We start from the raw sequence: 57,671 nt of genomic DNA, 5'->3' as shown, positions 1-57,671 counted from the left end.
GCAGGAACAGCTCGGGCAGCACCACGACCCGGGCGCCCTCGGCCCGGGCGACGAGGCGGGCGGCGGCGCGGGCGTTGCCGGCGACGTCACCGGGGACGGGCTGGGCCTGGACGGCGGCGACGGTGAGCGGGCGCGCGGGAAGGGCGGTCACACGCCGATCCTAACCATCGGACGCGGCCGGATGATCTTCCGAATCCGCATCTCAAGCCGTACGTACGGTTTGCATCACGCGGTTCCACCTGCGACGATCCGTTCGTGCCCAGAGTAAGTCAGGACCAGCTCGACGCGCGCCGGCAGGAGATCCTCGCGGCGGCGCGGGCGTGTTTCGCCCGGCACGGCTACGAGGGCGCCACAGTGCGGCGGCTGGAGGAGGCCACCGGCCTGTCCCGGGGCGCGATCTTCCACCACTTCCGGGACAAGGACTCCCTGTTCCTCGCCGTCGCCGAGGACGACGCCGCCGCCATGGTGGAGACGGTCGCCCGCAACGGCCTGGTGCAGGTCATGCGCGACCTGCTGGCCCGGGCGGTCTCGCCCGACACGACCGGCTGGCTCGGCAGCCAGCTGGAGGTCTCGCGCCGGCTGCGTACCGACCCGGCCTTCGCCAAGCGCTGGGCGGAGCGTTCCGAAGCCATCGCCGCGGCGACCCGGGAGCGCCTGGTACGCCAGCGCGAGGCCGGCGTGCTGCGCGACGACGTCCCGATCGACGTGCTGGCCCAGTTCCTGGAGCTGGCCTACGACGGCTTGGTGCTGCACCTGGCGATGGGCCGCCCGGCCGGCGACCTGGCCCGGGTGCTCGACCTGGTCGAGGAGGCGGTGCGCCGGCACTGAGCCCGCCGGTCTCGGTCCGGTAACTGCGCCGCTCCAGGAGATCGACTCTGGCGCGCCTGCTCCACAATGAGCCGCGACCCCTCCTCGCGACAGGAGCAGACGATGACCCCCTCCGACACCTGGGGCATCCCCGGCCCCGTATTCCTGCGCTGGTACCTCCTGCTCGCCGTCGTCCTGGTCATCGGCGCGATCGTGTACCGGCGTCGGATGCTGGCCGGCACGCCGGTGACCGATCACGGCGCGCTGGGTCCGCAGCAGGTCGCCTACCTCAACGGCGGCGACCAGCTCGCCGTCTGGGCCACGCTCGGCGCGCTGCGCCACGCGGGCGCGGTCGGCGTACGACCCGACCGGCGGCTCACCACCGGCGGTCCGCTGCCGGCCGGGGCCACCCCGCTGGACCAGGCGGTCCACCACGCGGCGAGCCGCGGCCTGCGGACCCGGGACCTGGCCGCCGACGAGTGGGTGCGGCGCGCGCTCGACGAGCTGCGCGACGGCCTGGTACGCCGGGGCCTGGCCCTGGACCAGGAGCGGCGCCGGACGCTGCGGCGCGGCGCGCTGCTGATCGGCTTCCTGCTGGCAATTGGCGTCGTGCGTGCGATCTCCGGCCTGCTCAACGACCGGCCCACCGGCTGGCTGCTGCTCAGCCTGTTCCCGCTCGGCCTCGCGTTCCTGCTGCTCAACCGCGTGCCCTGGCGTACCCGGGCGGCCACCGCCGCGCTGAACGACATGCGCCGCCGGCACGCCTGGCTGCGACCGGCCGCCTCCCCCGCGTACGCCACGTACGGCGCGACGGACGTGGCGCTGGGCGTGGCGCTGTTCGGCACCGCCACGCTCTGGACCATGGATCCGGGCTTCGCCGAGCAGGCCGAGATCCAGCGGCAGGCGATGGGCAACGTCGGCGGCGCGAGCTCCGGCACCTCCTGTGGAGGCGGCGCCTCCACGTGCGGCGGTGGCAGCTCCTGCGGCGGAGGCGGTGGCTGCGGCGGAGGCGGGTGCGGCGGATGAGCGGCCCGTCCGGCGTCGGCATCGGCTGGCGTCCCGAGATCGCCGGTTTCGTGGCCGGGCTGCCGGGCCTGCGTTTCGTCGAGGTGGTCGCGGAGGCGGTCGCGCCGGCCGGGCCGCTCCCGGACGGGCTCGCCGAGCTGCGCGGACGCGGCGTCGATGTCGTACCCCACGGGGTGCGGCTGTCCCTCGGCGGCGCGGAACCGGTCGATCCGGCCCGGGTGGCGCACCTGGCCGCGGTGGCCGCGGCCCTGGACGCGCCGCTGGTGAGTGAGCACATCGCGTTCGTGCGGGCCGGCGGTCTGGAGGCCGGTCACCTGCTGCCGCTGCCGCGCAGCCGCGAGGCGGTCGCCGCGGTGGTGGCGAACGTGCGGCGGACGCAGGCGGAGCTGCCGGTGCCGCTGGCCCTGGAGCCGATCGCCGCGCTCTTCGACTGGCCCGACGACGAGCTGGACGAGGCGGACTTCCTCACCGAGATCCTCGACGCCACCGGCGCGCTGCTGCTGCTCGACGTCGCGAACGTGCACGCCAACGCCCGCAACCGGGGCGGCGAGCCGACCGCGCTGCTGGACCGGCTGCCGCTGGAACGCATCGCCTACGCGCACGTCGCGGGCGGCGCCGAACACGGCGGCTTCTACCACGACACGCACACCGACCCGGTGCCCGCCGCCGTGCTGGACCTGGTCCGCGAGCTGTGCCGGCGGCACCGGCCGCCCGCGTTGCTGCTGGAACGCGACGGGCACTACCCGCCCGCCGCCGAGCTGCGCGCGGAGCTGGACGCGCTCGCCGCCGCCTCCGGCCACCCGGCGGTCACGTGAGCGGCGACCTGGCGGCCCGGCAGGCCGAGCTGGTCGCCGCGCTCGTCGCCGGTGGACCGCTGCCGCCCGGCTTCGCACCGGCCCCGGTCGAGGCGGCCCGCCGGGCGCTGCTGCGCAAGCGGGCCGCGGACGTGGCCCGGCACTGGCCGCTGCTCGCCGCCGGCCTCGGCGCGCACTGGCCGGCGACGTTCACCACGTGGGCGGGCGGACGCCCCTCGAACGGCTCCCTGCGCGACGGCTGGGACCTGGCCCGCGAGCTGCGCGACCGGGGCACGCTGCCGCCGCTGGGCGCGGAGGAGCTGGCCGCGCGCGAGGCCGCGAGCCGCTACGACGGCCACCGCCCGCCCCGGCCCCGCCGGATGCCGGCCGTCGCCCGGGCCGGCGGCGCCGTCGCGGCCCAGTTCGCCGGCCGGGTACGCCTGCTGCGGCCCGCCCCGCGCTGACACGCGCCCCCGGGTACGGCAGGATCGGGCGTATGGATCTCGGACTCGCCGACCGGGTGTACGTGCTGACCGGCGCCTCCGGCGGCCTCGGCTTCGCCACCGCCGAACAACTCGTCGCCGACGGCGCCCGGGTGGTCATCTCCGCGCGTACCCCGGAACGGGTGGCCGCCGCGATCGAGGCGCTCGGCGACCCGCAGCGGGCGATCGGGCTGACCGCCGACCTCGCCGACCCCGCCACCCCGGAGCGGCTCGTCGCCGCCGCCCGCGAACACTTCGGCCGCCTCGACGGCGCGCTGATCTCGGTCGGCGGCCCGCCGCCCGGCACCGCCGCCACCGTCACCGACGAGCAGTGGCGCGAGTCGTTCGAGACGGTCTTCCTGGGCAGCGTCCGGCTCGCCCGCACGGTGGCCGGCGCGCTCACCGACGGCGGCGCGATCGGGCTGGTGCTGTCCACCTCGGTACGCGGACCGCTGGCCGGCCTCGGCATCTCCAACGGGCTGCGACCGGGCCTGGCCGGCGTGGCCAAGGACATGGCCGACGAGTTCGGCCCGCGCGGCGTCCGCGTGGTCAGCCTGCTACCCGGGCGGATCATGACCGACCGCAACCGGGAGCTGCTGGCCGGTTCCGGCGATCCCGAGCGCGCCCGCGCCCAAGCGGAGGCGGCGATCCCGCTCGGGCGAATCGGCGACCCGGCGGAGTTCGGCCGGGTGGCGGCGTTCCTGCTCTCCCCCGCCGCCGGGTACGTCACCGGGGTGACCGTCCCGGTCGACGGCGGCGCGCTGCGCGGGCTGTGACAGTGGCCGCTGTGGTGGGCCGGGCGCCCGGGGCGGTGGGCCGGTGAGCGACCGACGGCGCCCGGGCGGTGGGCGGCCCGAGGCGGCCCCGGGGCCGGGCACGCCCGCCCGGCGGCACCCACGCCCCAGCCGCGAGCAGCTCGCGGCGGCGGCCGACCGGCTGCTGCCGGACGTCATCGCGCCCGGCCTGGACGTGCTCTTCGTCGGCATCAACCCCGGTCTGTGGTCGGCGGCGACCGGCTGGCACTTCGCCCGTCCGGGCAACCGGTTCTGGCCCGCCCTGCACCGGGGCGGGTTCACCCCGCGTCTGCTGCACCCCAGCGAGCAGGACCTGCTGCCCGCACTCGGCCTCGGGATCACCAACATGGTGGCCCGCGCCAGTGCCCGCGCCGACGAGCTGACCGCCGCCGAACTGGTCGACGGCGCGGCGACGCTCACCGCGAAGGTCGAGCGGTACCGGCCGCGCTGGGTGGCGGTGGTCGGCGTGACCGCGTACCGGATCGGGTTCACCCGGCCGAAGGCCGGCTTCGGGCCGCAGCCCGAGACGCTCGGGCCGGCCCGGCTGTGGGTGCTGCCCAACCCGAGCGGCCTGAACGCCCACTTCACCCCGGAGACGCTCGGCGCCGCGTTCGCCGAGCTGCGTGCCGCGGTCGCCGCGGGTTAGAGCCCCGGTCGCCGCGAGCTAGGGCTGCGGCCGTCCGGGTCGCCACGGCCCGGCCGCTGGGTGCCCGTCCACCCGGTCGGTGCCGATCCACGCCCGCCGGCGCCGGGATTGAGGCCTCGCGCGCCGCTAGTTGGCTGCCGCCGGGGGCATGGCCTCGTGGGCGACGTAGGTGCCCATCGGCACAGTGGTCACCACCGGCTCCGGCTGCTCCGCCTCGGCGTGCGGCGCGGGCGAGTCGGTGACCGCGAACTGGGTGCGGTACAGCTCGGCGTACAGGCCGCCGACGGCCACCAGTTCGTCGTGCCGGCCGCGCTCCACGATCCGCCCCTCGTCGAGCACGAGGATCTGGTCCGCGTCGCGCACCGTCGAGAGCCGGTGCGCGATCACCAGCGCGGTACGGCCGGTCAGCGCCACCGACAGCGCCCGCTGCACCGCTGCCTCGCTCTCCGAGTCCAGGTGGGCGGTGGCCTCGTCCAGGATCACTATCGACGGGGCCTTGAGCAGCAACCGGGCGATGGCGATGCGCTGCTTCTCGCCGCCGGAGAAGCGGTAGCCGCGCTCGCCGACCGTCGTGTCGAGCCCGTCCGGCAGCGCCCGGACCAGGTCGGCCACCTGCGCGCCGGCCAGGGCGGCCCAGATCTCGTCGTCGGTGGCGTCGGGCTTGGCGTACCGCAGGTTCTCGCGGATGGTCTCGTGGAACAGGTGCGAGTCCTGGGTGACCACGCCGATCTCGTCGCGCAGCGAGGCGAGCGTCGCGTCCCGCACGTCGACGCCGCCGACCAGCACCTGGCCCTCGCTGACGTCGTAGATCCGGGAGATCAGCATGGACAGCGTCGACTTGCCGGCGCCGGAGGGGCCGACCAGGGCCACCATCTGCCCGGGCTCGACGGCGAACGAGACGCCCTTGAGCACCGGCTCGTTCACCGTACGGTCGAGGGCCGAGACCTCTTCCAGCGACGCGAGCGACACCTCGGCGGCGCTCGGGTAGCGGAAGCGCACGTCGCGGAACTCGACCCGGCCGCTGCCGCGCGGCACCGGCACCGCGTCGGGCTTCTCCGCGATGCCCGGACGCAGGTCGAGCACCTCGAAGACGCGGTCGAACGAGACGAGCGCGCTCATCACGTCGACCCGGACGTTGGAGAGCGCGGTGAGCGGGCCGTAGAGGCGGGTCAGCAGCAGCGCCAGCTTGACGACGGTGCCGGCGCTGACCGCACCGGTGACCGCCAGCCAGCCGCCCACCCCGTAGGTGAGCGCCTGGGCCAGCGACGCGACGAGCAGCATCGCCACGAAGAACGTCCGCGAGTACATCGCGGACTGGATGCCGATGTCGCGCACCCGCTCGGCCCGGCGGGCGAACCGGTCGGCCTCGACCTCCGGCGCGCCGAACAGCTTGACCAGCAGCGCTCCGGCCACGCCGAACCGCTCGGTCATGGTCGCGTTCATCTTCGCGTCGAGGTTGTACGACTCGCGGGTGATCTCGGCCAGGCGCCGGCCCACCCGGCGGGCCGGGATGATGAAGATCGGCAGCAGCACCAGCGCCAGCACGGTGATCTGCCAGGACAGCACGAGCATCGCGCCGGCGGTGAGCACGAGCTGGATGACGTTGCTGACCACCCCGGACAGCGTCGAGGTGAACGCCCGCTGCGCGCCGAGCACGTCGTTGTTGAGCCGGCTCACCAGCGCGCCGGTCTGCGTGCGGGTGAAGAACTGCAGCGGCATCCGCTGGACGTGGTCGTAGACCCGGGTGCGCAGGTCGAGGATGATGCCCTCGCCGATGCGGGCCGAATACCACCGCTGGACCAGGGAGAACAGGGCATCGGCCACGGCGAGCGCGGCGATGATCAGGGCGAGCCGGACCACAGTCGTGCGGGCGTCCGGACCGCCGCCGGCGATCGCGTCGATGACGTCGCCGGCGAGCAGCGGCGTGGCCACGCCGATCACCGCGGCGATGATCACGGTGATCAGGAAGACGACGATGTCACGCCGGTAGGGCCGGGCGAACGCGACGATCCGCCGGGCCGTGCCGCGCTTGAGCTCGTGGGCGGTGACCTCGTCCCGGTTGCGCAGCGACCGGAGCATGCTCCAGCCGCCCATGCCGCCGCCGGCCATCGGGTGGGACACTCGTCACCTCCAGGTCGTCAGGCAGCATGAATCGTCGGAGTCCATTCTCCAGACGCCTGTGACAACCTCGCGAGTAACCCAGATCTTCCCGAACGGTCCTTACGAAATCGCGCTCCGGGCCGGTTACTCGCCCCGGCCGGCCAGATCCCGGATACGCCGGGTCTGCGCCTCCCGCTCGGCGCGCTGCTGCTCGGCGTGCGTACGGTCGGCCGCGCCCGCCAGGAGCGCCTTGATCTCGACGATCGCGTCCCGGTTGTTGGCGAGGAGCCCGGCCGACAGGTCACGCACCGCGGCGTCCAGCTCGTCGTTCGGCACCACGAGCGTGGCCAGGCCGATCCGGTCCGCCTCGGTGGCGTCCATCCGGCGGCCGGTGGCGCAGATCTCCAGGGCGCGCGAATAGCCGACCAGCTCGACCAGGCGGCGCGTGCCGGCCAGATCGGGCACCAGGCCGAGTGTCACCTCGGCCATCGAGAGCCTGGCGTCGGCGGCGAGCACACGCATGTCGCAGGCGAGCGCGAGCTGGAAGCCGGCGCCGATGGCGTGGCCCTGCACCGCGGCGATCGACACCACGTCCGGCCGGTGCAGCCAGGTGAAGCCGCCCTGGTACTCGGCGATCCGGTCGGCGCACTCCGCCTCCGGGAGCGCGGCCAGCTCGGCGAAGGAGCCCGGCCCGGTGGCACCGGCGACCGCCAGGTCCAGGCCCGCGGAGAAGGCGCGCCCCTCGCCGCGTACGACGACGACGCGGACGTCGCCGGGCAGGTCGCGGGAGAAGTCGCTCATCGCCCGCCACATCGCCGGGGTCTGGGCGTTGAGCACGTCGGGCCGGCACAACGTCACCGTCGCAACCGGCCCGTCGCAGTCGAAGCGCACTCCGGTCGTCTCGGCGGTCACCGGACGCCCCGGAACACTGCGCTGATGGACGACGCTGGGCGGCGGGTCACGCCTTCTTCCGGCGCCGGGCGCCGCCGCGCTGCCGCAGCTGCACGCCGGATTCGGTGAGCACACGGTGGATGAACCCGTAGGAACGGCCGGTAGAGGCCGCCAGAGCACGGATGCTCTCACCCCCGGTGTACCGCTTTACCAGGTCTTTGGCGAGCGTCTGACGCTCGGCCCCGACGATCCGGCGACCCTTCTCAGTGCTGGTGGCTGTGCCGGTGGCTGCCATGCTGATCCCTCACGTCCCAGACTGTGCGGTTCGGATACGGTCCCACCTATTAGACCGCCTCGGACGATCATGCGCCAGATATCAACTATTCGCCAACCGACACGCTACGCAATGTCAGCTTCCCGATAGAGTGATCCTTCCGACCGGCTGATCCGTACCGCCCCGCCGGACGAGCGCATCCTCCCCCATGATCGACACCACCTCCCCGAAGTGGCTGCGTCACCGTGCTCCGGACACCTCCACTTCGGCGAACTGGTGTGGATCATGCGACGGCCGGTGCGGCGGGCCGTATCGTGCCCGGGGTGATTGACGTGATCACGGCCGCGGCGGGTGCCGCCGGTGTCTTCGCCGCCACCAATCTCGACGACATCGTCGTGCTCACGGTGCTGTTCGTGGCCCTCCGGCACACCGGACGCCCCCGGCCCTGGCAGATCGTCGCCGGGCAGTACGCGGGCATCGGCGCGCTCGTCGCGGTCGCGGTGGTGGCCGCCGCCGGGCTGCTCGTGGTGCCGGACCCGTGGCCCGGCCTGCTCGGCCTGCTGCCGATCGCGCTCGGCGTACGCGCGCTGATGTCCCGTGGCGACGACGACGAGCCGCCGGCGGTGGTCGGCAGCCTGCTCGGCGTCGCCGGGGTGACCGTGGCGAACGGAGCCGACAACATCGCCGTCTACGTGCCGGTGTTCCGCTCCCTCGACCCGGCCACCGGCCTGGTCTGGCTGCTGGTGTTCGCGCTACTGGTGGCCGTGTGGTGCGCGGTCGCCGCCGCGCTCGGCGGGCACCCCCGGGTGGTGGCCCTGGTCGGCCGCGCCGGCCACTGGCTGGTGCCGGTGATCTTCATAGTCATCGGCGCGACCATCCTGCTCACCTCCGGCGTCCTCCCCCACCTGGCCGATCTCCTGACCTGACCGACCCGACCCGCCCCGACCCGGCCCACCGGGAAAAGAGGGCGGGTCAGGCCAGCTCGACCAGCTCCAGCAGGTCGTCGGACCAGGCGTCCTCGTCGCCGTCGGGCAGCAGGATCGCGCGGTCCGGCTTGAGCGCGGTCACCGCACCCGGGTCGTGCGTGACCAGCACGATCGCGCCCGGGTAGCGGGCGATCGCGTCGAGCACCTGCTCACGGCTGACCGGGTCGAGGTTGTTCGTCGGCTCGTCCAGCAGCAGCACGTTGGCGCCGGAGCAGACCAGCGTGGCCAGCGCCAGCCGGGTCTTCTCGCCGCCGGAGAGCACGCCGGCCGGCTTGTCCACGTCCTCGCCGGAGAAGAGGAACGCGCCGAGGATCTTGCGCAGGTCGGTGTCGGTCTGGTCGGACGCGGCGCTGCGCATGTGCTCCAGGATCGTCCGGTCCACGTCGAGCGTCTCGTGCTCCTGGGCGTAGTAGCCCAGCCGCAGCCCGTGCCCGGGGCGTACCTCGCCGGTGTCCGGCTCCAGCAGCCCGCCGAGCATCCGCAGCAGCGTGGTCTTGCCGGCGCCGTTGAGGCCGAGGATGGCCACCCGGGAACCCCGGTCCACCGCCACGTTGACGTCGGTGAAGATCTCCAGCGACCCGTACGACTTGGACAGGCCGGTGGCGGTCAGCGGCGTCTTGCCGCACGGGGCGGGGCTCGGGAACCGTACCTTGGCGACCTTGTCCGCGACGCGGACCTCGTCCAGGCCGGAGAGCAGGCGCTCGGCGCGCCGGGCCATGTTCTGGGCGGCGACGGTCTTGGTGGCCTTGGCCCGCATCTTGTCCGCCTGCGCCATCAGCGCGCCGGCCTTCTTCTCGGCGTTTGCGCGCTCCCGGCGGCGGCGCCGCTCGTCGGTCTCCCGCGCCTCCAGGTACGCCTTCCAGCCCAGGTTGTACGTGTCGACCACGGACCGGGTGGCGTCCAGGAACCAGACCTTGTTGACCACCGCCTCCAGCAGCGAGGCGTCGTGGGAGATCACGATCAGGCCGCCCTTGTGGTTGGCGAGGAAGCCGCGCAGCCAGGTGATCGAGTCGGCGTCGAGGTGGTTCGTGGGCTCGTCGAGCAGCAGGATGCCGCCGCCGTTCTCGCCGGCGTCGCGGAACAGGATCCGGGCCAGCTCGATGCGGCGGCGCTGACCGCCGGAGAGCGTGCCGATGGTCTGCGCCAGGGCGCGGTCGGGCAGGCCGAGGTTGGCGCAGATGCGGGCGGCCTCGGCTTCGGCCGCGTAGCCGCCGAGCGAGGCGAACTGGTCCTCCAGCGCGCCGTAGCGGCGGACCAGCCGCTCGTCGTCGGCGCCTTCGGCGAGCTTGTTCTCCAGCTCCTTCATCTGCGCCATGAGCACGTCCAGACCGCGGGCGGAGAGCACCCGGTCCCGTCCGGTGACGTCCAGGTCGCCGGTGCGCGGGTCCTGCGGCAGGTAGCCGATGGCGCTGCGCCGGTCGATCTGGCCGCCGTACGGCTGTCCCTCGCCGGCGAGCACCTTGAGCGTGGTGGTCTTGCCGGCGCCGTTGCGCCCGACCAGGCCGATCCGGTCCCCCGGCTGCACCCGCAGGGTGGTGTCGGACAGCAGGATCCGGGAACCGGCGCGCAGTTCCAGGCCGGTGGCAGTGATCATCTCGGAGTACTCGCTCTCGGGTCCGGAAGGGCTGACTCAGGGCACGCGAAAGCGCCGGCGGGTGGTGTTTTCCCGTCGGCGCGGGGCGGTTCAGCCTTCGCAGCGCAGCACGGGGGCAAGTGTACCGGTCCCCGCGGGCCCCCTCCGCCGGATTACCGTGCAAGATCATCGGGTACGAAATCCGCCGTCCGGACCCGGTCCGGTACCGCAACCATCACAAACGGACACATCGGTGATCGGGGTCAACATGGAGCTGAACGAGAACGCGCGGGTCGACACCAGCCAGGTGGACGACCGGCGAGGGTCCGGCGGAGGCGGCGGGATGGGCATTCCGATCCCGATCGGCGGCGGCCGGGGCGGGATCGTGGGCATCATCATCGCCGTGCTCGTCGCCCTGGTGGGCGGCGGCTTCGGCCTCAACGCCGCCACCAACGGCGGCGGCTCCGAGCAGGGCGACAACACCTCGCTGGAGCAGAAGTGCTCGGCGCAGGACGCGCTGGAGCAGCTCGACTGCCGCAACACCCTCTACGTCAACTCGATCCAGGCGTACTGGCGTACCGCGATGCCGGAGGCGTTCGGCGAGCAGTACAAGCCGTCGAAGACGGTGTTCTTCAGCCAGAACGTCAGCACCGCCTGCGGCGCCGCCGACTCCGGCGTGGGCCCGTTCTACTGCCCGGCCGACGACCAGGTCTACATCGACCTCACGTTCTACCGGCTGCTGGCCGACCAGCTCGGCGCCAAGGGCGAGTTCGCCCAGCCGTACGTGCTGGCCCACGAGTACGGCCACCACGTGCAGGACCTGCTCGGCACCGAGGCGCAGATGCGCCGCCAGCAGGAGCGTGACCCGCAGAGCGCGAACGCGCTGTCGGTGAAGCTGGAGCTGCAGGCCGACTGCTACGCCGGCGCGTGGGCGAAGAACGCCACCGGCACCGCCGACGACCGCGGGCAGAAGATCTTCAAGAGCATCACCGAGGAGGACATCTCCCAGGCCATCGACGCCGCCGAGAAGATCGGCGACGACGCGATCCAGGAGCGTTCCGGCCGCCCGGTGAACCCGGACGAGTTCACCCACGGCAGCTCGGAGCAGCGCAAGCAGTGGTTCACCAAGGGCTTCACCACCGGTGACCCGAAGTCCTGCGACACCTTCGGCGCCGGGACCTGATCCCCGCTCGGCGCATCGGCCCGCACCGCCACGGACGGCGGTGCGGGCCGATGTCGTTTCCGGGGCCGGTCAGGCCGGCAGTGTCACCTGAGCCGGAGTGGACCGGTTGACGGTCGTCCCGTCACCGAGCTGGCCCCCGCTGTTGTCGCCCCAGCACCACAGGCCGGCGTCGGTACGGATCGCGCAGCCGTGGTCGGTGACCGCGAGCCCGCCGGTCCAGCTGGTGGCGGTGCCGACCTGCGCGGGCGCGGACCGGTGGGTGGTGCTGCCGTCGCCCACCTGGCCGGCGGAGTTCTTGCCCCAGCACCAGAGGGTCCCGTCGGTACGCGACGCGCAGGACGTGTCGCTGCTCGCGGCGATCCGGTTCCACGTGGTGGCGGTGCCGATCTGCACCGGCGCGGTCCGGTACGAGCCGCTCACGCCGAGCTGACCGTATCCGTTCTCACCCCAGCACCACAGCCCGCCGGCGCGGACCCCGCAGGTGTGCGCGTACCCGGCCGCGACGCCGGTCCACCCGGTCGCGGTGCCGACCTGCGCGGGCGCGGTCTGCGGCGTCAGGTTGCCGAGCCCGAGCTGGCCGTCCGAGCTGGCCCCCCAGCACCAGAGCGTGCCGCCGGTCCGGATACCGCAGGTGTGCCCGTAGCCGGTCGAGACGCTCACCCAGTCGGTGGCCGTGCCGACCTGCAGCGGGGTGTTCGCGACGTACGGCGAGGCGCCGACGCCCAGCTGGGTGGTCCGGTTGAAGCCCCAGCACCAGAGCGTGCCGTCGGTGCGTATCGCGCAGGTGTGCTGGGGGCCGGCGTCGACCCGGGCCCAGGTGGTCGCGGTGCCGACCTGCACCGGGGCGCTGCGGCTGGTGGTGCTCCCGTCGCCGAGCTGGCCCCGGAAGTTCGAGCCCCAGCACCACAGCGTCCCGTCCGTGCGGACCGCGCAGGTGTGCCCGGTGCCGGCGTCGACGTTCGTCCAGGTGGCGGTGCCGACCCGCGTCGGGGCGCTGCGGTTCGTGGTGGTCCCGTCGCCGAGCTGACCGCCGTAGTTCGAGCCCCAGCACCACAGTCCCCCGTCGGTGCTGATCGCGCACGTGTGCGCGCCGCCCGCGGTGACGCTGCTGACGGTGGGCGCGGCGAGCGCGGCGCGCTGCGCCGGGCCCGCGTTCGCCGTACCGGCGGTGAGTGTGGCGGTGAGCACGAGGCTTCCGGCGCTCATTGCCGCCGCCGCGACGAGGAGTCTCGTCGCACGGCGCCACCGGGCTCGCAGCCGGCCGTCCTGATATCCGCTCATGAAGTTGTTGTCTCCCAACGATGTCGGCGCGTGATGGCGGAGGCGAAGCTGCCCCTGCGGGTCGCCCGGAGACCCGCCGCTTCGTGACACCGACGATAGGCATCGAGTCGATTCGATGCATCATCGAGGAGCGGGATTGCGCCGTCTTGAGGTGATCTTTCCTGTTCAGCGGACCAGGATGTGGACCGCCCGGGCGGCCGCGACGGCGGCCACCAGCACCGCGTGCCGGGGCTCCGGCACGTCGAGCAGGCGCGGCGCGCGCAGCGCCGCGAGCGGGGCCAGCCGCCGGTCGGCCAGCACCGTGTCCACCGCGCGCCGGTCGCCGCCGCACACCAGCGTCGACAGCGTTCCGGCCTCCGGCAACAGCAGGCGTACGGCCAGCTCGGCCGCGTCGCCCAGGGCCGCCTTCGCCTGGTTGTCGCGCCGCCGGGCGAACCGCTGCTGGGACCAGCCGCCCGCCGCGGTACGCCCCTGCACGTACCGGGTGTCCACCTTGGAGACCACCAGGTCGGCGCCGTCGGCGACGCCGACCGCGACAGCGCCCTTGCGGGCAAGCAGCAGACCGATCCGGCGGGCCGCGGTGGCGGAGGCGACGAATCCGGGTACGTCCGCCGACGCGCTCGCCCCGGGCGGGGTGTGCAGCTCGGCGGTGGCGTCGTCCGGGGCGGTGAGGAGGAGCCCGTACTCCTGGACTGTGGTCGTGGGCGGGCCGTGCCGGTCGGTGAAACCCTCGACCCAGCGGGCGACGCGGCCGGGGTCGACCTCGACCCACCGGCCGCCGCCGGCGGCGGGTCGGCTGCTCATGGCCCGACGGTACGCCATCGCCGGACCCGGGAACGCAACGCGGGAGGACACCGTGACCGGTGCCCTCCCGCGTCTACCGGGTGGATCAGTGGACGGTGAGGTTGCCGCCCTTCAGCGTGACCTCGGCGGTGCCGCCGCCCGTCCAGTCGGACGAGAAGAGCAGCGAGCCGCCCTTCCACAGCGTGACCCCGACGGTGTCGTTCCTGCCGGGGGCGCCCCGGTCGGTCACCGTGACGGTCAGCGTCAGGCCGGAGGCCACCAGCTTGCCCTTGTTGTCGTACAGGGCGGCCTGGTAGCGCACCTGGGCGACCTTGCCCGCCGAGGTGACGCCGAGCGCGTCGACGGTGCCGGCCTTGATCGTGTACGCCTTCCCGCCGGAGCGGAACTCGATCTCGGCCTTGCCGGTGGCCGGCTTGTTCGCCTTGCCCGGCTTCGCGTTCAGCTCCACCTCGACGGTGGAGTTCACGTCGGCCGGGTAGGTGCCCGCCGAGCGGGTGGCGGTCAGGTGACCGCCACCGGTGAGGAACCCGCCGTCGGAGACGGCGACTGTGACCTGCGCGGTGGTGCTGCCCGTGTAGTTGCCGCCCACTGTCGCGGTGACGGTGTGCGTGCCCTTCGGCAGCGTGGCCTCGCACGCCGCGGACGCGCTCGTGGTGGCCGTGCCCAGCAGGGCCGGCACTGCGGCGCAGAGCGTCACGCCGTCCTTCGTGAAGGTGACGGTGGCGGTCCGGATGTCACCGGCTGTGGTGTCCGTCGCGCCGGGCAGCACCGAGCTGTCCCGGACCACGGCCCGCAGCAGGGCCTTGCCGGAGGCGCCGCCGGTCGCGGTGTTCACCAGCGTGTCACCGGCCCAGCTGACCGCCGCGTCCTCGGCGGTGACCGTGATCGTGAACGAGGTGCTGCCGGTCAGCCCGGAGCCGTCGGAGACGGTCACCGTGACCGGATAGGCACCCGGTGCCGCCGTGGTGGTGCCGGCGACCGTCCAGGTACGCGAGCCCGGCCGGGCGTCGGCCGCGGAGGTGCTCGTGACGGCCAGGGACAGGCCGGCGGGCAGCCCGGTGGCGGCGGCGGTCAGGTCCGCGCCCGTGGTGTCGCCGTCGGTGGCGGTGACCGTGACGGCAGGCGAGAGCGCGTCGCTGTACTGGACGCTCACGCCGTCCGGGGCGGTGCTGGTGACGGTCGGGGCGGACCGGATCGTGAAGTCGGCGTCGTTGACGTCGAAGAAGACGTTCCCGACCGCCTCGATCTTGATCCGGGCCTTCCCGGTCGCCACGTTCGGCAGCGTCACCGTCGCCGAGCCGGTGTTGGCGGTCTGCTCCGCCAGCACGTACGGGAAGGTCAGCCCGCCGTCGGCGGACAGCGAGATCTTCACCTGCGCGGCGTTCACCGGCGCCACGTCGGTGCCGGCCACGTCCCACGTCACGGTCTGGGTCGAGCCGCCGTCCAGGACGGCGGCGGCGCCCTGCGAGGTCACCAGGAACGGACCCGCGTCCGGCGCCAGCACCACGGCGACGTCGCCGCTGCCGATGCCGCCGCCACCCAGCCGCCCGTCCCGGGCGGTGAGCTTGAAGTGCAGGGTCCGGTCACCCGCGATGCCGACCCAGTCGCGGGTGGGCAGGAACTCGGAGTAGCAGTCGACAAGCTCGGCCGGCACGTTCGACGCGCCACCGGTGGCCGGCGGCGCCGGGGCAGCCGGGCAGGCGCCGGTGGCCGCGTTGGTGTTGCCGGCCAGGATCTGCCGCATGTCCGGGAACACCCGGGTCGAGTCGGTGGTGACCGCGTTCAGCCCCGGCGAGTAGTACTTCAGCGTGTCCGTCGGCGACACGATCGCCGCCTCGCCGAACACCCGGAACAGCGGACCGTTGACCTTCGTGTTGTTCGTCAGCGCGGTGCCCGTCGTGGCGCCCCTGTCGTTCTGCTCCCACAGGTACGTGACGGTGTCGCCGTCGGCGTCGGTGGCGCTGCCGGTCAGCGCGAACGGCGTACGCACCGGGATGGTGACGGTCTCCGGGACGGTGACCACCGGGGCGTGGTTGGTGGTCTCCTCGACCAGCCAGCCGCCGTTGTCGATGGCGCCGCCCTTGGCCGTCTCACCGACGAAACCGGAGGCGCCGGAGGCGTTCGTCAGCTCCAGCGACGCCACGTTGGTGGTCGCCAGCGTGCCGCCGAACGTCACCTGGAAGCCGTTGTCGTTGAGCGTGCCGCTGCCACCGAACGCGGCCACGGTGACAGTCGCGCCGGCCGGCCAGCCGGCGATGCCCTCGATGGCCGCCTTGATGCCCGCGGTGGTGTAGTTGAAGCCCCGCGTGATCGGCGCCGAGTCGCTGCCCGCGTAGCTGATGGTGAACGAGTCACCGTCGGCGTCGAACCCGTACAGCGAGACGTTCTGCACCTCGTTGATGGCCGGGCGGTTCGACGTGACGTAGTTGGTGATCTCGGTGTAGCTGCGGTGCGACCAGTACGGGTCGCTGTGCGGCTGGAGGTTGTCCTGCTGGCAGATGCCCGCGTACGCCATGATCGACGAACCGCTGCCCGGCTCGTACGAGTTGGCCGCGCTGCGGTTGCCGCCCGAGCAGTTGTACTGGGTGCCGTTGAAGGTGTGGTTGCCGGCGAACTGGTGACCCATCTCGTGCGAGACGTAGTCGACCGCGTAGAAGTCGCCGACCGGTGTCGGCAGGCCGGTGCAGCCCTGCGCCTTGCCGTTGCCGCCGATCACGCCGAGGCTGGCCACGCCGCCGCCGTTGACGCCCAGGCCGACGTGGCCCACGTCGTAGTTGCTCGCGCCGACCAGCTGGCCGAGCACGATCCGGTTACGGCTGAGCGTGCCACTGCCGCAGGAGGTGAGCTGCGCCGGTGTGAAGCAGGCCGCCGCGCCGCACGGGCCGTTCGGCTCGGTGGCCAGGGCCGGCGTGTTCAGGTTGGTCTTGTCGGTGTCGTTGATCAGCACGAGCCGGATCGCCGTCTCGTCCTCGTAGATCTGGGTGACCCGGTTCATCAGCGTCACCTTCGCGGCGGTGACGTTCTCCGCGCCGAAGTAGGTGGCGTACGACGGGTCGGTCACCAGCGCCACCCGGTAGGTGCGCAGCTTCACCAGCGGCCCGGCCGGGACCTCCGCCTCGGCGATCTCCTCGGCCAGGGCGTGCGCCTCCTGCGTGACGTCCGCACGCTCGACGAACTCGCCCTCCGGGTGCTCCAGGTCGCGGGCGAAGTAGCTCGCGTACAGGCTCTGGTCACGCTGGTAGTACGGGTCGATGTACCAGTTGCCCTTGGCCGACCGGACCGAGGCGTGGAACCCGAGCGGGGTGAGGTCCGCGCGGATGGTCGCGGCCGGGTCGTCCAGGCCCTTGCCGGCGTACGTGGTGATCTCCGGGTGCCTCGCGGCCAGGCCGGCCTCCATGACCGGCGAGTCGACCAGCTCGAAGCGCTGGAACGTGCCGTCCGGAGCGGGCAGCGACACCACCTGCTTCGCCACCCGGGCCACCGCGACGCGCTTCTCGGCCGGCGCCTTGTCCAGCAGGCCCTTCATGGTGCCGCGGTCCAGCTTGTACGCGGTCAGCCGCTTGGCCTTGATCGCGGCCTGGCGGCCCGCCTTGGTGGCCGCCGGCTTGCCGTCCACCTTCTGCCACGGCCCGTGGACGCCGGGTGCGGCAGAGGCGGGCGCGGGCGCCGCGAGAACGGGAAGCGTCGCCGCGGCCAGCGCGGCGACGAGGAGGGCAGCGGTCCGTCCGCGCCGGGCGGGTTGCCGGTCGCGCGGCGGACGCCACAGGGTGATCCTCAAGTCTTCTCCCTGCTGGGTCTGGTGTGGATCGACGCACGACCGGTGGGGATGACCGGATGTACGTGAACGGTCCACGGATTGTTCCGTGACCCTAGGACCACTCGCGACTCCGAACATCAGCCGCGAAGATGATGCGGTTGCGTCCGGACGATGCTCCAGGTCGTCCCGGCTCCCGGAATCCGATCGATGCCGTCGGGCCGCGGCCGTCCCCTTCGGTCAGACGCCGAGCACTGTGGCGACCGCGAGGGCGGCGATGATGACACTGGACAGCAGCGCGGTGACCCGCCGCCCACGGGGACCGGTGAGGGCCCGGCCGATCAGCGAGCCGCCGCCGGCGATCAGCAGCTGCCAGCTGGCCGAGGCGAGGAACACCCCGGCCGTGAAGGCGATCGCACCTGCCCCGCCGGAGCCGAGCACGTCGCCCCGGCCGAGGACGAGCGCCACGAAGTAGACCACTGTGGCCGGGTTGAGCAGGGTCAGCGCGAGGACCGCGGCGAACGCCCGCACCGGCGTGTCCAGGCCACCCCGCGGACTCGGCTCCTGCGCCGGGGCGGGTGAGTTCGGCTCCTGCGCCGGGGCGGGTGAGTTCGGCTCCTGCGCCGGGGCGGGTGAGTTCGGCTCCTGCGCCGGGGCGGGTGGGCGCATCGCGCGCCAGGCGGTGAGGCAGGCGAGGGCCAGCAGCACCCCCGCGGCGATCAGCCGCAGCGGACCCGCGAACGGCGCGAGGCCACTCGCCACCGCTGCCCCGCCCAGCGCCGCCACGGCCGCGTACAGCCCGTCGGCGGTGGCCACGCCGAGCGCCGCCGCCGAACCGACCCGGAACGAGGTACGCGCGCTGAGCCCGAGGATGAGGATCGCGATCGCGCCGACCGGGATGGCGACGCCGTAGCCGGCGACCAGGCCGGCCAGGAACGCCCCGGTCACGACGAGGGGTGGTGGGCCGAGGCGGCCGGCGGCAGGATGCGCTGTCGACGCGCGGCGGTGGCCGCACGGACAGGAGTCTGCTTCGGGTACGCCTCGATCACCCGCTCATCCTGCGCCCCACTCCCCCACCCCGAAACCGGTTTTCCCGCGCCCCGGGTTCGAGCTGGGCTGGGCTGGGTTGGGCTGAAGATCTTGGTACGAATCTGCCCCCGCAGGGGCGATCTCGTACCAAGATCTCGCTGTTCGGGGCACCAACGCCGGTGGCAGTGCCGCCACGTCACCTTGATCGACACCACTTCGCCAATGTGGCGGCATCAAAGCCACTCCGACCACACCACATCGGCGTAACGGTGTCGATCATGCCGAGAGAACACCGCGGGCGCGGCACCCCTCAAGGGTGCCGCGCCCGTGGCGGTGACCGGGAGAACTGTCAGACGTTGAAGCCGAGCGAGCGGAGCTGGTCGCGCCCCTCGTCGGTGATCTTGTCGGGGCCCCACGGCGGCAGCCACACCCAGTTGATCCGGATGTCGTTCACCAGGCCGCCACCGGGACCGGTGGTCAGCGCCTGCCGGGCCTGGTCCTCGATCACGTCGGTCAGCGGGCAGGCCGCCGAGGTCAGCGTCATGTCCAGGGTGGCCACGTTGTCGTCGTCGACGTGGACGCCGTACACCAGGCCCAGGTCGACCACGTTGATGCCCAGCTCGGGGTCGACGACGTCCTTCATCGCCTCTTCGATGTCGCCGATAGCGGCCTTGCCGCCGGCCGGCGCCGCCGCGCCCGCGGCCGCGCCGCCGGCAACAGCACCGTTGACGGCCGCGCCGTCCGTCGCCACCGCGCCAGCCTCGGGGGTCATGTTCTCGTCGCTCATGCCTTCACCTCCGGGCTCACGCCCACCCCGGCGCGTGCCGCGGCGTCCTTGAACGCCATCCACGACAACAGCGCGCACTTCACCCGGGCCGGGTAGCGCGCGACACCCGCGAACGCCACCCCGTCTCCGAGCACGTCCTCGTCCGGCGTGACCTGGCCCCGCCCGGACATCAACTGCACGAACGCCTCGTGCACCACCGCGGCGTCGCTCGCGGCCCTGCCGCGCAGCAGCTCGTGCAGGATGCTCGCCGACGCCTGGCTGATCGAGCAGCCCATCCCGTCGTACGAGATGTCGGTGAACACCGTGCCGTCGGTCGCCACCCGTACGGTGATCTCGTCGCCGCAGGTCGGGTTGACGTGGTGCGCCTCGCCGACCCGGGCGGCCGGGTCCGCCGCGTCCCGCAGGCCGCGGCCGTGCGGGTGCTTGTAGTGGTCCAGGATGATCTCCTGGTAGAGGGATTCGAGCTGCATCACTGGAACACCTTCCGCACCCGCTCCAGACCCGCCACCAGGGCGTCGATCTCCGCGGTGGTGGTGTAGAGGTAGAACGACGCCCGCGTCGTGGCCGGCACCCCGAACCGGGTGCACACCGGCCGGGCGCAGTGGTGGCCCACCCGCACCTGCACGCCGAGCGAGTCGAGCACCTGCCCGACGTCGTGCGGGTGCACGTCACCGAGCGCGAACGAGATCGTCCCGCCCCGGCCCACCGGCACCGTCGGGCCGAAGATCCGCAGGCCGGGCACGGTGGCGAGGGCGTCCAGCGCGTACGCCGTCAGCTCCTTCTCGTGCCACTGGATGGCCGGCATGCCGATCGCGGTGAGGTAGTCCACCGCGGCGCCGAGCGCCACCGCCTCGGCGATCGGCGGGGTGCCCGCCTCGAACCGGGCCGGCGGCGCGGCGAACGTCGAGCCGCCCATGGTCACCGTCTCGATCATCGAGCCGCCGCCCATCACCGGGGGCATCGCGGCGAGCAGCTCGCCCCGGCCCCAGAGCACGCCGATGCCGGTCGGGCCGCACATCTTGTGCCCGGTGAAGACGATGAAGTCGGCGTCGTGGTCGACCACGTCCATCGGCAGGTGCGGCACCGACTGCGAGCAGTCGAGCAGCAGCAGCGCGCCGACCTCGCGGACCCGCGCGGTGATCCGCGAGGTGGCGTTGACGGTGCCGAGGATGTTCGACATGTGCACCAGCGAGACGATCTTCGTCCGCTCGGTGACCAGGTCGTCCAGGCCGGACTCGTCGAGCCGGCCCTGGTCGGTGACCGGGAACCAGCGCAGCGTCGCGCCGGTGCGCTCCGCGAGCAGCTGCCACGGGACGATGTTCGAGTGGTGCTCCATCTCGGAGATCACGATCTCGTCGCCGGGGCCCAGCCGGAACCGGGGGTCGCCGTCCGCGCGCAGCGAGGCGTTGGAGAAGGCGTACGCCACGATGTTGATCGCCTCGGTGGAGTTCTTGGTGAACACCACCTCGTCCACGCTCGGCGCGTTGATGAACGCGGCGATCTTCGCCCGCGCGCCCTCGTACGCCTCGGTGGCCTCGGTGCCCAGCGTGTGCACCGAGCGCGACACGTTGGCGTTGTGCAGCGCGTAGTGCTCGGCGAGCACGTCGAGCACCTGCCGCGGCTTGTGCGAGGTGTTGGCGCTGTCCAGGTAGACCAGCGGGTGGCCGTTAACCTCCCGGTCGAGGATCGGGAAGTCGGCCCGCACCTTCGCCACGTCGAAGCGCGGCACGTCGTCGTACTGCGGCATGCCCGCCGGGATGGCCATCGAGGTCATGGCAGGTCAGGCCCGTGCCGCGCCGGCTCCGGCGACGTAGCGCTCGTAGCCCTCTTCCTCGAGCTTGTCGGCCAGCTCCCGGCCGCCCTGCTCGACGATCCGGCCGGCCACGAAGACGTGCACGAAGTCGGGCTTGATGTAACGCAGGATGCGCGTGTAGTGGGTGATCAGCAGCAGGCCGGTGTCACCGGTGTCGCGTACCCGGTTCACGCCCTCGCTGACCACGCGCAGCGCGTCCACGTCCAGGCCGGAGTCGGTCTCGTCGAGGATCGCCATCTTCGGCTTGAGCAGCTCCAGCTGCACGATCTCGTGCCGCTTCTTCTCGCCGCCGGAGAAGCCCTCGTTGACGTTGCGCTGGGCGAACGCCGGGTCCATCTGGAGGCGCTCCATGGCGCCGCGCAGCTCGCCGCCCCAGGTGCGCAGCTTCGGCGCCTCACCGTCGATGGCGGTCTTGGCGGTACGCAGGAAGTTGGCCACCGACACGCCGGGGACCTCGACCGGGTACTGCATGGCCAGGAAGAGACCGGCGCGGGCCCGCTCGTCGACGGACATGGACAGCACGTCCTCGCCGTCGAGGGTCACCTCGCCGCCGGTGATCTCGTACTTCGGGTGACCGGCGATCGAGTACGCCAGCGTCGACTTGCCGGAGCCGTTCGGGCCCATGATGGCGTGCGTCTCGCCGGAGCGCACGGTCAGGTCGACCCCGTGCAGGATCGGCTTGAGCTCACCCTCGGGCAGCTTGACCGACACCTTCAGGTCGCGGATCTCCAGGGTGCTCATCAGCGGGTCACTCCATTGCTCGGCAGCGGACGGCCGTCGCCGTCCACGGAAAGGTAGATGTCGCCGTCGCGGACTTCGACGGAATAGACGGGTACGGGTTCGGTCGCGGGCAGCCCGGTGGGCTCACCGGTACGCAGGTCGAAACGGGATCCGTGCAGCCAGCATTCCAGCGTGCAGCCCTCGACCTCGCCCTCGGACAGCGCCACGGCGGCGTGCGAGCACTCGTCGTGCACCGCGTAGAACACGTCGTCCTCGCCGTGCACGATCGCGACCTGCACGCCGTCCACGTCGGCGCTGATCGCGGTGCCCTTCGGCACGTCCTCGGTGGAGCAGATCTTGAGCATCAGGCGCCGGCCTTCGCCAGCCGGGCCTCGATGGCGTCACCGAGGCGCTCGCGCAGGTCCTCGACCGGGATCTTGTTGATCAGCTCGGCGAAGAAGCCGCGCACCACCAGGCGCCGCGCCTCGGCCTCCGGGATGCCCCGGGCCATCAGGTAGAACAGCTGCTCGTCGTCGAACCGGCCGGTCGCGCTGGCGTGCCCGGCGCCGGCGATCTCGCCGGTCTCGATCTCCAGGTTGGGTACGGAGTCGGCCCGCGCGCCGTCGGTGAGCAGCAGGTTCCGGTTGATCTCGTACGTGTCGGTGCCGGTGGCCTCGGCGCGGATCAGCACGTCGCCGACCCAGACCGTGTGCGCGTCGTCGCCCTGCAGCGCGCCCCGGTAGCCGACGTTGCTGCGGCAGTCCGGCACGGTGTGGTCGACCAGCTGCCGGTGCTCCAGGTGCTGGCCGGAGTCGGCGAAGTAGACGCCGTACAGCTCGGCCTCGCCGCCGCGCTGGGTGTACTCCACCGACGTGTACTGCCGGACCAGGTCGCCGCCGAGGCTGACCTGCACGTGCAGGATCCGGGCGTCGCGGCCCAGCCGCACCTTCAGGTGCTGCGCCTGCACCGCGTCGTCGGCCCAGTCGGCGACGGTGACCAGGGTCAGCTTCGCCCCGTCGCCCACCGACACCTCGACGTTGTCGGCCAGCGTGGCCGAGCCGACGTGCTCGATCACCACGGTGGCCTCGGCGAACCGGTCCACCTCGACGAACGTGTGGCCGAAGGCGAGCGCCTCGGCGTTCTCGCCGACCACCCGCAGGCGCACCGGCGCCTCCACCACCGCGTCGCGGGCGACCCGCACCAGCAGCGCGCGGTCGGCCCCGCCGTACGCGAGCGCGCTGACCCGGTCGAACGGGGTGAGCACGCTGCCCACCCGGGGGTCGTCCCGGCCGATCCGGTCGACGGTGACGCCCTCGGGCAGGTCACCGTACTCGTGCCGGACCGCGCCGGTCGCGCCCTGCGCCGACCCGGTCAGGCCGCGCAGGCGCTTGAGCGGGGTGAAGCGCCACTCCTCCTCCAGGCCGGTCAGGGCCGGGAAGTCGGCGACGTCGTACGAGCGGAGCGCCTGCGACTTGGTCGTGGGCGGCGCGGAAGCCTGGGTAGTCATCTCTTCCTTGTGTTCTGCGACGAGGTGTCAGGTGAGGCGGAGGACGGGGGCCGGCGTCAGCCGACCGCGCCCTCCATCTGCAGCTCGATCAGGCGGTTGAGCTCCAGCGCGTACTCCATCGGAAGCTCCTTGGCGATCGGCTCGATGAAGCCGCGCACGATCATCGCCATCGCCTCGTCCTCGCTCAGGCCCCGGCTCATCAGGTAGAAGAGCTGGTCCTCGCTGACCTTGGAGACGGTCGCCTCGTGCCCCATCGACACGTCGTCCTCGCGGATGTCGACGTACGGGTAGGTGTCGGAGCGGGAGATCGTGTCGACCAGGAGCGCGTCGCACTTGACCGTGCTCTTGCTGCTGGTCGAGCCCTCCAGCACCTGCACCAGACCGCGGTACGAGGTGCGGCCGCCGCCCCGGGCGATCGACTTCGACACGATGGTCGAGGAGGTGTGCGGCGCGGCGTGCACCATCTTGGCGCCGGCGTCCTGGTGCTGGCCCTCGCCGGCCATGGCCACCGAGAGCACCTCGCCCTTGGCGTGCTCGCCGGTCATGTAGACCGCCGGGTACTTCATGGTGACCTTGGAGCCGATGTTGCCGTCGACCCACTCCATGGTCGCGCCCTCGTGGCACACGGCACGCTTGGTGACCAGGTTGTAGACGTTGTTCGACCAGTTCTGGATGGTCGTGTACCGGCACCGGGCGTTCTTCTTGACGATGATCTCCACGACCGCGCTGTGCAGCGAGTCGGAGGAGTAGATGGGCGCGGTGCAACCCTCGACGTAGTGCACGTACGCGCCCTCGTCGACGATGATCAGCGTCCGCTCGAACTGGCCCATGTTCTCCGTGTTGATCCGGAAGTAGGCCTGCAGCGGGATGTCCACGTGCACGCCCTTCGGCACGTAGATGAACGAGCCACCGGACCAGACGGAGGTGTTCAGCGCGGCGAACTTGTTGTCGCCGACCGGGATGACCGTGCCGAAGTACTCCTTGAACAGGTCCTCGTGCTCCTTGAGCGCGGTGTCGGTGTCCAGGAAGACGACGCCCTGCTCCTCCAGGTCCTCACGGATCTGGTGGTAGACCACCTCGGACTCGTACTGCGCCGCGACACCGGCGACCAGGCGCTGCTTCTCCGCCTCCGGGATGCCGAGCTTGTCGTAGGTGTTCTTGATGTCCTCGGGCAGGTCCTCCCAGGAGGTGGCCTGCTTCTCGGTGGACCGCACGAAGTACTTGATGTTGTCGAAGTCGATCCCGGTGAGGTCGGCGCCCCAGTTCGGCATCGGCTTGCGGCCGAACAGCCGCAGGCCCTTGAGCCGCAGGTCGAGCATCCAGGCCGGCTCGTTCTTCTTGGCCGAGATGTCCCGCACCACCGCCTCGCTGAGGCCGCGCTGGGCGGACGCCCCGGCGACGTCGGGGTCGGCCCAGCCGTACTCGTAACGACCGAGGGCCGCGAGCTGCTCCTCCTGGGTCAGGGGCTGAACGATCTGCTCGGTCATCTATCTGTCCTCACAGTGGTGACGGTGGAACCGGACTGGGCGGGAATGTGCGTGGTGCACACGCCGTCGCCGTGCGCGATGGTGGCCAGGCGCTGTACGTGGGTGCCGACCAGACGGGAGATGACCTCGGTCTCGGCCTCGCACAGCTGAGGAAACTCGGCGGCCACGTGCGCCACCGGGCAGTGGTGCTGGCAGAGCTGGCCGCCGGAGGCGATCGTGGACGCGTTGGCAGCGTAACCCTCGGCGGTGAGCGCCCCGGCGAGCGCCTCGGCCCGCGCGAGCGGCGCGTCTCCCGCGTCCTCCATGGCCGCCCGGCAGCGGGTCTCCAGCGCGGAGACCTGCTCGGCCGCGAACGCCGCGACCGCCTCGGCGCCGCCGGTGCGGGCGATCCACCGCAGCGCGGCGGTGGCCATGTTGTCGTAGTGGTGGGTGCCGCAGCGGCCCCGGGCCGCCTCGGTGAGCGCGAAGACCTTGGCCGGCCGGCCCCGCCCCCGGCTGCCGCGCACGACCTGGTCGCGGGCGACCACGTCGCCGTCGGCGAGCATGGCGTCGAGGTGCCGGCGGATCGCGGCCGGGCTGAGGCCGAGCGCCGAGCCGAGCTGCGCTGCGGTGGTGGCGCCCCGCTCCAGCAGGAGCTGGGTGACCCGGTCACGGGTCGACAGGTCGGCCGGAGCGGACTCCCGCTCGACGTGCCGGGTGCCACGACGCGACCGCGAACCGCCGGTGACCGCACCGGTCACCGACGCCCGGGACAGCGCCGCCGCGTTTTTCACAACGGCAACGTTACGTAAATCGTCCGGGGCTCGCAAACCCGGGTCCGGTGATTCCGACCACCGAGGTGGCGGAGTCACCCGATCGGGATCAACTACGGTGCGTAGGATTCGCTCCGTGAAGCGTTCCGTCCGGTTCCCGGTCTCGTCCACGCTGCTGCGCCGCCTCGCGCTCGCCTCGATCATCGCGAACGTCGCGATCGTGGTCACCGGCGGGGCCGTCCGGCTCACCGCGTCCGGGCTCGGCTGCCCCACCTGGCCCCGGTGCACCGACGACTCCTACACCACGACCGCCGAGATGGGCGTGCACGGGGTGATCGAGTTCGGCAACCGGCTGCTCACCTTCGCGGTGGGGATCATCGCACTCGCCGTCGTGCTGGCCGTGCTGGCCCACCGTCCCCGCCGGCGCGGGCTGCTCCCGCTGGCCGTCGGCGTGCTGTTCGGCATCCCGGCCCAGGCGGTCATCGGCGGCATCACCGTGCTGACCGACCTCAACCCGTGGGTGGTCGGGCTGCACTTCCTCGCCTCGATGGCGGTCATCGCCGCCGCGTACGCGCTCTGGCGGCGGATCAAGGAGCCGGACGGGCCGGACAGCCCGACCGTGCCGGCGCCGCTGCGTACCCTCGCCTGGATCACCACGGCGGTGAGCGCGTCGGTGCTGGTGGTCGGCACCTGGGTGACCGGCAGCGGCCCGCACGCCGGCGACCACGGCGCGGCCCGCAACGGCCTGGACCCGACGCAGATCTCGCAGGTGCACGCCGACGGCGTCTTCCTGCTGATCGGTCTCTCGGTGGCGCTGTACTTCGCGTTCCGGGCGGTCGGCGCGGAGCGCGCGGCGCGGGCCGCCGCGGTGCTGATCGCGGTCGAGCTGGGCCAGGGCGTGATCGGCTTCGTCCAGTACTTCACCCATCTACCCGGCGTGCTCGTCGGCGCGCACATGCTCGGCTCCTGCCTGGTGCTGCTGGCCACGCTCGGCGTCCTGTTCGCGACCCGGGAGCGGCTGCCGGCCGCCCCGCCGGCCCCGGCCGAGCCGGTCGCCGAGCCGGTGGGCGCCGGCGCCTGAGCGGGCGTTATCGCGCGACGGGAACGGGAAAGCGGTCCGGGCCACGGACCGTACGCCCGAGGGGAGTTCCCGGTGCCGCGCAAGAGCCTCGCCACCACCACGCCGCAACGGCTGACGCCGGTCGCCGGCGCGCCGCTGTGGTGCGACGCCCACGAGCACGGCCTCACCGGCGACGGGGTGACGAACGACCAGCCGGCGCTGGCGGCCCTGGTGGACCGGCTCGGCGCCGGGTACGACGCCGACGGCCGGGCCCGGGTGATCTACTGTCCGCCCGGCCTGTACTCGATCCGCGACGCCGGCACCGTCTGGCGCAGCGGTGTCTCGCTGATCGGCGCCGGACCGGCCGCGACCCGGTTCCTGCTCAGCAACGAGGGCGACCGCAGCGCACCGGTCCCGCTGGCGTACTGGACCACCGTGCAGCACGGCGCCGACCGGGACCGGCACATCGCCGACTGCACGTTCGCCGACTTCGAGATCGACGGCTCCGGGGTCGCCCAGACCTCCTACGACTACCTGGCCAAGGGGCTGGGCCTGCAGTACGTGGTGCGCGGCGTGTTCCGCAACCTCTACATCCACCACACCGGGGCGACCGGCCTGGGCTGTGACTTCCTCCAGGACAGCCTGATCGACGGCGTGGTCGTGGTGGGGTGCGGCCGGCTGGACAACGGCGACCAGATGGGCGGCGCCGGGATCGGCGTCGGTATCGGCGGCTGGGGCGACGTGGAACGCCTCACCATCGCCAACTGCACCACCATCGGCAACGGCACCAACGGGATCTTCCTGGAGTTGCAGAAGGACTACTGGACCCCACCGCGCGGTTTCCGGATCATCGGCTGCCACAGCCAGGCCAACCGGTTCGGCATCTCCGACTGGGGCGCCGACGGGCTGATCGTCTCCGGCTGCACCATGACCAACAACCTGGAGGCCGGCTTCGACGTGTCCGGCAACGGCACCGCCGGGGTGGCCGGGCGCGGCGGCCTGCTCACCGGCTGCGTGATCGACGCCAACGTCGGCGACGGGATCAGCATGGGCAACACCCCCGGCCCGTACACGGTGCAGGGCAACCGGATCAGCCGCAACGGCGGTTTCGGCTACCACGAGCACGACCTGGGCCACGGCTACCGGGGCGCGGCGGCCGACGTGGTGATCCAGGACAACGACATCCGGGAGAACGCGCTGGACGGCATCCGGATCGACCGGCCGATGCTGGACACCTCGATCGTGGGCAACCGGATCCGGGACAACGGCCGCCGCTCCGCCCCGGCCTGCTCCGGCTCCGGCGAGGCGGTGCGCTACGGCCCGCGCGAGCTCACCGACGGCAACGCGGACTGGCCCGACGGCGGGCACCGGGGCAAGGTGGTCCGGGTCGGCTCACGGGACGCGGTGGTGTCCGACAACAGCGCCACCCGGCTCTCCCTGGCCGAGGTACGCCCGGACGGCACCACCGGCTGGAACGAGGCCACCCCGGGGCCGGGCACGAGGTACGAGCTGCCGGACGGCCCGCCGGCCTGCGGCGGCATCACCATCGCCGCGCCGTTCGACTCGGCCACCGTGCGCGGCAACCGGATCTGGCACCGGGACGCCGACACCCAGGCGTACGGCATCTGGGTCACCGAGGCGGGCAGTTGCGTCTCGTGCGCGTTCGAGGACAACGACCTGGCCGGCACCGAGGCCGCGCTGCGGCTGGACACGCCGCCGATCGGCGGCCGCTGGACACGTAACCACAGCGACCGCGACTGACCTCCCGGCGGCGCGGGCGGCACCGGCGGCTCGGGCGGCTCCGGTTCAGCCGGGCCGGCGTCGGTGGTGACAGCCAGCATGACCAAGCTGCCGTTGCTGACCGCGTACGCGACGATCAGCACCCAGAGATCGCCGGTCGCGGTGCAGCAGCCTGGCGACGTGCAGGCCGAGCAGCGCGCGCTGATGGTATCGAAGACGCGGCCCGGTGGGCCCCGGCGAAAGCCGCCGACGCCACGATGGCGGCGACGGCCGGCAAACGCGCCGCCAGCCCGAGTGGAAACGCGCCCCCTCGTGCCACCCATGGCGTTCCACTCACGGCACGGACGGATCGCGAGTGGAACACCATGGGTGCCTGGACAGCCCTGAGACACCCATGGCGTTCCACCCAGGGCCCCGGCAGACAGCGAGTGGAACACCGTGGGTGCCTCGAGCCCTGAGACAGCCTGGCGTTGCGTGCACCGCGTTGGGTGGGTCGGCGAGGTGCGTCCGCAGCCGGGAGGGTCGCGGTCCCGGGCCCGCTGCCAAAGCCCGGACGCCGCCAGGGTCGGCACGCTCGCCACGGCCACGGCCACCGCCAGGCCCACAGCCACGGCCAGGCGGGACGGGTCAGGCGCGGGGGGTCAAGTGGGTGAGGACCGCGTCGGCGAGCCGGTCCGGGGCGCCGTCGGCGTACCCGACGAACAGGCTCGGCTCGGTCAGCTCCAGCTCGACCAGCACCGGCGTGCCGTCCGGGCCGGGGATCAGGTCGACCCGGGCGTAGAGCAGCCGGTCCGGGCCGCCCGGCACGGCTGCCAGCACCTTCTCGGCCACCGCGCGCTGCTCCGCGGTGGCGGTGCGCGCGTCGATGCGCTCCTCCTTGTAGAGCGCGGCCTCGCCCAGGTCCGGCCCGGTCAGCATCGGACCCTTGCGGATCGCGTGGCTGAACGCCAGGCCGTCGGGCCCGGCCAGGAACAGCAGCGCGGTCTCCCCGGCGGTGTCCACCGCGTCGAGGTACGGCTGGACCATGGTGACCCGCCCGGCGTCGGAGAGCCGCCGTACGTGGGCCACCGCCAGTTCCCGGTGCTCCCTGTCGGTCAGGTCGTAGCGGCCGGTGTCCTGGCTGCCGGCGCTGACCGCCGGCTTGATCACGTACTCGCCGCCTGCCGGTGGGGTCCACTCCCGCCCGGGCTCGACCCACTGCGTCGGCACGGTGGGCGCTCCGGCGGCGGAAAGCTCGGACAGGTAGCGCTTGTCGGTGTTCCAGGCGACCACGTCGGCCGGGTTGACCAGGGCCGGCACGGTACGCGCCCAGGCCACGAACTCGTCGCGCCGCCGCGCGTAGTCCCACGGGGAGCGGATCACGACCAGGTCGTACCCGGACCAGTCGACGGCCGGGTCGTCCCAGACCGCGATCTCGGTGGTGACCCCGCGGGCGGCGAGCGGGCCGAGCGCGAGCCGGTCGTCCGGGTCGAGGTCGGGCAGCTCGGCGCAGGTGACGAAAGCGACCCGGGGTCTCCCCCGGGTCGACTGGTGGTGGTTGGTCATTCGGTTATGTCAACGGGCCATCGTGCGCCGGGCCATCGACCGCCACAGGTCGTTGCTCGGACGCATCTGGTCCATCAGTTCACGCTCCCAGGCGTTCTCGACGTCGACCCCGGCCTTCGCGCAGGCCTGCCGCGCGACGTCGGTGCCGTCGGCGAACTGGTCTGCCCATACCCCGTCGGAACCCACGAGGACGATCCGTGCGCCGCGCTTGCCGACGTACTCGATGACCGCCTTCGCGCCGCCGTGTCCGGCGGCGAACGACTTGATGCCCGCGACCAGGCCGTTGGGGGCCTGCTCCGCGGTCTTGTCAGCCGTCAGCGTCGTATCGGAACCATCTGCCATGACGCGAAGCCTAAGCAGAGTTCCACCCGGATGTGCGAGAACCATGAACTGAATGTGATGCCAATTACCCGCCGGTTTAAGAAGAACCACAGGTAATTCGCCTGAATATGTCGCTTATATCTGGGCGAAGCGGGCGGGCGAGATCGTCACAATCTGTCCGGGTTGGACCCCTCCGGGGAAGCCCGAAAAAAATTTCTGATGAACCGCCGGACGGGCGCGTCAGAGCAGCGCGTCGAGCGCGACGGCCGCGAAGAGGATCGTGAGGTACGTGGTGGACCAGTGGAACAGCCGCATCGGCTTGACCGCCTCGCCCCGCGTCGCGCGACGGCACAGCTTGTGCGCCTCGACGAGGAAGATCCCGCCGACCACGAGCGCGGTGACACCGTAGATCGGGCTCATCCCGAGCGGCCAGACCGCCAGCGAGGAGAGCACGGTCAGCCAGGAGAACCCGATGATCTCGGCGTTGACCCGCCGGACCGAGGCCACCACCGGCAGCATCGGCACGCCGGCGCGCGCGTAGTCGGCCTTGTACTTGATGGCCAGCGCGTAGAAGTGCGGCATCTGCCAGAAGAAGACCACGGCGAAGAGGCCCCACGCGGCCGGCGCCAGCGAGCCGGTGACGGCGGCCCAGCCGATCAGCACCGGCGCGGCCCCGCAGATGCCGCCCCAGAACGTGTTGGCGGCGGTGGTCCGCTTCAGCCACAGCGTGTAGACCAGGTCGTAGTAGGCGATCGCGGCGAGCGTCAGCACCGTCGCCAGCCAGTTGGTGGTCGCCGCCATCAGCGCCACCGAGACGGCCGCCAGCACCAGACCGAAGATCAGCGCGCTGCGCGGAGAAACCGTGTGCGCGGGCAGTGGGCGGCGCTTGGTGCGCCGCATGAGCTGGTCGATGTCCCGGTCGATGTAGCAGTTCAGGACGCTCGCCGCGCCGGCCGCGAGCGAGCCGCCGACAAGCACGACGGCGACCAGCCACAGCGACGGCATGCCGCCGTCCGCGAGCATCATCGCCGGAACGGTGGTGACCAGCAGCAGCTCGACGATCCGCGGCTTGGTCAGCGCCACGTACGCCGCCACCACGGCGCGTACGTCCCGCCGGCCGCTCGCCGGCGCCTCCGCCACCGCGCCCACCGGCGGCTGCCCGGCAGGGTTGCTGACGGGGCGCTCGGTGATCATGCTCACGGATTGCCACCTTCCGGCATCGGCGGGGGGAGGTCGTTCGGCCCGGACCCGTCGAGGTCCACACACCGCCCCACACACTACGCGGCGTCGTTTTGGCTGCCCCGCAGACCCGGCAACGGTGCGAGCCGTCACACCTGGGGTTGAACGACCGGACGTCCGCGATCCGTACAGAACAGCATGCTGAGATCCCCGGGCGGACGTTTAGCACCGCTCGATAGGGTCATCAGTGAGGGTTCCGCCCATCTGCCGAGGAGCACAACCATCGTGGCTGCCAACCGACCCGAGCTTCCCGCTCTCAACTGGTCCGACCTCGACCGCAGGGCCGTCGACACGGTCCGCGTGCTGGCCATGGACGCCGTGGAGAAATCCGGCAACGGCCACCCGGGGACGGCGATGAGCCTCGCCCCGGTGGCGTACCTGCTCTTCAACCGGGTCATGCGGCACAACCCCGCCGACCCGAACTGGGCCGGGCGCGACCGGTTCGTGCTCTCCGCCGGCCACTCCAGCCTGACGCTCTACATCCAGCTCTTCCTCTCCGGCTACCCGCTGTCGCTGGACGACCTCAAGGCGCTGCGCCAGTGGGGCTCGCTCACCCCGGGCCACCCGGAGCACGGCCACACCCCGGGCGTGGAGACCACCACCGGGCCGCTCGGCCAGGGCCTCGGCAACGCGGTCGGCATGGCGATGGCGGCCCGCCGCGAGCGCGGCCTGTTCGACAGCGAGCCGGACCGCGCCGACTCGCCGTTCCGGCACGACATCTGGTGCATCGCCTCCGACGGTGACATCGAGGAGGGCATCACCCACGAGGCCAGCGCGCTCGCCGGTCACCAGCAGCTCGGCAACCTCTGCGTGATCTACGACGACAACGAGATCTCGATCGAGGACGACACCCGCATCGCCAAGAGCGAGGACGTGGCGGCCCGCTACGAGGCGTACGGCTGGCACGTGCAGACCGTCGACTGGCGCAGCGGCGACGCCGACCAGGGCGACTACCACGAGGACGTGGAGGCGCTGTACCAGGCGCTGCTGGCCGCCAAGGCGGAGACCGGCCGGCCGTCGTTCATCGCGCTGCGCACCATCATCGGCTGGCCCGCGCCGAACAAGAAGAACACCGGCAAGATCCACGGCTCGGCGCTCGGCGCGGACGAGGTGAAGGCCACCAAGGAGATCCTCGGCTTCGACCCGCAGCGCACCTTCGAGGTCGACGAGGAGGTGCTCAAGCACGCCCGTCAGGTGCTGGAGCGTGGCGCGCAGGAGCAGGCCGAGTGGACCACCGGGTTCGACGCCTGGGCGCAGGCCAACCCGGAGCGCAAGGCGCTGTGGGACCGGATGGCCACCCGTACGCTGCCGACCGGCTGGACCGACGCGCTGCCGACCTTCCCGGCGGATGCCAAGGGCGTCGCCACCCGGGCCGCCTCCGGCAAGATCCTGGAGGCCCTGGCGCCGGTGCTGCCGGAGCTGTGGGGCGGCTCGGCCGACCTGGCCGAGAGCAACAACACCACGATGAAGGGCGAGCCGTCGTTCGTCCCGGCCGCGCACGCCACCAAGGACTTCCCCGGTGACGAGTACGGCCGCACGCTGCACTTCGGCATCCGCGAGCACGCCATGGGCGCGATCCTCAACGGCATCGCCCTGCACGGCGGCACCCGCCCGTACGGCGGCACGTTCCTGGTGTTCAGCGACTACATGCGCCCGGCGGTGCGGCTGGCCGCGCTGATGAAGCTGCCGGTGACGTACGTCTGGACGCACGACTCGATCGGCCTCGGCGAGGACGGCCCGACGCACCAGCCGATCGAGCACCTGACCGCGCTGCGGGCCATCCCCGGCCTGGACGTGGTGCGCCCGGCCGACGCCAACGAGACGGTCTGGGCGTGGCGGCAGGCGCTGGAGCACACCGACCGGCCGACCGCGCTGGCGCTCAGCCGCCAGGCGCTGCCGACGTTCGACCGCACCGACCTGGCCGGCGCCGAGGGCGTCGCCAAGGGCGGGTACGTGCTGGCCGAGGCGTCGAACGGCAAGCCGCAGGTGATCCTCGTCGGCACCGGCTCCGAGGTGCAGCTCTGCCTCACCGCACGGGAGCGGCTGGAGGCCGACGGCACCCCCACCCGGGTCGTCTCCATGCCCTGCCAGGAGTGGTTCTTCGCGCAGGACGAGGCGTACCGGGAGTCGGTGCTGCCGCGCGGGGTAAAGGCACGGGTGAGCGTGGAGGCGGGCATCGCGATGTCGTGGCGCGCGATCGTCGGCGACAGCGGCGAGTGCGTGAGCATCGAGCACTACGGCGCCAGCGCGCCGCACACCGTGCTCTTCGAGCAGTTCGGGTTCACCCCCGACCGGATCGTGGCCGCCGCGCACGCGGCGCTGACCCGGGTGGGCGACATCACCGGTTTCACGACCGGCAACTGAGGGGAGCGTGGACGGCATGACGGACAGGCTGAAGGAGCTCCAGGGCGCCGGGGTGGCGATCTGGCTCGACGACCTTTCCCGGGTACGGCTGAGCTCCGGCGGGCTGGACAAGCTGCGCCGGGAGAGCCACGTAGCCGGGGTGACCACCAATCCGACGATCTTCGCCAAGGCGCTGAGCGACGCCGGCGAGTACGACTGGCAGCTTCGTGACCTCGCCGTACGTGGTGTGGACGTCGAGGAGGCGGTCCGCATGCTCACCACGTACGACGTGCGGTGGGCCTGCGACGTGATGCGCCCGTCGTACGAGACCAGCGGCGGCGTGGACGGCCGGGTGTCGATCGAGGTGGACCCGCGCTCGGCGCACGACGCGGCGAAGACCGTCGCCGAGGCCAAGGCGCTGTGGTGGCTGGTCGACCGGCCGAACCTGTTCATCAAGATCCCGGCCACCGAGGAGGGCCTGCCCGCGATCACCGCGACGCTGGCCGAGGGGATCAGCGTCAACGTCACGCTGATCTTCGGCCTGGACCGGTACTCGCAGGTGATGGAGGCCTTCCTGGCCGGACTGGAGCAGGCGCAGGCCAACGGGCACGACCTGTCGAAGATCGGCTCGGTCGCCTCGTTCTTCGTCTCCCGGGTCGACACCGAGGTGGACAAGCGGCTGGAGAAGATCGGCTCGGACCGGGCCAAGGCGCTGCGCGGCAAGGCCGCTGTCGCCAACGCCCGGCTGGCGTACGAGCGTTACGGCGAGGTGTTCTCCTCGGCGCGCTGGCAGAAGCTGGCCGACGCGGGCGCCCACCCGCAGCGCCCGCTGTGGGCCTCCACCTCGACGAAGAACCCGGACTACCGGGACGTCATCTACGTCGAGGAGCTGATCGCGCCCGGCACCGTCAACACCATGCCGGAGCCGGTGATCCACGCCTACGCCGAGCACGGCGAGACGAAGCCGGACACCGTCACCGTCGCGTACGACGACGCCCGCCAGGTCTTCGCCGACCTGCTGGCGGTGGGCGTTGACCTGTCCGACGTGATCGCCACGCTGGAGCGCGAGGGCGTGGAGAAGTTCGAGGCGAGCTGGGTGGAGCTGCTGGAGGGGGTCAAGAAGTCCCTCGCCGAGGCGGCCAAGGGCTCGGGCAGCCCGCACCGGGCCGCCGGGAAGAACGCGCAGGCGGCGCAGCAGGCCGGCGGCAACGCGTGACAGACGGCGTCCGACGCGTCCCGGGGCCCGGCCCCGGGACGCGTCGCGCCGTACCGTGGTTTGGGTGAGGGGCGGCACCGTGAGTGACCTGCTGGCCGGGCGGGCCGACATGGCCGCCGGTCTGGCCGTGCGCGGCGCGGACGCCCTCGGCGCGTCGGCGCGCGCCACGCTCGTCGCCCACGACGTCCCGGCCCGGCTCGCCGCCGCCGACCCGGCCCTCTGGGGGCCCGCCGCCGAGTCGGCGGCCCTCGACCGGCTGGGCTGGCTGCACGCCCACCGGCGCAGCCGGGACCTGCTCCCCCAGCTCGCCGAGCTGGCCGCCGAGCTGAGCGACCTGGACCACGTGGTGCTGGCCGGCGCCCGCGGCGACACGCTCGCCGCCGAGGTGCTGGCCGAATGCCTGGGCCGGCCGGTGACGGTGCTCGACACCGCCGATCCGGGGCCGGTCCGGGCCGCGCTCGCCGACCGCCCGGCGCGTACCCTCCTGGTGCTCGCCGCCCGGCACGGCCTGGACCGGACCACCGACGCCCACCTGCGGGCCTACCGGCAGGCGTGGGCGGACGAGGGCCCGGATGCCGCCCGGCACGTCGTGGTGGTCACCGAGCCCGGCACGGACCTCGCGGCGCGCGCCGACGAGCTGGGCGCGGTGGTGCTCCCGGCCGAGCCCGGCGTGGTCGGGCCGTGGGCCGCGCTCACCGCGTTCGGCGTGGTCCCGGCGGCGCTGGCCGGCGCGCCGGTCGCCGAGGTGCTGGACGAGGCGGAGGCGCTCACCGCCGCGCTCGACCGGGACCGGGACAACCCGGGCCTCGCGCTCGGCGCGGCCCTGGGCGCGGCGCCCGGCGAGGGCCGGCACACGGTAGCGCTGGTCCCCGACGGCACCGGACTCGACGGCCTGGGCCGCTGGGCGGGCGCGCTGCTCGCCGACGCGACCGGCGGACGGCTCCTGCCGGTGGCCGTGGAGTCCCCCGACTCCCCCGGCGCCACCGGGCCGGGCGTGCTCACAGTCGGTCTCGGCGGCGCCCTCGGCGCGGGCGTCGGCCCGGGCGTGGCCGCCGACGTCGCCGTCAACGGGCCGCTCGGCGCGCACCTGCTCACCTGGACCTACGCCGCCGCGACCGCCGCGGTGACGCTGCGGACCGACCCGTTCGCGGCGCCCGCCGCCGCGGCGGCCGACGACGAGGCGGACAGCGGGCCGCCGTCGTCGGTGGAGGACGCGATCGAGGTGTACGCCCCGAGCGGCGCGCCGGCCGACCTGACCGGCGCGCTGTGCTGGCTGCTCGACGGGCTGGGCGAACGGGAACACCTCGCGGTCACCGCGTACCTCGACCCGCGGGCCGACGCGGCGCTGGCCGGGCTGCGCCCGCTGCTGGCACGGCACACCCGGCGGCCGGTCACCTTCACCTGGGGACCGCGCCGGCCGGAGCACACGGACACCCGCGGCCGGCACCTCCAGATCACCGGTGCGGTCACCGATGATCTGGAAGTGCCCGGTCGTCCGTACACCTTCGCGCAGCTCCAGGCGGCCCAGGCCGCCGGTGACCGGCGGGCCCTGGCCGGCCGGGAACGACCGGTGCTGCGACTGCACCTGACCAAGCGGGCGGCTGGCGTCGCCCAGCTGCTGGATACGGCCGGACGGACACGCACGTGACGATCAATGACCTGGAATCAGCGGACCGAGACGCAGGAGGAGGTGGCCCGGTGAACCCGCTGCGCGACGTCCAGGACCGGCGGTTGCCCCGGATCCCCGAGCCGTGTGCCCTGGTGATCTTCGGGGTGACCGGCGATCTGGCCCGCAAGAAACTACTGCCGGCGGTCTACGACCTGGCCAACCGGGGGCTCCTGCCGCCCGGTTTCGTGGTGCTGGGCTTCGCCCGCCGGGACTGGGGCGACGGCGACTTCGAGTCGGTGGCGCACGAGGCGGCCAAGAAGCACGCCCGCACCCCGTGGCGGGAGGAGGTGTGGGCCCGGCTGGCCGGCAACATCAAGTTCGTCGGCGGCTCGTTCGACGACGACGCCGCGTTCGACCAGCTCGCCGCCACGCTCGACGAGCTGCGCGACTCGCACGGCATCGCCGGCAACGCCGCCTTCTACTTCTCCATCCCCCCGGCGGCGTTCCCGGTGGTGCTCAAGCAGCTCGCCCGCACCGGCATGGCGGACAACGACAGGTCCGGCGGCTGGCGCCGCGTGGTGGTGGAGAAGCCGTTCGGCAACGACCTGCCCTCGGCCAAGGCGCTCAACGACCTGGTCGACGACGTCTTCACCCGCCAGGACGTGTTCCGGATCGACCACTACCTGGGCAAGGAGACGGTCCAGAACATCCTGGCGCTGCGGTTCGCGAACAACCTGTTCGAGCCGCTGTGGAACTCCAAGTACGTCGACTCGGTGCAGATCACCATGGCCGAGGACGTCGGCATCGGCACCCGGGCCGCCTTCTACGACTCCGTCGGCACCGCCCGTGACGTGCTCCAGAACCACCTGCTCCAACTGCTCGCGCTGGTCGCGATGGAGGAGCCGACGAGCTTCGACGCCGACGAGATCCGCGCCGAGAAGCTCAAGGTGCTCAAGGCGATCACCGTGCCGCACGACGTCTCCGAGGACACCGTGCGGGGCCAGTACCTGCCCGGCTGGGTGGGCGGCGAGCGCGCCAAGGGCTACCTGGAGGAGGAGGGCGTCCCGGCGGGCTCCACCACCGAGACGTACGTGGCGGTGAAGCTGGGCATCCAGAACCGGCGCTGGGCCGGGGTGCCGTTCTACATCCGGGCCGGCAAGCGGCTGCCCCGGCGGGTCACCGAGGTGGCCATCATGTTCAAGAAGGCGCCGCACCTGCCGTTCAACGCCGCCGACATGGAGTCCCTCGGCCCCAACCAGCTCGTCATCCGCGTGCAGCCGGACGAGGGCGTGGTGCTGAAGTTCGGCTCCAAGGTGCCGGGCACCACGATGGAGGTCCGCGACATCGCGATGGACTTCCAGTACGGCGAGGCGTTCACCGAGTCCAGCCCCGAGGCGTACGAGCGGCTCGTGCTGGACGTGCTGATCGGCGACCGGACGCTGTTCCCGGACGCCGCCGAGGTCGAGCAGAGCTGGCAGGTCGTCGACCCGCTGGAACACGCCTGGGAGGGCACGACGCCGGAGCCGTACCGGGCCGGCGAGTGGGGACCCCGGGCCGCCGACGAGATGCTGGCCCGCGAGGGCCGGGCTTGGCGGAGAGCGTGAGCGAGCACTGCGAGCGAACCAGGAGGCTCCATTGATCGGGCTGTGGGACACCACCGGCAACGAGGTGGTCAAGGCGCTGGCCGCGGAACGGCGCAGCGCGGGCGGGGTGGCCAGCGGCATGGCGCTCACGCTGATCGTGGTGGTGGACGAGAAGCGGGTCCGGGAGGCCGAGGCGGCCGCCACCATCGCCGCGGCGGCGCACCCCTGCCGCCTGCTCGTGGTGGTCCGCTCCGACGTGGAGCGCGACCGCAACCGGCTGGACGCGGAGATCGTCGTGGGCGGCCGGCTCGGGCCGTGCGAGGCGGTGGTGACCCGGATGTACGGGCGGCTCGCGCTGCACGCCGAATCCGTGGTGATGCCGCTGCTGGTGCCGGACGTACCGGTGGTGACGTGGTGGCACGGCGAGCCGCCGGAGGAGATCGCCACCGACTTCCTCGGTGTGGTGGCCGACCGGCGGATCACCGACTCGGCGCAGGCGGCCGACCCGATCGCCGCGCTGCGGCAGCGGGCCCACGACTACGCCCCCGGCGACACCGACCTGGCGTGGACCCGGATCACCCCGTGGCGCACGCTGGTGGCGGGCGCGTTCGACACCACCCAGGCCCGGGTCACCGAGGCCAGCGTGGTGGCGCCCCCGTCGGATCCGACGGCCGCGCTGATGAGCGGGTGGCTCAAGGCCCGGCTCGGCATCGAACCGACCTGGGAGCGGACCGACGAGTTCCCGCGCATGCGTCAGGTGCAGCTGCGCTGCGCCAACGGCGACGAGCTGACGCTGACCCGCGACGACAGCATCGCGGTGTTCCGGCGTACCGGGCAGGAGGACCGCACGCTGCCGCTGGTGCGCCGGCCGCTCGGTGACGAGCTGGCCGAGGAGCTGCGCCGCCTCGACGCCGACCAGGTGTACGCGGAGGCGCTCGGCGCTGCGGCCGGGATCACCGGACTCGACCAGCGGCCGGCCCAGCGGGTGCACGTGTGGAAGGATCCGGCGACCGCCCAGCGGGCCGAGGCCGGCGTGACCGCGCACGCGGGCGCGACCGCGAACGAGTGACCGCCCGGACCGGGTGGTCGGAGGCACAGGTGACCGCCGGTGGGCGGTCGGAACACGAGGGCTCGACGGATGACTGAGGCGAGTGTCGCCGTACACGCCGACCCCGACCTGCTGGCGCAGGCGGTGGCGGCCCGGTTGGTGGTGAAGCTGCTCGACGCGCAGGCCGAGCGCGGCCAGGCGTCGGTGGTGCTGACCGGCGGGCGGATCGCCGCTGCGGTGTACCGGGCGGTCGGGCAGCTGCCCGCCCGGGACGCGGTCGACTGGTCCCGGGTCGACGTGTGGTGGGGCGACGAGCGGTTCCTGCCCGCCGGCGACCCGGAGCGCAACGAGACGCAGGCGCGGGCGGCGCTGCTGGACGCGGTGCCGCTGGACCCGGCCCGGGTGCACCCGATGCCGGCGTCCGACGGCCCGGCCGGTGACGACCCGGAGGCGGCCGCCGCCGGGTACGCGCGGGAGCTGGCCGCCGCCGCCCGGCCCGGGAACGCGATCGTGCCGCACTTCGACGTGCTGATGCTCGGCGTCGGCGAGGACGGTCACGTGGCGTCGGTGTTCCCGGAGCACCCGGTGCACCACGACAACCGCCCGGTCAGCGCGGTACGGGGCAGCCCGAAGCCGCCACCGGTGCGTACCACGCTGACCCTGCCGACGATCAACACGGCCGAGGAGGTGTGGCTGATCGCCGCCGGGGCGGACAAGGCCCGGGCGGTGGGCATGGCGCTGGCCGGGGCCGGGCCGGTGCAGTTGCCGGCCGCCGGGGTGCAGGGCGTCTCCCGTACGCTCTGGCTGCTCGACCGGGCCGCGGCGGCCAACGTGCCGCCGCGCCTGCGCAGCCTCCGCTGAGGTGTAAGGAAGGGCCCCTTCTTAACGTCTCCGGTAGAGAAGGGGCCCCTTCTTAACGCCTCGGCTCAGGCGCGGCCACGACGTCGGCGCAGCGCGTCGAGGGCCTCGGCGAGCAGCGCCTCCCCCTCCTCCGGCGTGCGCCGCTCCTGCACGTACGCCAGGTGGGTCTTGTAGGGCTCGGCGCGCTGGCGGCCCGGCGGGTCGCCCGGGTCGGGGCCGGCCGGCTCCCCGCAGCGGGGGCACTCCCAGGCGGCCGGCGTCTCCGCCTCGGCGGCGATCAGGAACTCGACCCGGTGCCCGTGGCGGCACCAGTAGACGACCGGGCGGCGCGGCGCGGGCTCCACGCGCTGGTCGAAGCGCTCGGGGGCGGACCCGATCCGGGTGCCGCGGATGACGTTGTTGCTGGGCACGGTTGCTCGCTCCCTGTCGTCGGAGGGGACCGCCGCCGGAGGGGGTGGGCGACGGGCGACGCGCGGAGAAACAAAACTGCGCGCGGTCCGTGACGGACCGCGCGCAGATTGTACGCTTCTCAGCGCCGACTCAGGTGCCGTTGGCCATCTGCAACCGCAGCCAGAGCCCGAGCCCGATGATGCAGGCGAACCAGACGATTCCCACCAGAACGGTGTAGCGGTCGAGGTTCTTCTCGGCCACGGACGAACCGGCCAGGCTGGAGCTGACGCCGCCGCCGAACATGCTCGACAACCCGCCGCCCTTACCGCGGTGCAGGAGGATCAGCAGGACGAGCAGCACGCTGGTGATGACCAGCAACGTGATCATCGTGTAGGCGAACCAGATCGGCATGGCGGGGGTCAGTCCTCTCGTTGCGATCACTGCCCGGACCTGTCGGGCACTGCGGCACCGACCGGTGGACGGGCAGCGTCAAGGATAGCGAGCGATCAGCGGGCGGTGTGCTCCGGGAACCGGCAGATCTGCGCGAACTCCTCCGCGTCCAGGCTGGCGCCCCCGACCAGGGCCCCGTCCACGTCCGGCTGCGCCATGATCGCGGCGACGTTCGACGCCTTGACCGACCCGCCGTACAGGATCCGGACCTGCTCGGCGGTGCCCTCGTCGTAGGTCTCGGCGATGCGCTTGCGCACCGCGCCGCAGACCTCCTGGGCGTCCTCCGGCGTGGCCGTCTTGCCGGTGCCGATCGCCCAGACCGGCTCGTACGCGACGACGACCTTGGTGACCTGCTCGGCGGTGAGCCCCTTCAGCGCGCCGTCGAGCTGGTCGCAGCAGTGCCGCACCTGCCCCGACTGTTCCCGGACCTCCAGGCCCTCGCCGATGCAGAGGATCGGGGTGAGCCCGTTCGCCAGCGCCGCCGACACCTTCGCGTTGACCAGCGCGTCGTCCTCGTGGTGGTACTGCCGCCGCTCGGAGTGGCCGACCACCACGTAGCCGCAGCCCAGCTTCGCCAGCATCGGCCCGGCGATGTCACCGGTGTACGCGCCGGACGGATGCGGCGACAGGTCCTGCGCGCCGTAGCCGATCAGCAGCTTGTCGCCATCCACAGCGGTCTGCACCGTACGCAGGTCGGTGAAGGGCGGCAGCACCACGCACTCGACGTCGGTGAGCTGCTTCTCGTTCAGGCTCGCGGCCAGCTTCTGCACCAGCAGGTTGGCCTCGAGGTGGTTCAGGTTCATCTTCCAGTTGCCGGCCATCAGCGGCCGGCGGGTCGTGCTCGCCATTCAGTTCTCCAGAGCCGCGATGCCGGGGAGGGTCTTGCCCTCCAGGTATTCCAGGGAGGCGCCACCGCCGGTGGAGATGTGCCCGAACGAGGACTCGTCCAGGCCCAGCGCGCGCACCGCCGCGGCCGAGTCGCCGCCACCGACCACGCTGAACGCGTCGGCCTTGGTGATCGCCTCGGCCACGCCCCGGGTGCCGTTGGCGAACGCCGCCATCTCGAACACGCCCATCGGGCCGTTCCAGAAGATGGTCTTCGCCTGCGACAGCGCGGCCGCGAAGCCGGCCACCGTCTCCGGGCCGATGTCCAGACCCAGCCGGTGGCTGGGGATGCCGTCGGCGGGCACGGTGTCGTGCGCGGCGTCCGGCGCGAACGCGTCGGCGGCCACCACGTCGACCGGGAGCATGATCTTGCCGGGCGCGCGCTCCATCAGGTTGCGGCAGGTCTCGACCATGTCCTTCTCCAGCAGCGACGTGCCCACCTCGTGGCCCTGGGCCTTGAGGAAGGTGAAGCACATCCCGCCGCCGATGAGCAGCCGGTCCACGGTCGGCAGCAGCGCCTCGATCACGGCCAGCTTGTCGGAGACCTTCGAGCCGCCCAGCACCACCACGTACGGCCGCTCCGGGGAGCCGGTGAGGCGGCTGAGCACCTCGACCTCGCGCAGCACCAGCCGGCCGGCGAAGTGCGGCAGCCGGGCCGGCACGTCGTGCACGCTGGCGTGCTTGCGGTGCACAGCGCCGAACGCGTCGTCCACGTAGGCGTCGCCGAGCGCGGCGAGCTGGTCGGCGAACGCGCCCCGCTCCGCGTCGTCCTTGCTGGTCTCGCCCTTGTTGAACCGCAGGTTCTCCAGCAGCGCCATCTGGCCGTCGGCCAGGTCGGCCACGGTGGACCGCGCCGAGTCACCGACGGTGTCCTCGGCGAAGGCCACCGGGGCGCCGAGCAGCTCACCGAGCCGCCCGGCGACCGGGCGGAGGCTGAACTGCGGGTCCGGCGCGCCCTTCGGGCGGCCCAGGTGCGAGCAGACGACCACCTTCGCGCCGGCCTGCACCAGCGCGCTCAGCGTCGGCAGGACGGCCCGGATCCGGCCGTCGTCCGTGATCTCACCGGTCTGCTTGTCGAGCGGGACGTTCAGGTCGGCGCGCACCAGCACGCGCCGACCCGACACCCCCTCGGCGAGCAGGTCGTCGAGGTTGCGGATGCTCACAGCGAGCTACCGACCAGCTTGACCAGGTCCACCAGGCGGTTCGAGTAGCCCCACTCGTTGTCGTACCAGCCGACGACCTTGACCTGGTTGCCGATCACCTTGGTCAGCGGCGCGTCGAAGATGCACGACGCCGGGTCGGTCACGATGTCGGCGGAGACGATCGGGTCCTCGTTGTAGGTGAGGATGCCCCGCAGCGGGCCCTCGGCGGCGGCCTTGAGCGCCGCGTTGACCTCGTCCACAGTGGTCTCCCGGCCGACCGTGACGGTCAGGTCGGTGGCCGAGCCGGTCGGGATCGGCACGCGCAGCGCGTAACCGTCCAGCTTGCCCTTCAGCTCCGGCAGCACCAGGCCGATCGCCTTCGCGGCGCCGGTCGAGGTCGGCACGATGTTCAGCGCGGCGGCGCGGGCCCGGCGCAGGTCCTTGTGCGGCGCGTCCTGCAGGTTCTGGTCCTGCGTGTACGCGTGGATGGTGGTCATCAGGCCCTGCTGGATGCCGAACGTGTCCTGCAGCACCTTCGCCATCGGCGCGAGGCAGTTCGTGGTGCAGGAGGCGTTCGAGATGATGTTGTGCTTGGCCGGGTCGTACTGGTCCTGGTTGACGCCCATGACCACGGTGACGTCCTCGTTCTTCGCCGGCGCGGAGATGATGACCTTCTTGGCCCCGCCGTCGAGGTGCGCCTTCGCCTTGGTGCCGTCGGTGAAGAAGCCGGTGGACTCGATGACGACGTCCGCGCCGACCTCGCCCCACGGCAGGTTCGCCGGGTCCTTCTCGGCGTACGCCTTGATGGTCTTGCCGCCCACGGTGATCTCGTCGGCGGTGGCCTTCACCTCGTGCGGGAGGCGGCCCAGGATGCTGTCGTACTTGACAAGGTGGGCGAGCGTCGCGTTGTCGGTCAGGTCGTTGACCGCCACGACCTCGATGTCAGCGCCGGACGCCAGCACTGCCCGGAAGAAGTTGCGGCCGATCCGGCCGAAGCCGTTGATGCCAACCCGGATGGTCACAGGTCCCATCTCCTCGCGTTCTGGTCCGCCGGCGCCAGACCGGGGCCGGCGGAGGTGTGTGCGCCGACCGTTGGAGCCGGCCGTCGACATGTCATCTCGGCCACCCCGCCGCGGTCACGGAGACCTGACCGCCCGAGGCGGTGAGCACGGCGAGGGATGCCTGTGCGCGGCCCCCTTGCCGTACGCAGCGACCATATCCGAGCGTGCGGCGTCGCGCTGCGGCGGGTGGTGATCCCGCTCGCGTGCTCGCCGCCCGAGTCCTATCAGACCACGAGCATGTCGGGCGTGACTGCCGCTTCCGTATCCGGGATGCCCAGGTCGCGGGCGCGCTTGTCGGCCAGCGCGAGCAGCCGGCGGATCCGGCCGGCGATGGCGTCCTTGGTCAGCGGCGGCTCGGCGAGCGCGCCCAGCTCCTCCAGGGACGCCTGACGGTGCTCCAGCCGCAGCCGGCCGGCCGAGGTCAGGTGGTTGGGCGCGTCGTCGGCGAGGATCTCCAGCGCGCGGGTCACCCGGGCGGCGGCGGCCACCGCGGCCCGGGCCGAGCGGCGCAGATTGGCGTCGTCGAAGTTGGCCAGCCGGTTGGCGGTGGCGCGCACCTCCCGGCGTACCCGCCGCTCCTCCCAGGCCAGCACGCTGGAGTGCGCTCCTATGCGGGTGAGCAGCGCGGCGATCGCGTCGCCGTCCTTGACCACCACCCGGTCCACGCCGCGCACCTCGCGGTTCTTCGCGGTGATGCCGATGCGGCGGGCCGCGCCGACGAGCGCCAGCGCCGACTCCGGGCCGGGGCAGGTGATCTCCAGCGCGCTGGAACGGCCCGGCTCGGTCAGCGAGCCGTGCGCCATGAACGCGCCCCGCCAGGCCGACACGGCGCAGCAGACGTTCGCGGCCACCACGTGCGGCGGCAGGCCACGCACCGGGCGGCCCCGCACGTCGAGCAGGCCGGTCTGCCGGGCGAGCGCCTCGCCGTCCTTGACCACCCGCACGATGAAGTGGCTGCCCTTGCGCAGGCCGCCGGAGGCGAGCACGTGGATCTCGCTCGGGTAGCCGTAGACCTCGGCCACCTCCCGCCGCAGCCGGCGGGCCACCGCGCCGGTGTCCAGCTCCGCCTCGACCACGACGCGGCCGGACACGATGTGCAGGCCGCCGGCGAAACGCAGCAGGGCGGCCATCTCCGCCCGCCGACAGCAGGGCTTGGGCACGTCGACCCGACTCAGCTCGTCCTTGACCGCAGCCGTCATCGCCATAGTGCGCCCCCTCACGGACCGGTTCCGGCGTGTCGCCGGTGATTACGTACGTGTCTAACGATCGGCGCGCAGGACAGGCACCAGCGCGGCGCCCAGTGCGGCTGGATCATGACGGGGCGTGCCGTCGAGGACGGCGACGGGAGCGAGGACCAGCCGGGCACCAAGCGATTCTGCCGCACGTTCGACCGCCGCGGGATCACCCACCGCCGTGGAGTCCGCCAGCACCCGGTCCACCTTCAGCTCGGGCAGATAGCGCCGCAGCGTGTCCAGATGGTCGGGCAGGGAGAGCCCCGAGGTCTCCTTCTCCGCCACCAGGTTGAGCGTCACCAGCCGCCGCGCCGGACTGGAGACGATCGCGTCGGCCAGGCCCGGCACCAGCAGGTGCGGCAGCACGCTCGTGTACCAGCTGCCCGGCCCGAAGATCAGCCAGTCCGCGGCGCGTACCGCTGTCACCGCCTCGGCGCACGCGGCCGGCGCGGGTGGGTTGAGCCGCAGCGACTCGACGGTGCCCGGGGTGACCGCGACCTGGTGCTGGCCGCGCACGGTGGACACCTCGTCCGGATGGGCCGGGTCCGCGCCGCGGACCCGGGCCTCGATGCCCACCGGCTGACGGGACATCGGCAGCACCCGCCCCACCGCGCCGAGCATCGCGCCCGCGTGGTCGAGCGCGGCCACCGGATCGCCGAGCAGCTCGGTCAGGCCGTGCAGCAGCAGGTTGCCGACCGCGTGACCGGCGAGCGAGTCGCCGGCGCGGGCGGCCGGAACCGGCGCGGCGAGCGTCGGCGGGGGCGGCGTCGCGGTGGTGAAGCGGTACTGGAACAGCGCCGCGCTGCGCCGGGTGGCCGGATGGTCGCCGGCCAGCGCCACGAGCGCCTGACGCAGGTCACCCGGGGGCAGGCCGCCGCGCTCCGCGCGCAGCCGCCCGCTGGACCCGCCGTCGTCGCCGACGGTGACCACCGCGGTGATGTCCAGGTCCAGTTCGGGTACGCAGTGCCGCAGCGCCCGCAGCGACGCCGAGAGCCCGTGCCCGCCACCGAAGGCGACCACCCTGGTCGGGGTCACTCCCGCCCCAGGTCCCGGTGCTGGGCGTTGGCGGCGATACCGGAGCGGCGCAGCCGGGCGGCCAGCTCCTCGGCGATCGCCACGCTGCGGTGCTTGCCGCCGGTGCAGCCGACCGCCACGGTCAGGTAGCGCTTGCCCTCCCGCTCGAAACCGGCGGTGGTGGCGTTGACCAGGTCGGCGTACCCGGCCACGAAGGCGTCCGCGCCCTCCTGGCCCAGCACGTACGCGCTGACCGCCTCCTCCCGGCCGGTGTGCTCGCGCAGCTCCGGCACCCAGTACGGGTTCGGCAGGAACCGGGCGTCCATCACGAAGTCGGCGTCCGGCGGCAGGCCGTACTTGAAGCCGAACGAGATCACGGTGATCCGCAGCCGGCGGGCGTCCTCGCCGCCGAACAGCTCCTCCACCCGGCGTCGAAGCTGGTTCACGTTCAGGTGGCTGGTGTCGATGATCACGTCGGCCTGCTCGCGTGCCTCCTCCAGCAGCGTCCGCTCGACGGCGATGCCGTCGGCCAGCCGCCCGTCGCCCTGCAGCGGGTGCGAGCGGCGCACGCTCTCGAACCGGCGGATCAGCACCTCGTCGTCGGCGTCGACGAAGACCACCCGGGGGGAGAAGCCGCGCTCGCGCAGCTCCCGGATCGCCCCGGCCAGGTCGGTGGAGAAGGCGCGCGAGCGCACGTCCAGCACCATCGCCGTACGCCGGGCCGCGCCGCCGGCCTTGAAGGCCAGCTCGGCCATGTCGAGCAGCAGCGCCTGGGGCAGGTTGTCGACCACGTAGTAGCCGACGTTCTCCAGCGCCCGGGCCACCGTGCTGCGCCCGCCGCCGGACAGCCCGGTCACCACCACCAGTGAGGTGTCCGACTCGGCCGGCGCCGTCTCCGCCTCGCTCGGCCCCAGGTCACCCGCTGTACGCGCCTCGCTCACCCGCTACCCCCAGCCGTGGCGCCGCGGCCGGTCGGCCGCGCATGGTCAATCAGCGACTCTAACGGCTGCGACCCCGTCCGGGATTCCACGGGGTGACCACCGGAACATGTCGCCACCCCCGGACCGGCTCGCCGGACGGGCGCTGTCGGGGGACGCTCGTAGACTGCGCGGATGGTCTCCCCCACCGACGAGCGGACCACCTCCGCACCGGCCGGCTCCCCACCGACCGGCGACGCGCTCGACGTGTTGCGGCGGGTCTTCGGGTACGACGCCTTCCGCGGCTTCCAGCAGGACGTCGTCGAACACGTGGTGTCCGGCGGCGACGCGCTGGTGCTCATGCCCACCGGTGGCGGCAAGTCGCTGTGCTACCAGATCCCCGCGCTGGTCCGCGACGGCGTGGCGGTAGTGGTCTCCCCGCTGATCGCGCTCATGCAGGACCAGGTCGACGCGCTCACCGCCGTCGGCGTACGCGCCGGTTTCCTCAACTCGACGCAGGACCCGGCGCAGCGGCGCCGGGTCGAGGCGGCCTACCTGGCCGGCGAGCTGGACCTGCTCTACCTGGCCCCGGAAGGGCTGGCGGTGCGGTCCACGCTCGGCCTGCTGGAGCGCGGCCGGATCGCGCTGTTCGCGATCGACGAGGCGCACTGCGTGTCGCAGTGGGGGCACGACTTCCGCCCCGACTACCTCAACCTGTCGATGCTGCACGAACGCTGGCCGGACGTGCCGCGCATCGCGCTGACCGCCACCGCGACCCGGGCGACCCGCACCGAGATCGCCACCCGGCTGCGGCTCACCGAGGCCCGGCACTTCGTGGCCAGCTTCGACCGGCCCAACATCCAGTACCGGATCGTGCCGAAGCGGGAGCCCCGCCGCCAGCTGCTCAGCCTGCTGCGCGACGAGCATCCGGGCGACGCCGGCATCGTCTACTGCCTGTCCCGGGCCTCGGTGGAGAAGACCGCCGAGTTCCTGGTCGCCAACGGCATCCCCGCGCTGCCGTACCACGCCGGGCTGGACGCCACGACCCGCGCCACCAACCAGCAGCGCTTCCTGCGCGAGGACGGGCTGGTCATGGTCGCCACGATCGCGTTCGGCATGGGCATCGACAAGCCCGACGTACGCTTCGTCGCCCACCTGGACCTGCCGAAGTCGGTCGAGGGCTACTACCAGGAGACCGGCCGCGCCGGGCGCGACGGCTTGCCGTCCACCGCCTGGCTGGCGTACGGGCTGCAGGACGTGGTGCAGCAGCGCAAGATGATCGAGACGTCGGAGGGCGACCTGGCGCACCGGCGCAACCTCGCCGCCCACCTGGACGCGATGCTGGCGCTCTGCGAGACGGTCCGCTGCCGCCGCGCCCAGCTGCTCGAATACTTCGGCGAGACCGGCGTGGCCGCCTGCGGCAACTGCGACACCTGCCTCGACCCGCCCGAGTCCTGGGACGGCACTGTCGCCGCGCAGAAGCTGCTCTCCACCGTCTACCGGCTCGACCGCGAACGCAACCAGCGCTTCGGCGCCGGGCACAGCATCGACATCCTGCTCGGCAAGCACACCGACAAGATCGACCAGCACGGCCACGACTCGCTCAGCACGTTCGGCATCGGCACCGAGCTGCGCGAGACCGAGTGGCGTGGCGTGGTGCGGCAACTGCTCGCCGAGGGTCTGCTCGCCGTCGAGGGCGACTACGGCACGCTGGCGCTGACCGAGGCCAGCGCGGACGTGCTCGGCCGCCGCCGTACGGTCACGCTGCGCAAGGAGCCGGAGCGGCCGGCGGCCGGCCGGTCCGCCAAGCCCCGGGGCGCGGCCACTGTGGTCGCCGACCTCTCCCCCGCCGCCGCGCCGGTCTTCGAGCGGCTCCGCGCGTGGCGCGCGGCCACCGCCAAGGAGCAGAGCGTCCCGGCGTACGTCATCTTCCACGACGCGACGCTGCGGCAGATCGCCGCCGAGCCGCCCGCCTCCCTGGCCGAACTGTCCCGGGTCAGCGGGGTGGGCGAGAACAAGCTCGCCAAGTACGGCGACGCGATCCTGGCCGTCCTCGCCGAGTCCTGACGTACGCGCGGAAGGGCCCGACCCCTGTGGTGGGGGTCGGGCCCTTCCGGTGTGCGTGCTGCCGTTCTTGCTCTGCAGCCATGGGTGCGGCGGTGTTGGTCTTAGCTGGTGCTGTAGCCGCGGGTGGCGATCCAGTCGGCGAGGTTGTCGATGCTCATCCGGTAGGTGGCGGTGTTCGGGTCGGCGCTGTCGGCGATGGTGACGGTCTTGCCGTCGTCGCGGTAGCCGATGACGCTGATGTAGTGGCCGCCCTCGAAGGAGTGGGTGGTGCCGTCGGTGTCGGTGGCGGTGCCGGCGATGTTGGCGACCACGGCCCGGCCGGCGTCGACGGTCTTCACCACGTCGGCGCGCAGCTTGTCGGTCTGCTTGTCGTCGGCCTTGGGGGTGCTGATCTCGACCGACTTGTAGGCGTCCTTGGCGCCGGTCTCCTTGTTCAGCACGGGGGTGATGTCGTTGATGGAGTTGGTGCCGGCCTCGGTGGTGCCCATCTCGCGGGCCATGGCGTGCACGTCGATGTTCTTGCCCTGCACGCTCAGCGCGTTGCGGGCGGCGGCGGGGCCGCAGAAGTAGAAGTTCGGCTGGGCCTCGTAGCGCACGTCCAGCTCACGCTCACCATGACCGCTCTTGCGGTCGGCGACGATGGCGGCCTTCTCGGCCGGGGCGGCGTGGGCGGCGACGGCGGGGCCGGCGATGCCACCGGCGGTGGCGACGACACCAGCAGCGGTCAGAACGGTCTTGCGCAGCAGAGTGGTAGCCATGATGGTTGCCTCCCTGAAATGGGGGATACGCGGCAGGGGTGCCGCGAAGGGGAAAAGTCTTGGGGGGCGCCCGTCGAGCGGGCTGGCACGCGGGCGCCCCGAAAGGGGGCTGCTCCGCGGCTCGGGGATGTAACGACCACCGGGCCGGGGTCATTCCCGCCGGCGGGGGTGCTCGTCGTCGGGGGATGTAACGACGGCCGGGCCGGGGCGATTCCCGTGACCTGCCCCGTGGCGCCGGGCGGACCGGGGTTGAGCGCTCGGCCCTGGTGCCTGGGCGGTCAGCCATGTACAACGCCTGCACCCCACCCCGGATTCCGCCGTGAGCATGGCGCCGACCACAACGCGCCACCCCGGCAAACCGGACACCGGCCCCAGGGCGCACTGGGCGGCGCCTTCGCGGTGCACGCGCACGGCAGACCTTGCAGTCGGCCCCCGGACAAGCCTCACAAAGCGGTCATACGTTAGGCACAAACTGCAAGGTGGACGGTTCCGCCCACCGGGAACAGGCATTGGCTGGAACGGCGTATGTGTCAAAGGCGGGCGGAGACACCCATGGCGTTCCACCCGAGGCACCTGGCGACGGCGACTGGAGCGGCATGGGTGTCAAAAGCAGCCCGAGACACCCACGGCGTTCCACCCACGGCACGCGACGGCGGTGGCGGGCCGGCGGGCCGGACAACGGGCGTTTGTTGACGCACGCTGGACAGCGGCCGGGGGCCACGACGGCAGGCGCGAGCAGGCGCGAGCAGGCGCGAGCAGGCGCGAGCAGGCGCGAGCAGGCGCGAGCAGGCGCGAGCAGGCGCGAGCAGGCGCGAGCAGGCGAAGGGTCAGGAACGGGGGGCGGCCGTGGTGGCGTCGGTGGAGCCGTCCAGCGCGGCCAGGATCGCCTCGGCCGTACGCCTGCCCACCCCGGGCACCTCGGTGATCTCCTCCACGGTGGCCGACGACAGCCGCTTCAGCGAGCCGAAGTGCCGCAGCAGCGCCTTGCGGCGTACCTCGCCGAGGCCGGGGACGTTGTCCAGCGCCGATTCGGTCATCCGCTTGGAGCGCCGCTGCCGGTGGAACGTGATGGCGAAGCGGTGCGCCTCGTCGCGGACCCGTTGCAGCAGGTAGAGCGCCTCGGACGTGCGGGGCAGGATCACCGGGAACTCGTCGTCGGGCAGCCACACCTCCTCCAGCCGCTTCGCCAGCCCGCACAGCGCCACGTCGTCGATGCCCAGCTCGGCGAGCGCCTTCGCGGCGGCGGCCACCTGCGGCGGGCCACCGTCGACCACCACGAGCTGCGGCGGGTACGCGAACTTGCGCGGCCGCCCGGTGGTCGGGTCGATGCCGGGGCGGTCCGGGTCGGAGGCGGTCTCCTCGCCCAGCTCCCCGGTCTCGGCGCGGGCGTCGAGGTAGCGGGCGAAGCGCCGCCGCAGCACCTCGGACATGGCCGACAGGTCGTCGGTGGCGCCGCGCACGATGAAGCGGCGGTACTCGCTCTTGCGGGGCAGCCCGTCCTCGAACACGACCATGCTGGCGACCACGTCGGTGCCCTGGATCTGGGAGACGTCGTAGCACTCGATGCGCAGCGGCGAGGTGTTCATGCCGAGCGCGTCGGCGATCTCGTCGAGCGCCTGGCTGCGGGTGGTCAGGTCGCCGGCCCGCTTGAGCTTGTGCCGGGCCAGCGCGTCCTTGGCGTTGCGCTCGACGGTCTCCAGCAGCGACCGTTTGTCGCCGCGCTGCGGCACCCGCAGCGACACCCGGCTGCCCCGGCGGGTGGAGAGCCAGTCGGCGAGCGCGTCGGCGTCGCCTGGTAGCTCGGGCACGAGCAGCTCGCGGGGCACGTCGGCCTCGCCCTGCTCGCCGCCGTACACCTGGGTGCAGAAGTGGTGCACGAGGTCGCCGGTGCTCAGCTCCTCGGTCTTCTCCACCACCCAGCCGCGCTGGCCGCGCACCCGGCCGCCGCGGACGTGGAACACCTGCACGGCGGCTTCGAGCGGGTCGTCGGCGAAGGCGACCACGTCGGCGTCGGTGCCGTCGCCGAGCACCACGGTCTGCTTCTCCATCGCCCGGCGCAGCGCCGCGACGTCGTCGCGCAGGCGGGCGGCCCGCTCGAACTCCAGTTGCTCGCTGGCGTCGAGCATCTCCTTCTCCAGCCGGCGGACCATGGTGTCGGTGCGACCCGCCATGAAGTCGCAGAAACCGTCGACGATCTCCCGGTGGCGTTCGGCGGTGACGCTGCCGACGCACGGCGCGGAGCACTTGCCGATGTAACCGAGCAGGCAGGGCCGGCCGACCTGCCCGGCCCGCTTGAACACCCCGGACGAGCAGGTCCGCGCCGGGAAGACGCGCAGCAGCAGGTCGAGCGTCTCGCGGATCGCCCAGGCGTGGGAGTACGGCCCGAAGTAGCGCACGCCCTTGCGCTTGACGCCCCGCATCACCTGCAACCGGGGGTATTCCTCGTCGAGTGTGACCGCGAGATAGGGGTACGACTTGTCGTCGCGGTAGCGGACGTTGAACCTCGGGTCGTACTGCTTGATCCAGGTGTATTCCTGCTGGAGCGCCTCGACCTCGGTGGCGACGGTGATCCAGTCGACCGACTCGGCGGTGAAGACCATCTGCCGGGTGCGCTGGTGCAGGCCGACCGGGTCGGCGAAGTAGGAGTTGAGCCGGCTGCGCAGGTTGCGCGCCTTGCCGACGTAGATCACCCGCCCGGTGCCGTCGCGGAAGCGGTAGACCCCTGGCGATTCCGGGATGGTGCCGGGCGCGGGACGGTACGTCGAGGGGTCAGCCACGCTGTCAAGCCTAGTCCGCACCCCTGACACCCGGCCGCCGCCGCGCCCCCGGGTGACCGGGGGCGCGGCGGGTGGTCAGGCCAGGCGGATCTGGTCGCCGTCGACGGTGATGTCCTTCGCGGCGAGCGGCTTGGTGGCCGGGCCGCCCTTCACCGAGCCGTCGACGATGGAGAAGCGGCTGTTGTGGCAGGTGCAGTTGATCGTGCCGCCGTCGACGTTCGACACCGGGCAGCGCTGGTGCGTGCAGATCGGGTCGAACGCCTTGAACTGGCCGGCCTCGGGCTGGGTGATGACCACGCCCTGGCTGGCGAAGACCGCGCCGCCGCCGACCGGGATGTCCGAGGTGCGGGCCACGGAGTTGCTGCCGGCCCGGTCGCCGCCGCCGGCGTCCCCGGTGGCGGTGGCGCCGGGCGGGCCGCCGCTGGTCGGGGCGAGCCCGGGCGAGGCCTCGTCGTCGCTGCCGCAGCCCGCGAGCACCACTGCCGCGCCGACCGCCCCGGCTCCGGCGAGCAGGGCACGGCGGCTCTGGGTGACCGGTCGGGTCAACGCCTGATCATCACTCATATCCGGCCTTTCTCTCGGCTTACTGCGGAAACACGCACCAGCGTGGGGCACGGTTCATACTGGCGCGTCAACGTACCGGGCATCGCATGGAGGACGTCGGTCAGCGCGCCGCGGCCGGCACCTTGCGGGCCCGCGGCTTGGCGCCGCCGTTGCCGTTGGCCTTGGCCGCCCGGCTGGTGGCCGCCTTGGCGCCCTTGGCCTTGCCGTCGAGCTTGAGGATCGGCCGCAGGAACTGCCCGGTGTGGCTCTCCGGCACCTCGGCGACCTCCTCCGGCGTGCCGGTGGCGAGGACCGTGCCGCCCCGGTGGCCACCCTCGGGGCCCATGTCGATGAGCCAGTCGGCCGTCTTGATCACGTCGAGGTTGTGCTCGATGGTGATGACGGTGTTGCCCTTGTCGACCAGCCCCTCCAGCACCATCAGCAGCTTGCGGATGTCCTCGAAGTGCAGGCCGGTGGTCGGCTCGTCGAGTACGTAGACGGTGCGGCCGGTGGAGCGCTTCTGCAGCTCGGAGGCGAGCTTGACGCGCTGCGCCTCACCGCCGGACAGCGTCGGCGCGGGCTGGCCGAGGCGCACGTAGCCGAGGCCGACGTCGACCAGCGTCCGGAGGTGCCGGTGGATGGCCGGGATGGCGGAGAAGAACTCGGCCGCCTCCTCGATCGGCATGTCCAGCACCTCGGCGACCGTCTTGCCCTTGTAGTGCACCTCGAGTGTCTCGCGGTTGTAGCGCGCGCCCTTGCACACCTCGCAGGGGACGTAGACGTCCGGCAGGAAGTTCATCTCGATCTTGATGGTGCCGTCGCCGGAGCACGCCTCGCAGCGCCCGCCCTTGACGTTGAACGAGAACCGGCCCGGGCCGTACCCCCGGACCTTGGCCTCGGTGGTCTCGGCGAAGAGCTTGCGGATGTGGTCCCAGACGCCGGTGTAGGTGGCCGGGTTGGAGCGCGGGGTACGCCCGATCGGCGACTGGTCCACGCCGACGACCTTGTCCACGTGCTCCAGGCCGGTGATGCGGGTGTGCCGGCCGGGCACCAGCCGCGCGCCGTTGATCTGGTTGGCGAGCACCGTGTAGAGGATGTCGTTGACCAGCGTCGACTTGCCCGAGCCGCTGACCCCGGTGACCGCGATGAGCTGGCCGAGCGGGAAGTTCACGGTGAGGTTGCGCAGGTTGTGCTCGCGCGCGCCGTGCACCACCAGCTCGCGGCCCGGCGTCTGCGGGCGGCGGCCGGCAGGCGTCGGGATGGATTTGCGCCCGGACAGGTACGCCCCGGTGACCGACTCGGTGTTGTCGAGCAGCGCCGGCACCGAGCCGCTGTGCACGATCTTGCCGCCGTGCTCGCCCGCGCCCGGGCCGATGTCGACGATCCAGTCGGCCACCCGGATGGTGTCCTCGTCGTGCTCGACCACGATCAGCGTGTTGCCCAGCCCGCGCAGCCGCAGCAGCGTCTCGATGAGCCGGTGGTTGTCGCGCTGGTGCAGGCCGATCGACGGCTCGTCGAGCACGTAGAGCACGCCGACCAGGCCGGAGCCGATCTGGGTGGCGAGCCGGATGCGCTGCGCCTCGCCACCGGAGAGCGTGCCGGCGGGCCGGTCCAGGGAGAGGTAGTCCAGCCCGACGTCGAGCAGGAACTTCAGCCGGGCGTTGATCTCCTTGAGCACCCGCTCGGCGATCATCTTCTGCCGGTCGGTCAGCTCGATGCCGGCGAGCAGGTCGGCGGCCTCACCCACGGACAGGTTGCAGACCTCGGCGATGCTCTTGCCGGCCAGGGTGACCGCGAGCACCTCGGGCTTGAGCCGTGCGCCGCCGCAGGCCGCGCAGGGCACGTCCCGCATGTAGCCCTCGTACTTCTCCCGGGACCACTCCGACTCGGTGTCGGTGTGCCGGCGCTCGATCCACTGCACCACGCCCTCGAAGCCGGTGTAGTAGGAGCGCTCGCGGCCGTACTTGTTGCGGTAGCGCACGTGCACCTGGTCGTCGGAGCCGTGCAGGATCGTCTTCTGCGCCCGCGACGGCAGCTTCCGCCACGGCGTGTCGATGTCGAAGTGCTCGGCCTCGCCGAGCGCCTCCAGCAGCCGCAGGAAGTATTCGAGGTTGTGCCCGGTGGCCCACGGCTGGATCGCGCCCTCGCGCAGCGTGCGCTCCGGGTCGGGGATGACCAGCTCGGGGTCGACCTCCTTCTTCGTGCCCAGGCCGGTGCACTCGGGGCACGCGCCGTAGGGCGCGTTGAAGGAGAAGACCCGGGGTTCCAGGTCCTCGATCGCGAGGGGGTGGTCGTTCGGGCAGGCCAGGTGCTCGGAGTAGCGGCGCTCCCGGGCCGGGTCGTCCTCCGGCAGGTCGACGAAGTCGAGCAGCACCAGGCCGCCGGAGAGACCGAGCGCGGCCTCGACCGAGTCGGTCAGCCGCTGCTTGGCGCTGGGCTTGACGCTGAGCCGGTCGATCACCACCTCGATGGTGTGCTTCTCCTGCTTCTTGAGCTTCGGCGGCTCGGTCAGCGGGTGCACCACGCCGTCGACCCGGGCCCGGGCGTAGCCCTTGGCCTGGAGCTCGGCGAACAGGTCGACGTACTCGCCCTTGCGGCCGCGCACCACCGGCGCGAGCACCATGAACCGGGTGCCCTCGGCCATGGCCAGGACCCGGTCGACGATCTGCTGCGGGCTCTGCTTGGAGATCCGCTCGCCGCAGATCGGGCAGTGCGGCTCGCCGATGCGGGCGAACAGCAGGCGGAGGTAGTCGTAGACCTCGGTGATGGTGCCGACGGTGGAGCGGGGGTTGCGCGAGGTGGACTTCTGGTCGATGGAGACGGCGGGGCTGAGGCCCTCGATGAAGTCGACGTCGGGCTTGTCCATCTGCCCGAGGAACTGCCGGGCGTACGACGACAGCGACTCGACGTAGCGGCGCTGCCCCTCGGCGAAGATGGTGTCGAACGCCAGGCTCGACTTGCCCGAACCGGACAGCCCGGTGAAGACGATCAGGGCGTCCCGGGGCAGGTCGAGACTGACGTCACGCAGGTTGTGCTCGCGCGCGCCACGGATGATCAGTCGGTCGGCCACGGTGCGTGTGCTCCCGGAAGAAGAATATGAGGCGGATCTGTGCACCAGACGCCGGGTCTGGGTGGTTTTCACAGGTTGTCGGGGCGCAGAGAAGACGCCTCGGCAACTCTAGCCCCGACGTATGACAACTTCCGTCTCGCGAACATTCCCCCAGCTCAGGCCGGTCGGGCGGGAACCACTCACGCCCACCCGACCGGCTCGCGCAGGTTCAGAATGCCCCGGGTGCGGGGGGCGGCGCCGGACGCCCGGTACGTCGCCGCCCGCCACGCCAGCCGCCCCGCCGTTCGGCCGCCAGCCGGGCCGCGCGCCGGCCGCCCTCGTACTCGATCTCCCGCTGCAGCCGGCGCCAGCTCTCCCAGCGGCGCGCCGGCAGCGCGCCGTCCTCCAGCGCGTCGCGCACCGCGCAGCCCGGCTCGGCGTCGTGGGCGCAGTCGCCGTACCGGCAGCCGGCGGCCAGCTCGGCGATGTCGGCGAAGGCACGGTCCAGGCCGGCCGCGCCGTCGAGCAGGCCGACCGCCCGTACGCCGGGGGTGTCCAGCACCGCTCCCCCACCCGGCAGCGGCACCAGCGACCGCCAGGTGGTGGTGTGCCGGCCCTTGCCGTCGACGCGGCGGATCGCCTGGGTGCGCATCACGTCCGCCCCGGCCAGCGCGTTGACCAGGCTCGACTTGCCGGCGCCGGAGGGGCCGAGCAGGCCGAGCGTGCGCCCGGGGCCGACGAACCGGCGCAGCGGCGCCAGGCCGGCGCCCCGCTCGGCGCTGACCGGCAGCACCGGCACGCCCGGCGCGAGGTCGGCCAGCTGCCGGGCCACCGCCTCCGGGTCGGCGGCCAGGTCGGCCTTGGTGAGCACGACGAGCGGCTGCGCCCCGGATTCGTGCGCCAGGGAGAGCAGCCGTTCGATCCGTGCGGCGTCCGGTTCCGGGTGCACCGGCTCGACCACCGCGGCGGCGTCGAGGTTGGCGGCCAGCACCTGGCCGCTGGCGTCCTTGCCGGCGGTACGGCGCACCAGCGCGGTACGCCGCGGCAGCACCGCCTCCACCGTGACCGGGCCGTCCGGCCAGGTGGACAGCAGCACCCAGTCGCCCGCGCAGGGCAGCGCGGTCAGGTCACGGGCGGCGGCGGCGAGCACGGCGCCGCCGAGGCTGGCCCGCACCGGCCCCTGCGGGCTCAGCACGGTGCAGACGCCCCGGTCCACCCGGGCGACCCGCCCGGGACGGTGGCCGGCGCGCCGGTCGAGGTGGGCCGCCCAGCCGGCGTCCCAGCCGAGGGCGGTCAGGTCGAGAGTCATGGTGTCCTCTTCGGTGTCGAGG

50 protein-coding genes (1 of these 50 running past the window's edge) are annotated in these 57,671 nt (G+C 72.7%); 17 read left to right on the top strand and 33 right to left on the bottom strand.

What is annotated here, in order from left to right:
• A protein-coding gene (locus O7542_RS05130) for a carbon-nitrogen hydrolase family protein (protein ID WP_281605768.1) crosses the window boundary here: on the bottom strand, window positions 1–151 show its beginning. It extends 695 nt beyond the left edge of the window; only the first 151 of its 846 coding nucleotides appear in the window; the start codon lies at window positions 149–151; its stop codon lies beyond the left edge, outside the window.
• Between the two features lie 104 nt (window positions 152–255).
• On the opposite strand from O7542_RS05130, the gene O7542_RS05125 reads away from it, so the two are divergent.
• The 6 genes from O7542_RS05125 (at window position 256) to mug (ending at window position 4,549) form a co-directional block, all read left to right on the top strand.
• On the top strand, window positions 256–828 hold the full coding sequence (locus tag O7542_RS05125) for a TetR/AcrR family transcriptional regulator (RefSeq protein WP_030503274.1): 573 nt from the start codon (window positions 256–258) through the stop codon (window positions 826–828).
• A gap of 102 nt (window positions 829–930) precedes the next feature.
• Window positions 931–1,833 (top strand): TIGR04222 domain-containing membrane protein, encoded by a 903-nt coding sequence (locus O7542_RS05120; RefSeq protein WP_043329655.1) that lies wholly within the window; start codon window positions 931–933, stop codon window positions 1,831–1,833.
• Window positions 1,830–2,648 carry a DUF692 domain-containing protein gene (locus O7542_RS05115; protein WP_069089139.1) on the top strand — a complete coding sequence of 273 codons (819 nt, stop codon included), beginning with the start codon at window positions 1,830–1,832 and terminating at the stop codon, window positions 2,646–2,648. Before O7542_RS05120 ends, O7542_RS05115 begins: the two co-directional genes overlap by 4 nt.
• Window positions 2,645–3,091 (top strand): hypothetical protein, encoded by a 447-nt coding sequence (locus tag O7542_RS05110; RefSeq protein ID WP_281605767.1) that lies wholly within the window; start codon window positions 2,645–2,647, stop codon window positions 3,089–3,091. Before O7542_RS05115 ends, O7542_RS05110 begins: the two co-directional genes overlap by 4 nt.
• A 32-nt stretch (window positions 3,092–3,123) precedes the next feature.
• Window positions 3,124–3,885, top strand: a complete 762-nt coding sequence (locus O7542_RS05105) for an SDR family oxidoreductase (protein WP_043329653.1) — start codon at window positions 3,124–3,126, stop codon at window positions 3,883–3,885.
• Between the two features lie 43 nt (window positions 3,886–3,928).
• Window positions 3,929–4,549 carry a G/U mismatch-specific DNA glycosylase gene (gene mug / locus O7542_RS05100; RefSeq protein ID WP_064445315.1) on the top strand — a complete coding sequence of 207 codons (621 nt, stop codon included), beginning with the start codon at window positions 3,929–3,931 and terminating at the stop codon, window positions 4,547–4,549.
• A 126-nt stretch (window positions 4,550–4,675) separates the two neighbouring features.
• Here mug and O7542_RS05095 read toward each other — a convergent pair whose 3' ends face one another.
• The 3 genes from O7542_RS05095 to O7542_RS05085 all read right to left on the bottom strand — a co-directional run bounded on the left by O7542_RS05095 (window position 4,676) and on the right by O7542_RS05085 (window position 7,835).
• Window positions 4,676–6,658, bottom strand: coding sequence for an ABC transporter ATP-binding protein (locus tag O7542_RS05095; RefSeq protein ID WP_281606447.1), 1,983 nt, complete (start codon window positions 6,656–6,658; stop codon window positions 4,676–4,678).
• Between the two features lie 135 nt (window positions 6,659–6,793).
• The gene (locus O7542_RS05090; RefSeq protein WP_043329652.1) at window positions 6,794–7,561 is read right to left on the bottom strand and encodes an enoyl-CoA hydratase/isomerase family protein; all 768 of its coding nucleotides are present in this window, start codon (window positions 7,559–7,561) and stop codon (window positions 6,794–6,796) included.
• A 46-nt stretch (window positions 7,562–7,607) separates the two neighbouring features.
• Complete coding sequence (locus O7542_RS05085) at window positions 7,608–7,835, bottom strand: helix-turn-helix domain-containing protein (protein ID WP_007072022.1); 228 nt, start codon at window positions 7,833–7,835, stop codon at window positions 7,608–7,610.
• Between the two features lie 302 nt (window positions 7,836–8,137).
• Between O7542_RS05085 and O7542_RS05080 the strand changes: the two genes are divergently transcribed.
• The gene (locus tag O7542_RS05080; protein ID WP_281605766.1) at window positions 8,138–8,740 is read left to right on the top strand and encodes a cadmium resistance transporter; all 603 of its coding nucleotides are present in this window, start codon (window positions 8,138–8,140) and stop codon (window positions 8,738–8,740) included.
• A 46-nt stretch (window positions 8,741–8,786) separates the two neighbouring features.
• Here O7542_RS05080 and O7542_RS05075 read toward each other — a convergent pair whose 3' ends face one another.
• The gene (locus O7542_RS05075; protein WP_043329650.1) at window positions 8,787–10,394 is read right to left on the bottom strand and encodes an ABC-F family ATP-binding cassette domain-containing protein; all 1,608 of its coding nucleotides are present in this window, start codon (window positions 10,392–10,394) and stop codon (window positions 8,787–8,789) included.
• 247 nt (window positions 10,395–10,641) lie between these two features.
• Between O7542_RS05075 and O7542_RS05070 the strand changes: the two genes are divergently transcribed.
• A complete protein-coding gene (locus tag O7542_RS05070) occupies window positions 10,642–11,556 on the top strand; it encodes a neutral zinc metallopeptidase (protein ID WP_064446425.1) in 915 nt (304 codons plus the stop codon).
• Window positions 11,557–11,625: 69 nt separating this feature from the next.
• Here O7542_RS05070 and O7542_RS05065 read toward each other — a convergent pair whose 3' ends face one another.
• The 12 genes from O7542_RS05065 to O7542_RS05010 form a co-directional block, all read right to left on the bottom strand.
• Window positions 11,626–12,837, bottom strand: a complete 1,212-nt coding sequence (locus tag O7542_RS05065; RefSeq protein WP_043329648.1) for a chromosome condensation regulator — start codon at window positions 12,835–12,837, stop codon at window positions 11,626–11,628.
• A gap of 165 nt (window positions 12,838–13,002) precedes the next feature.
• The gene (locus tag O7542_RS05060) at window positions 13,003–13,641 is read right to left on the bottom strand and encodes an acVLRF1 family peptidyl-tRNA hydrolase (RefSeq protein WP_069089096.1); all 639 of its coding nucleotides are present in this window, start codon (window positions 13,639–13,641) and stop codon (window positions 13,003–13,005) included.
• An 85-nt stretch (window positions 13,642–13,726) separates the two neighbouring features.
• On the bottom strand, window positions 13,727–17,419 hold the full coding sequence (locus O7542_RS05055; RefSeq protein WP_281605765.1) for a M12 family metallo-peptidase: 3,693 nt from the start codon (window positions 17,417–17,419) through the stop codon (window positions 13,727–13,729).
• A 216-nt stretch (window positions 17,420–17,635) separates the two neighbouring features.
• The gene (locus O7542_RS05050; RefSeq protein ID WP_281605764.1) at window positions 17,636–18,343 is read right to left on the bottom strand and encodes a LysE family transporter; all 708 of its coding nucleotides are present in this window, start codon (window positions 18,341–18,343) and stop codon (window positions 17,636–17,638) included.
• A 430-nt stretch (window positions 18,344–18,773) separates the two neighbouring features.
• Window positions 18,774–19,211, bottom strand: coding sequence for a metal-sulfur cluster assembly factor (locus tag O7542_RS05045; RefSeq protein WP_104113561.1), 438 nt, complete (start codon window positions 19,209–19,211; stop codon window positions 18,774–18,776).
• Entirely contained in the window at window positions 19,208–19,681 is a 474-nt protein-coding gene (gene sufU, locus O7542_RS05040) for a Fe-S cluster assembly sulfur transfer protein SufU (RefSeq protein ID WP_064445308.1), read from the bottom strand. Before sufU ends, O7542_RS05045 begins: the two co-directional genes overlap by 4 nt.
• Window positions 19,681–20,985 carry a cysteine desulfurase gene (locus O7542_RS05035; RefSeq protein ID WP_064445307.1) on the bottom strand — a complete coding sequence of 435 codons (1,305 nt, stop codon included), beginning with the start codon at window positions 20,983–20,985 and terminating at the stop codon, window positions 19,681–19,683. The genes sufU and O7542_RS05035 overlap by 1 nt, the downstream gene beginning before the upstream one ends.
• 6 nt (window positions 20,986–20,991) lie before the next feature.
• Window positions 20,992–21,765: a Fe-S cluster assembly ATPase SufC gene (gene sufC, locus O7542_RS05030; RefSeq protein ID WP_064445306.1), complete on the bottom strand. Its 774-nt coding sequence runs from the start codon at window positions 21,763–21,765 to the stop codon at window positions 20,992–20,994.
• Window positions 21,765–22,109: a non-heme iron oxygenase ferredoxin subunit gene (locus O7542_RS05025; protein WP_064445305.1), complete on the bottom strand. Its 345-nt coding sequence runs from the start codon at window positions 22,107–22,109 to the stop codon at window positions 21,765–21,767. Before O7542_RS05025 ends, sufC begins: the two co-directional genes overlap by 1 nt.
• On the bottom strand, window positions 22,109–23,251 hold the full coding sequence (gene sufD / locus O7542_RS05020) for a Fe-S cluster assembly protein SufD (RefSeq protein ID WP_069089093.1): 1,143 nt from the start codon (window positions 23,249–23,251) through the stop codon (window positions 22,109–22,111). Before sufD ends, O7542_RS05025 begins: the two co-directional genes overlap by 1 nt.
• 56 nt (window positions 23,252–23,307) lie before the next feature.
• Entirely contained in the window at window positions 23,308–24,738 is a 1,431-nt protein-coding gene (gene sufB / locus O7542_RS05015; RefSeq protein ID WP_013287447.1) for a Fe-S cluster assembly protein SufB, read from the bottom strand.
• Window positions 24,735–25,400, bottom strand: coding sequence for an HTH domain-containing protein (locus O7542_RS05010; RefSeq protein ID WP_223201463.1), 666 nt, complete (start codon window positions 25,398–25,400; stop codon window positions 24,735–24,737). The genes sufB and O7542_RS05010 overlap by 4 nt, the downstream gene beginning before the upstream one ends.
• A gap of 208 nt (window positions 25,401–25,608) precedes the next feature.
• On the opposite strand from O7542_RS05010, the gene O7542_RS05005 reads away from it, so the two are divergent.
• Together O7542_RS05005 and O7542_RS05000 are read left to right on the top strand one after the other, a co-directional pair.
• Complete coding sequence (locus O7542_RS05005) at window positions 25,609–26,571, top strand: COX15/CtaA family protein (RefSeq protein WP_176722841.1); 963 nt, start codon at window positions 25,609–25,611, stop codon at window positions 26,569–26,571.
• A 72-nt stretch (window positions 26,572–26,643) separates the two neighbouring features.
• Window positions 26,644–28,311: a right-handed parallel beta-helix repeat-containing protein gene (locus O7542_RS05000; RefSeq protein WP_187693164.1), complete on the top strand. Its 1,668-nt coding sequence runs from the start codon at window positions 26,644–26,646 to the stop codon at window positions 28,309–28,311.
• Between the two features lie 606 nt (window positions 28,312–28,917).
• Here O7542_RS05000 and O7542_RS04995 read toward each other — a convergent pair.
• From O7542_RS04995 to O7542_RS04985, 3 genes are all read right to left on the bottom strand, one after another.
• Window positions 28,918–29,835 carry a hypothetical protein gene (locus tag O7542_RS04995; RefSeq protein WP_281605763.1) on the bottom strand — a complete coding sequence of 306 codons (918 nt, stop codon included), beginning with the start codon at window positions 29,833–29,835 and terminating at the stop codon, window positions 28,918–28,920.
• Window positions 29,836–29,844: 9 nt separating this feature from the next.
• On the bottom strand, window positions 29,845–30,177 hold the full coding sequence (locus O7542_RS04990; protein ID WP_013287454.1) for a hypothetical protein: 333 nt from the start codon (window positions 30,175–30,177) through the stop codon (window positions 29,845–29,847).
• Between the two features lie 219 nt (window positions 30,178–30,396).
• Window positions 30,397–31,356 (bottom strand): heme o synthase, encoded by a 960-nt coding sequence (locus O7542_RS04985; RefSeq protein WP_043329632.1) that lies wholly within the window; start codon window positions 31,354–31,356, stop codon window positions 30,397–30,399.
• A gap of 264 nt (window positions 31,357–31,620) precedes the next feature.
• Between O7542_RS04985 and tkt the strand changes: the two genes are divergently transcribed.
• The 6 genes from tkt to pgl all read left to right on the top strand — a co-directional run bounded on the left by tkt (window position 31,621) and on the right by pgl (window position 40,055).
• The gene (gene tkt, locus O7542_RS04980) at window positions 31,621–33,759 is read left to right on the top strand and encodes a transketolase (protein ID WP_043329631.1); all 2,139 of its coding nucleotides are present in this window, start codon (window positions 31,621–31,623) and stop codon (window positions 33,757–33,759) included.
• 16 nt (window positions 33,760–33,775) lie between these two features.
• Window positions 33,776–34,954: a transaldolase gene (gene tal / locus O7542_RS04975; RefSeq protein WP_043331133.1), complete on the top strand. Its 1,179-nt coding sequence runs from the start codon at window positions 33,776–33,778 to the stop codon at window positions 34,952–34,954.
• A gap of 79 nt (window positions 34,955–35,033) precedes the next feature.
• The gene (locus O7542_RS04970) at window positions 35,034–36,602 is read left to right on the top strand and encodes a glucose-6-phosphate isomerase (protein WP_281606446.1); all 1,569 of its coding nucleotides are present in this window, start codon (window positions 35,034–35,036) and stop codon (window positions 36,600–36,602) included.
• Between the two features lie 50 nt (window positions 36,603–36,652).
• Entirely contained in the window at window positions 36,653–38,167 is a 1,515-nt protein-coding gene (zwf, locus tag O7542_RS04965; protein WP_043329630.1) for a glucose-6-phosphate dehydrogenase, read from the top strand.
• A gap of 31 nt (window positions 38,168–38,198) precedes the next feature.
• On the top strand, window positions 38,199–39,215 hold the full coding sequence (locus tag O7542_RS04960) for a glucose-6-phosphate dehydrogenase assembly protein OpcA (RefSeq protein WP_043329629.1): 1,017 nt from the start codon (window positions 38,199–38,201) through the stop codon (window positions 39,213–39,215).
• Between the two features lie 69 nt (window positions 39,216–39,284).
• Window positions 39,285–40,055, top strand: a complete 771-nt coding sequence (gene pgl / locus O7542_RS04955; protein ID WP_043329628.1) for a 6-phosphogluconolactonase — start codon at window positions 39,285–39,287, stop codon at window positions 40,053–40,055.
• 65 nt (window positions 40,056–40,120) lie between these two features.
• On the opposite strand, the gene O7542_RS04950 is transcribed toward pgl, so the two are convergent.
• The 8 genes from O7542_RS04950 to rapZ form a co-directional block, all read right to left on the bottom strand.
• Entirely contained in the window at window positions 40,121–40,465 is a 345-nt protein-coding gene (locus tag O7542_RS04950) for an RNA polymerase-binding protein RbpA (RefSeq protein ID WP_013287462.1), read from the bottom strand.
• Window positions 40,466–40,595: 130 nt separating this feature from the next.
• Complete coding sequence (gene secG, locus O7542_RS04945; protein WP_043329626.1) at window positions 40,596–40,856, bottom strand: preprotein translocase subunit SecG; 261 nt, start codon at window positions 40,854–40,856, stop codon at window positions 40,596–40,598.
• A 95-nt stretch (window positions 40,857–40,951) separates the two neighbouring features.
• Window positions 40,952–41,743, bottom strand: a complete 792-nt coding sequence (gene tpiA / locus O7542_RS04940; protein WP_043329625.1) for a triose-phosphate isomerase — start codon at window positions 41,741–41,743, stop codon at window positions 40,952–40,954.
• Window positions 41,744–42,943: a phosphoglycerate kinase gene (locus tag O7542_RS04935; protein WP_281605762.1), complete on the bottom strand. Its 1,200-nt coding sequence runs from the start codon at window positions 42,941–42,943 to the stop codon at window positions 41,744–41,746.
• Entirely contained in the window at window positions 42,940–43,944 is a 1,005-nt protein-coding gene (gap, locus tag O7542_RS04930; protein WP_043329624.1) for a type I glyceraldehyde-3-phosphate dehydrogenase, read from the bottom strand. Before gap ends, O7542_RS04935 begins: the two co-directional genes overlap by 4 nt.
• A 263-nt stretch (window positions 43,945–44,207) precedes the next feature.
• Window positions 44,208–45,188: a DNA-binding protein WhiA gene (gene whiA, locus O7542_RS04925; RefSeq protein WP_030503240.1), complete on the bottom strand. Its 981-nt coding sequence runs from the start codon at window positions 45,186–45,188 to the stop codon at window positions 44,208–44,210.
• A gap of 54 nt (window positions 45,189–45,242) precedes the next feature.
• Window positions 45,243–46,250, bottom strand: a complete 1,008-nt coding sequence (locus tag O7542_RS04920; protein ID WP_043329623.1) for a 2-phospho-L-lactate transferase CofD family protein — start codon at window positions 46,248–46,250, stop codon at window positions 45,243–45,245.
• Window positions 46,247–47,143 (bottom strand): RNase adapter RapZ, encoded by an 897-nt coding sequence (gene rapZ, locus O7542_RS04915; RefSeq protein ID WP_104113583.1) that lies wholly within the window; start codon window positions 47,141–47,143, stop codon window positions 46,247–46,249. Before rapZ ends, O7542_RS04920 begins: the two co-directional genes overlap by 4 nt.
• 198 nt (window positions 47,144–47,341) lie before the next feature.
• On the opposite strand from rapZ, the gene recQ reads away from it, so the two are divergent.
• On the top strand, window positions 47,342–49,213 hold the full coding sequence (gene recQ, locus O7542_RS04910) for a DNA helicase RecQ (RefSeq protein ID WP_281605761.1): 1,872 nt from the start codon (window positions 47,342–47,344) through the stop codon (window positions 49,211–49,213).
• Between the two features lie 101 nt (window positions 49,214–49,314).
• Here recQ and O7542_RS04905 read toward each other — a convergent pair whose 3' ends face one another.
• The 5 genes from O7542_RS04905 to rsgA all read right to left on the bottom strand — a co-directional run bounded on the left by O7542_RS04905 (window position 49,315) and on the right by rsgA (window position 57,649).
• Window positions 49,315–49,971, bottom strand: coding sequence for a C39 family peptidase (locus O7542_RS04905; protein WP_069089087.1), 657 nt, complete (start codon window positions 49,969–49,971; stop codon window positions 49,315–49,317).
• A gap of 827 nt (window positions 49,972–50,798) precedes the next feature.
• Window positions 50,799–52,748: an excinuclease ABC subunit UvrC gene (uvrC, locus tag O7542_RS04900; RefSeq protein ID WP_210888127.1), complete on the bottom strand. Its 1,950-nt coding sequence runs from the start codon at window positions 52,746–52,748 to the stop codon at window positions 50,799–50,801.
• Window positions 52,749–52,823: 75 nt separating this feature from the next.
• Window positions 52,824–53,312, bottom strand: a complete 489-nt coding sequence (locus O7542_RS04895) for a Rieske (2Fe-2S) protein (RefSeq protein WP_064445299.1) — start codon at window positions 53,310–53,312, stop codon at window positions 52,824–52,826.
• A 100-nt stretch (window positions 53,313–53,412) separates the two neighbouring features.
• Complete coding sequence (uvrA, locus tag O7542_RS04890; protein WP_281605760.1) at window positions 53,413–56,361, bottom strand: excinuclease ABC subunit UvrA; 2,949 nt, start codon at window positions 56,359–56,361, stop codon at window positions 53,413–53,415.
• A 208-nt stretch (window positions 56,362–56,569) separates the two neighbouring features.
• The gene (gene rsgA, locus O7542_RS04885; protein ID WP_210870303.1) at window positions 56,570–57,649 is read right to left on the bottom strand and encodes a ribosome small subunit-dependent GTPase A; all 1,080 of its coding nucleotides are present in this window, start codon (window positions 57,647–57,649) and stop codon (window positions 56,570–56,572) included.
• Between the last annotated feature and the right edge of the window lie 22 nt (window positions 57,650–57,671).

The organism is Micromonospora sp. WMMC264, from assembly GCF_027497275.1.
Classification (GTDB): Bacteria; Actinomycetota; Actinomycetes; order Mycobacteriales; family Micromonosporaceae; genus Micromonospora; species Micromonospora chalcea.
Note: the sequence above shows the minus strand (reverse complement) of the source record. Positions and strands in the feature narration are given on the sequence as shown.

Coding starts and splice junctions, on each gene's coding strand:
- whiA (WP_030503240.1), bottom strand. CDS start 45,188: ATGGCGATGACGGCTGCGGTCAAGGACGAGCTGAGTCGGGTCGACGTG.
- O7542_RS04990 (WP_013287454.1), bottom strand. CDS start 30,177: ATGGCAGATGGTTCCGATACGACGCTGACGGCTGACAAGACCGCGGAG.
- tpiA (WP_043329625.1), bottom strand. CDS start 41,743: ATGGCGAGCACGACCCGCCGGCCGCTGATGGCCGGCAACTGGAAGATG.
- secG (WP_043329626.1), bottom strand. CDS start 40,856: ATGCCGATCTGGTTCGCCTACACGATGATCACGTTGCTGGTCATCACC.
- O7542_RS04905 (WP_069089087.1), bottom strand. CDS start 49,971: ATGGCTACCACTCTGCTGCGCAAGACCGTTCTGACCGCTGCTGGTGTC.
- O7542_RS05065 (WP_043329648.1), bottom strand. CDS start 12,837: ATGAGCGGATATCAGGACGGCCGGCTGCGAGCCCGGTGGCGCCGTGCG.
- O7542_RS05095 (WP_281606447.1), bottom strand. CDS start 6,658: ATGGCCGGCGGCGGCATGGGCGGCTGGAGCATGCTCCGGTCGCTGCGC.
- O7542_RS05035 (WP_064445307.1), bottom strand. CDS start 20,985: ATGACCTCGATGGCCATCCCGGCGGGCATGCCGCAGTACGACGACGTG.
- sufC (WP_064445306.1), bottom strand. CDS start 21,765: ATGAGCACCCTGGAGATCCGCGACCTGAAGGTGTCGGTCAAGCTGCCC.
- tal (WP_043331133.1), top strand. CDS start 33,776: ATGACGGACAGGCTGAAGGAGCTCCAGGGCGCCGGGGTGGCGATCTGG.
- O7542_RS05120 (WP_043329655.1), top strand. CDS start 931: ATGACCCCCTCCGACACCTGGGGCATCCCCGGCCCCGTATTCCTGCGC.
- O7542_RS05085 (WP_007072022.1), bottom strand. CDS start 7,835: ATGGCAGCCACCGGCACAGCCACCAGCACTGAGAAGGGTCGCCGGATC.
- rsgA (WP_210870303.1), bottom strand. CDS start 57,649: ATGACTCTCGACCTGACCGCCCTCGGCTGGGACGCCGGCTGGGCGGCC.
- O7542_RS05045 (WP_104113561.1), bottom strand. CDS start 19,211: ATGAGCGACGAGAACATGACCCCCGAGGCTGGCGCGGTGGCGACGGAC.
- sufU (WP_064445308.1), bottom strand. CDS start 19,681: ATGCAGCTCGAATCCCTCTACCAGGAGATCATCCTGGACCACTACAAG.
- O7542_RS05105 (WP_043329653.1), top strand. CDS start 3,124: ATGGATCTCGGACTCGCCGACCGGGTGTACGTGCTGACCGGCGCCTCC.
- recQ (WP_281605761.1), top strand. CDS start 47,342: ATGGTCTCCCCCACCGACGAGCGGACCACCTCCGCACCGGCCGGCTCC.
- O7542_RS04895 (WP_064445299.1), bottom strand. CDS start 53,312: ATGAGTGATGATCAGGCGTTGACCCGACCGGTCACCCAGAGCCGCCGT.
- O7542_RS05115 (WP_069089139.1), top strand. CDS start 1,830: ATGAGCGGCCCGTCCGGCGTCGGCATCGGCTGGCGTCCCGAGATCGCC.
- O7542_RS05070 (WP_064446425.1), top strand. CDS start 10,642: ATGGAGCTGAACGAGAACGCGCGGGTCGACACCAGCCAGGTGGACGAC.
- O7542_RS05025 (WP_064445305.1), bottom strand. CDS start 22,109: ATGCTCAAGATCTGCTCCACCGAGGACGTGCCGAAGGGCACCGCGATC.
- sufD (WP_069089093.1), bottom strand. CDS start 23,251: ATGACTACCCAGGCTTCCGCGCCGCCCACGACCAAGTCGCAGGCGCTC.
- pgl (WP_043329628.1), top strand. CDS start 39,285: ATGACTGAGGCGAGTGTCGCCGTACACGCCGACCCCGACCTGCTGGCG.
- sufB (WP_013287447.1), bottom strand. CDS start 24,738: ATGACCGAGCAGATCGTTCAGCCCCTGACCCAGGAGGAGCAGCTCGCG.
- O7542_RS05060 (WP_069089096.1), bottom strand. CDS start 13,641: ATGAGCAGCCGACCCGCCGCCGGCGGCGGCCGGTGGGTCGAGGTCGAC.
- O7542_RS04995 (WP_281605763.1), bottom strand. CDS start 29,835: ATGACCAACCACCACCAGTCGACCCGGGGGAGACCCCGGGTCGCTTTC.
- O7542_RS05075 (WP_043329650.1), bottom strand. CDS start 10,394: ATGATCACTGCCACCGGCCTGGAACTGCGCGCCGGTTCCCGGATCCTG.